Source organism: Citrobacter sp. Cb028, assembly GCF_030336705.1.
Lineage (GTDB): Bacteria > Pseudomonadota > Gammaproteobacteria > Enterobacterales > Enterobacteriaceae > Citrobacter > Citrobacter braakii.
On record NZ_JAOWCZ010000034.1, the window covers coordinates 1,032,094 to 1,089,028 of the forward strand.

Annotated in this window: 59 protein-coding genes and 1 pseudogene (2 of these 60 running past the window's edge); 37 read left to right on the forward strand and 23 right to left on the reverse strand. The window is 50.7% G+C overall.

Translation table 11 applies throughout. The features are described from left to right. From zwf to kdgA, 3 genes are all read left to right on the forward strand, one after another. Window positions 1-864: the 3' portion of a glucose-6-phosphate dehydrogenase gene (gene zwf / locus OGV75_RS14565; protein WP_003034896.1), read on the forward strand. It extends 612 nt beyond the left edge of the window; 864 of the gene's 1,476 nt are visible here — the last part of the coding sequence; its start codon lies beyond the left edge, outside the window; its stop codon occupies window positions 862-864. Window positions 865-1,096: 232 nt separating this feature from the next. Continuing rightward, on the forward strand, window positions 1,097-2,908 hold the full coding sequence (gene edd, locus OGV75_RS14570) for a phosphogluconate dehydratase (RefSeq protein WP_049271196.1): 1,812 nt from the start codon (window positions 1,097-1,099) through the stop codon (window positions 2,906-2,908). Between the two features lie 34 nt (window positions 2,909-2,942). After that, window positions 2,943-3,584: a bifunctional 4-hydroxy-2-oxoglutarate aldolase/2-dehydro-3-deoxy-phosphogluconate aldolase gene (kdgA, locus tag OGV75_RS14575; protein ID WP_016152768.1), complete on the forward strand. Its 642-nt coding sequence runs from the start codon at window positions 2,943-2,945 to the stop codon at window positions 3,582-3,584. Between the two features lie 66 nt (window positions 3,585-3,650). Here kdgA and purT read toward each other — a convergent pair whose 3' ends face one another. Continuing rightward, window positions 3,651-4,829 (reverse strand): formate-dependent phosphoribosylglycinamide formyltransferase, encoded by a 1,179-nt coding sequence (gene purT, locus OGV75_RS14580; RefSeq protein WP_286480827.1) that lies wholly within the window; start codon window positions 4,827-4,829, stop codon window positions 3,651-3,653. 132 nt (window positions 4,830-4,961) lie between these two features. On the opposite strand from purT, the gene yebG reads away from it, so the two are divergent. The 4 genes from yebG to ptrB all read left to right on the forward strand — a co-directional run bounded on the left by yebG (window position 4,962) and on the right by ptrB (window position 8,650). Then, entirely contained in the window at window positions 4,962-5,252 is a 291-nt protein-coding gene (yebG, locus tag OGV75_RS14585) for a DNA damage-inducible protein YebG (protein WP_003833810.1), read from the forward strand. A gap of 121 nt (window positions 5,253-5,373) precedes the next feature. Beyond that, window positions 5,374-5,727: a protein YebF gene (gene yebF, locus OGV75_RS14590; RefSeq protein WP_016152770.1), complete on the forward strand. Its 354-nt coding sequence runs from the start codon at window positions 5,374-5,376 to the stop codon at window positions 5,725-5,727. Between the two features lie 101 nt (window positions 5,728-5,828). Next, window positions 5,829-6,488 (forward strand): tellurite resistance TerB family protein, encoded by a 660-nt coding sequence (locus OGV75_RS14595; protein ID WP_016156220.1) that lies wholly within the window; start codon window positions 5,829-5,831, stop codon window positions 6,486-6,488. Window positions 6,489-6,574: 86 nt separating this feature from the next. Next, window positions 6,575-8,650: an oligopeptidase B gene (gene ptrB / locus OGV75_RS14600; RefSeq protein WP_172864451.1), complete on the forward strand. Its 2,076-nt coding sequence runs from the start codon at window positions 6,575-6,577 to the stop codon at window positions 8,648-8,650. Here ptrB and exoX read toward each other — a convergent pair. From exoX to OGV75_RS14615, 3 genes are all read right to left on the reverse strand, one after another. Continuing rightward, window positions 8,632-9,294 (reverse strand): exodeoxyribonuclease X, encoded by a 663-nt coding sequence (gene exoX, locus OGV75_RS14605; protein WP_016152773.1) that lies wholly within the window; start codon window positions 9,292-9,294, stop codon window positions 8,632-8,634. The genes ptrB and exoX overlap by 19 nt on opposite strands. A 23-nt stretch (window positions 9,295-9,317) precedes the next feature. After that, the gene (locus tag OGV75_RS14610) at window positions 9,318-9,974 is read right to left on the reverse strand and encodes a carbon-nitrogen hydrolase family protein (RefSeq protein WP_286480828.1); all 657 of its coding nucleotides are present in this window, start codon (window positions 9,972-9,974) and stop codon (window positions 9,318-9,320) included. A gap of 106 nt (window positions 9,975-10,080) precedes the next feature. Then, window positions 10,081-10,311 carry a DNA polymerase III subunit theta gene (locus OGV75_RS14615; RefSeq protein WP_003034925.1) on the reverse strand — a complete coding sequence of 77 codons (231 nt, stop codon included), beginning with the start codon at window positions 10,309-10,311 and terminating at the stop codon, window positions 10,081-10,083. Between the two features lie 143 nt (window positions 10,312-10,454). On the opposite strand from OGV75_RS14615, the gene yobA reads away from it, so the two are divergent. The 5 genes from yobA to pphA all read left to right on the forward strand — a co-directional run bounded on the left by yobA (window position 10,455) and on the right by pphA (window position 14,645). Next, window positions 10,455-10,829, forward strand: a complete 375-nt coding sequence (yobA, locus tag OGV75_RS14620) for a CopC domain-containing protein YobA (RefSeq protein ID WP_046276426.1) — start codon at window positions 10,455-10,457, stop codon at window positions 10,827-10,829. A gap of 3 nt (window positions 10,830-10,832) precedes the next feature. Further along, entirely contained in the window at window positions 10,833-11,705 is an 873-nt protein-coding gene (gene copD / locus OGV75_RS14625; protein WP_046276427.1) for a copper homeostasis membrane protein CopD, read from the forward strand. A gap of 20 nt (window positions 11,706-11,725) precedes the next feature. Beyond that, window positions 11,726-12,064 carry a YebY family protein gene (locus tag OGV75_RS14630; protein WP_115190683.1) on the forward strand — a complete coding sequence of 113 codons (339 nt, stop codon included), beginning with the start codon at window positions 11,726-11,728 and terminating at the stop codon, window positions 12,062-12,064. Window positions 12,065-12,645: 581 nt separating this feature from the next. After that, window positions 12,646-13,926, forward strand: a complete 1,281-nt coding sequence (locus tag OGV75_RS14635) for a hypothetical protein (RefSeq protein WP_286480830.1) — start codon at window positions 12,646-12,648, stop codon at window positions 13,924-13,926. 77 nt (window positions 13,927-14,003) lie between these two features. Continuing rightward, window positions 14,004-14,645: a protein-serine/threonine phosphatase gene (gene pphA, locus OGV75_RS14640; protein ID WP_286480831.1), complete on the forward strand. Its 642-nt coding sequence runs from the start codon at window positions 14,004-14,006 to the stop codon at window positions 14,643-14,645. Here pphA and OGV75_RS14645 read toward each other — a convergent pair whose 3' ends face one another. The 5 genes from OGV75_RS14645 to yebS form a co-directional block, all read right to left on the reverse strand. Further along, on the reverse strand, window positions 14,646-14,837 hold the full coding sequence (locus tag OGV75_RS14645; RefSeq protein WP_016152779.1) for a YdfD/YebW family protein: 192 nt from the start codon (window positions 14,835-14,837) through the stop codon (window positions 14,646-14,648). A gap of 102 nt (window positions 14,838-14,939) precedes the next feature. Next, window positions 14,940-15,176, reverse strand: coding sequence for a YebV family protein (locus OGV75_RS14650; RefSeq protein WP_029139506.1), 237 nt, complete (start codon window positions 15,174-15,176; stop codon window positions 14,940-14,942). Window positions 15,177-15,276: 100 nt separating this feature from the next. Beyond that, the gene (rsmF, locus tag OGV75_RS14655) at window positions 15,277-16,698 is read right to left on the reverse strand and encodes a 16S rRNA (cytosine(1407)-C(5))-methyltransferase RsmF (RefSeq protein WP_286480832.1); all 1,422 of its coding nucleotides are present in this window, start codon (window positions 16,696-16,698) and stop codon (window positions 15,277-15,279) included. An 83-nt stretch (window positions 16,699-16,781) separates the two neighbouring features. Next, window positions 16,782-19,415: a PqiB family protein gene (locus tag OGV75_RS14660; RefSeq protein ID WP_019076590.1), complete on the reverse strand. Its 2,634-nt coding sequence runs from the start codon at window positions 19,413-19,415 to the stop codon at window positions 16,782-16,784. Next, complete coding sequence (yebS, locus tag OGV75_RS14665) at window positions 19,384-20,667, reverse strand: membrane integrity lipid transport subunit YebS (protein ID WP_016152782.1); 1,284 nt, start codon at window positions 20,665-20,667, stop codon at window positions 19,384-19,386. The genes OGV75_RS14660 and yebS overlap by 32 nt, the downstream gene beginning before the upstream one ends. Window positions 20,668-20,795: 128 nt before the next feature. Here yebS and msrC point away from each other — a divergent pair, with 128 nt between their 5' ends. From msrC to htpX, 4 genes are all read left to right on the forward strand, one after another. Next, the gene (gene msrC / locus OGV75_RS14670) at window positions 20,796-21,293 is read left to right on the forward strand and encodes a free L-methionine (R)-S-oxide reductase MsrC (protein ID WP_046276430.1); all 498 of its coding nucleotides are present in this window, start codon (window positions 20,796-20,798) and stop codon (window positions 21,291-21,293) included. A 96-nt stretch (window positions 21,294-21,389) separates the two neighbouring features. Continuing rightward, window positions 21,390-22,076, forward strand: a complete 687-nt coding sequence (proQ, locus tag OGV75_RS14675; RefSeq protein WP_003833781.1) for an RNA chaperone ProQ — start codon at window positions 21,390-21,392, stop codon at window positions 22,074-22,076. A 19-nt stretch (window positions 22,077-22,095) separates the two neighbouring features. Further along, a complete protein-coding gene (prc, locus tag OGV75_RS14680) occupies window positions 22,096-24,144 on the forward strand; it encodes a carboxy terminal-processing peptidase (protein ID WP_286480833.1) in 2,049 nt (682 codons plus the stop codon). Window positions 24,145-24,336: 192 nt separating this feature from the next. Further along, on the forward strand, window positions 24,337-25,218 hold the full coding sequence (gene htpX, locus OGV75_RS14685; RefSeq protein ID WP_003034964.1) for a protease HtpX: 882 nt from the start codon (window positions 24,337-24,339) through the stop codon (window positions 25,216-25,218). A gap of 283 nt (window positions 25,219-25,501) precedes the next feature. On the opposite strand, the gene OGV75_RS14690 is transcribed toward htpX, so the two are convergent. After that, window positions 25,502-27,589, reverse strand: a complete 2,088-nt coding sequence (locus OGV75_RS14690; protein WP_200051668.1) for a TonB-dependent receptor — start codon at window positions 27,587-27,589, stop codon at window positions 25,502-25,504. Window positions 27,590-28,021: 432 nt separating this feature from the next. Between OGV75_RS14690 and OGV75_RS14695 the strand changes: the two genes are divergently transcribed. From OGV75_RS14695 to OGV75_RS14740, 10 genes are all read left to right on the forward strand, one after another. Continuing rightward, window positions 28,022-29,608, forward strand: coding sequence for an ABC transporter substrate-binding protein (locus OGV75_RS14695; RefSeq protein ID WP_046275918.1), 1,587 nt, complete (start codon window positions 28,022-28,024; stop codon window positions 29,606-29,608). Further along, window positions 29,608-30,582 (forward strand): ABC transporter permease, encoded by a 975-nt coding sequence (locus OGV75_RS14700; protein WP_286480835.1) that lies wholly within the window; start codon window positions 29,608-29,610, stop codon window positions 30,580-30,582. Before OGV75_RS14695 ends, OGV75_RS14700 begins: the two co-directional genes overlap by 1 nt. Continuing rightward, window positions 30,572-31,384, forward strand: coding sequence for an ABC transporter permease (locus OGV75_RS14705; protein ID WP_047358584.1), 813 nt, complete (start codon window positions 30,572-30,574; stop codon window positions 31,382-31,384). Before OGV75_RS14700 ends, OGV75_RS14705 begins: the two co-directional genes overlap by 11 nt. Beyond that, the gene (locus tag OGV75_RS14710) at window positions 31,378-32,172 is read left to right on the forward strand and encodes an ATP-binding cassette domain-containing protein (RefSeq protein WP_016152790.1); all 795 of its coding nucleotides are present in this window, start codon (window positions 31,378-31,380) and stop codon (window positions 32,170-32,172) included. Before OGV75_RS14705 ends, OGV75_RS14710 begins: the two co-directional genes overlap by 7 nt. Continuing rightward, window positions 32,156-32,746: an ATP-binding cassette domain-containing protein gene (locus tag OGV75_RS14715; RefSeq protein ID WP_049041643.1), complete on the forward strand. Its 591-nt coding sequence runs from the start codon at window positions 32,156-32,158 to the stop codon at window positions 32,744-32,746. Before OGV75_RS14710 ends, OGV75_RS14715 begins: the two co-directional genes overlap by 17 nt. An 85-nt stretch (window positions 32,747-32,831) precedes the next feature. After that, window positions 32,832-33,482, forward strand: coding sequence for a metal-binding protein ZinT (zinT, locus tag OGV75_RS14720; protein WP_016152792.1), 651 nt, complete (start codon window positions 32,832-32,834; stop codon window positions 33,480-33,482). A 140-nt stretch (window positions 33,483-33,622) separates the two neighbouring features. Then, a complete protein-coding gene (gene leuE / locus OGV75_RS14725) occupies window positions 33,623-34,261 on the forward strand; it encodes a leucine efflux protein LeuE (RefSeq protein ID WP_016152793.1) in 639 nt (212 codons plus the stop codon). Between the two features lie 173 nt (window positions 34,262-34,434). Then, window positions 34,435-34,797: a DUF1971 domain-containing protein YeaR gene (gene yeaR, locus OGV75_RS14730; protein ID WP_005120376.1), complete on the forward strand. Its 363-nt coding sequence runs from the start codon at window positions 34,435-34,437 to the stop codon at window positions 34,795-34,797. Window positions 34,798-34,800: 3 nt separating this feature from the next. Beyond that, window positions 34,801-34,983 (forward strand): DUF1869 domain-containing protein, encoded by a 183-nt coding sequence (locus OGV75_RS14735; protein WP_003832433.1) that lies wholly within the window; start codon window positions 34,801-34,803, stop codon window positions 34,981-34,983. A gap of 215 nt (window positions 34,984-35,198) precedes the next feature. Then, window positions 35,199-35,846: a hypothetical protein gene (locus tag OGV75_RS14740; protein WP_016156293.1), complete on the forward strand. Its 648-nt coding sequence runs from the start codon at window positions 35,199-35,201 to the stop codon at window positions 35,844-35,846. A 49-nt stretch (window positions 35,847-35,895) separates the two neighbouring features. On the opposite strand, the gene fdhF is transcribed toward OGV75_RS14740, so the two are convergent. Further along, window positions 35,896-38,043: a formate dehydrogenase subunit alpha gene (gene fdhF / locus OGV75_RS14745; protein ID WP_046275921.1), complete on the reverse strand. Its 2,148-nt coding sequence runs from the start codon at window positions 38,041-38,043 to the stop codon at window positions 35,896-35,898. Window positions 38,044-38,402: 359 nt separating this feature from the next. Between fdhF and OGV75_RS14750 the strand changes: the two genes are divergently transcribed. Beyond that, window positions 38,403-38,651, forward strand: coding sequence for a GlsB/YeaQ/YmgE family stress response membrane protein (locus OGV75_RS14750; protein ID WP_016152796.1), 249 nt, complete (start codon window positions 38,403-38,405; stop codon window positions 38,649-38,651). 49 nt (window positions 38,652-38,700) lie between these two features. On the opposite strand, the gene yoaJ is transcribed toward OGV75_RS14750, so the two are convergent. From yoaJ to OGV75_RS14765, 3 genes are read right to left on the reverse strand one after another with little or no spacing between them, the layout of a single operon-like run. Next, entirely contained in the window at window positions 38,701-38,775 is a 75-nt protein-coding gene (gene yoaJ / locus OGV75_RS14755) for a protein YoaJ (RefSeq protein WP_101700011.1), read from the reverse strand. Between the two features lie 2 nt (window positions 38,776-38,777). Continuing rightward, window positions 38,778-38,876, reverse strand: a complete 99-nt coding sequence (locus tag OGV75_RS14760) for a YoaK family small membrane protein (protein ID WP_032941789.1) — start codon at window positions 38,874-38,876, stop codon at window positions 38,778-38,780. Window positions 38,877-38,923: 47 nt separating this feature from the next. Beyond that, complete coding sequence (locus OGV75_RS14765) at window positions 38,924-39,949, reverse strand: sensor domain-containing diguanylate cyclase (protein WP_131381123.1); 1,026 nt, start codon at window positions 39,947-39,949, stop codon at window positions 38,924-38,926. A 186-nt stretch (window positions 39,950-40,135) separates the two neighbouring features. On the opposite strand from OGV75_RS14765, the gene OGV75_RS14770 reads away from it, so the two are divergent. After that, a complete protein-coding gene (locus OGV75_RS14770; protein ID WP_016152798.1) occupies window positions 40,136-40,384 on the forward strand; it encodes a putative hemolysin in 249 nt (82 codons plus the stop codon). 7 nt (window positions 40,385-40,391) lie between these two features. On the opposite strand, the gene OGV75_RS14775 is transcribed toward OGV75_RS14770, so the two are convergent. Continuing rightward, window positions 40,392-40,739 (reverse strand): DUF488 domain-containing protein, encoded by a 348-nt coding sequence (locus tag OGV75_RS14775; protein WP_016152799.1) that lies wholly within the window; start codon window positions 40,737-40,739, stop codon window positions 40,392-40,394. A gap of 198 nt (window positions 40,740-40,937) precedes the next feature. Between OGV75_RS14775 and OGV75_RS14780 the strand changes: the two genes are divergently transcribed. Beyond that, window positions 40,938-41,645, forward strand: coding sequence for a CTP synthase C-terminal region-related (seleno)protein (locus OGV75_RS14780; RefSeq protein ID WP_016156299.1), 708 nt, complete (start codon window positions 40,938-40,940; stop codon window positions 41,643-41,645). Window positions 41,646-41,682: 37 nt separating this feature from the next. Here the strand turns inward: OGV75_RS14780 and OGV75_RS14785 are convergent, their stop codons facing one another. After that, window positions 41,683-42,870: a CynX/NimT family MFS transporter gene (locus OGV75_RS14785; protein ID WP_094761887.1), complete on the reverse strand. Its 1,188-nt coding sequence runs from the start codon at window positions 42,868-42,870 to the stop codon at window positions 41,683-41,685. 99 nt (window positions 42,871-42,969) lie between these two features. Between OGV75_RS14785 and OGV75_RS14790 the strand changes: the two are divergent. After that, a pseudogene (locus OGV75_RS14790) lies at window positions 42,970-43,768 on the forward strand (AraC family transcriptional regulator). On the opposite strand, the gene OGV75_RS14795 reads toward OGV75_RS14790, so the two are convergent. The 3 genes from OGV75_RS14795 to dgcJ form a co-directional block, all read right to left on the reverse strand. After that, window positions 43,745-44,191 carry a DUF441 domain-containing protein gene (locus OGV75_RS14795; protein ID WP_016152803.1) on the reverse strand — a complete coding sequence of 149 codons (447 nt, stop codon included), beginning with the start codon at window positions 44,189-44,191 and terminating at the stop codon, window positions 43,745-43,747. The pseudogene OGV75_RS14790 and the gene OGV75_RS14795 overlap by 24 nt on opposite strands. A 137-nt stretch (window positions 44,192-44,328) precedes the next feature. Next, window positions 44,329-44,832 (reverse strand): YbaK/prolyl-tRNA synthetase associated domain-containing protein, encoded by a 504-nt coding sequence (locus OGV75_RS14800; RefSeq protein ID WP_046275927.1) that lies wholly within the window; start codon window positions 44,830-44,832, stop codon window positions 44,329-44,331. A gap of 44 nt (window positions 44,833-44,876) precedes the next feature. Next, window positions 44,877-46,367, reverse strand: a complete 1,491-nt coding sequence (dgcJ, locus tag OGV75_RS14805; protein ID WP_286480836.1) for a diguanylate cyclase DgcJ — start codon at window positions 46,365-46,367, stop codon at window positions 44,877-44,879. Window positions 46,368-46,532: 165 nt separating this feature from the next. Between dgcJ and OGV75_RS14810 the strand changes: the two genes are divergently transcribed. From OGV75_RS14810 to OGV75_RS14820, 3 genes are read left to right on the forward strand one after another with little or no spacing between them, the layout of a single operon-like run. Beyond that, window positions 46,533-47,303, forward strand: a complete 771-nt coding sequence (locus tag OGV75_RS14810; RefSeq protein WP_137380475.1) for a class I SAM-dependent methyltransferase — start codon at window positions 46,533-46,535, stop codon at window positions 47,301-47,303. 14 nt (window positions 47,304-47,317) lie between these two features. After that, window positions 47,318-47,728, forward strand: coding sequence for a hemerythrin domain-containing protein (locus OGV75_RS14815; protein WP_049271241.1), 411 nt, complete (start codon window positions 47,318-47,320; stop codon window positions 47,726-47,728). 35 nt (window positions 47,729-47,763) lie between these two features. Further along, window positions 47,764-48,402 (forward strand): CatB-related O-acetyltransferase, encoded by a 639-nt coding sequence (locus tag OGV75_RS14820; protein ID WP_170973907.1) that lies wholly within the window; start codon window positions 47,764-47,766, stop codon window positions 48,400-48,402. 75 nt (window positions 48,403-48,477) lie between these two features. Here the strand turns inward: OGV75_RS14820 and OGV75_RS14825 are convergent, their stop codons facing one another. Both OGV75_RS14825 and yeaG read right to left on the reverse strand, forming a co-directional pair. Then, entirely contained in the window at window positions 48,478-49,761 is a 1,284-nt protein-coding gene (locus OGV75_RS14825) for a YeaH/YhbH family protein (protein WP_016152809.1), read from the reverse strand. 123 nt (window positions 49,762-49,884) lie between these two features. Continuing rightward, window positions 49,885-51,819, reverse strand: coding sequence for a protein kinase YeaG (gene yeaG, locus OGV75_RS14830; RefSeq protein WP_016152810.1), 1,935 nt, complete (start codon window positions 51,817-51,819; stop codon window positions 49,885-49,887). 434 nt (window positions 51,820-52,253) lie between these two features. Here yeaG and OGV75_RS14835 point away from each other — a divergent pair, with 434 nt between their 5' ends. From OGV75_RS14835 to OGV75_RS14850, 4 genes are all read left to right on the forward strand, one after another. Continuing rightward, window positions 52,254-53,000: a MipA/OmpV family protein gene (locus OGV75_RS14835; protein ID WP_286480837.1), complete on the forward strand. Its 747-nt coding sequence runs from the start codon at window positions 52,254-52,256 to the stop codon at window positions 52,998-53,000. Between the two features lie 578 nt (window positions 53,001-53,578). Then, window positions 53,579-53,821: a hypothetical protein gene (locus OGV75_RS14840; RefSeq protein ID WP_181633724.1), complete on the forward strand. Its 243-nt coding sequence runs from the start codon at window positions 53,579-53,581 to the stop codon at window positions 53,819-53,821. Between the two features lie 10 nt (window positions 53,822-53,831). Next, window positions 53,832-54,185, forward strand: a complete 354-nt coding sequence (locus OGV75_RS14845) for a hypothetical protein (protein ID WP_016152813.1) — start codon at window positions 53,832-53,834, stop codon at window positions 54,183-54,185. A 178-nt stretch (window positions 54,186-54,363) separates the two neighbouring features. Then, window positions 54,364-55,218 carry an aldo/keto reductase gene (locus tag OGV75_RS14850; RefSeq protein WP_047498916.1) on the forward strand — a complete coding sequence of 285 codons (855 nt, stop codon included), beginning with the start codon at window positions 54,364-54,366 and terminating at the stop codon, window positions 55,216-55,218. Between the two features lie 95 nt (window positions 55,219-55,313). Here the strand turns inward: OGV75_RS14850 and OGV75_RS14855 are convergent, their stop codons facing one another. Both OGV75_RS14855 and gapA read right to left on the reverse strand, forming a co-directional pair. Further along, window positions 55,314-56,198: a D-hexose-6-phosphate mutarotase gene (locus OGV75_RS14855; protein ID WP_181632612.1), complete on the reverse strand. Its 885-nt coding sequence runs from the start codon at window positions 56,196-56,198 to the stop codon at window positions 55,314-55,316. 199 nt (window positions 56,199-56,397) lie between these two features. Then, a protein-coding gene (gene gapA, locus OGV75_RS14860) for a glyceraldehyde-3-phosphate dehydrogenase (RefSeq protein ID WP_003030697.1) crosses the window boundary here: on the reverse strand, window positions 56,398-56,935 show its 3' portion. It continues 458 nt past the right edge of the window; 538 of the gene's 996 nt are visible here — the last part of the coding sequence; the start codon falls outside the window, past its right edge; its stop codon occupies window positions 56,398-56,400.

The window sequence follows — 56,935 nt, forward strand, 5'->3', positions numbered from 1 at the left end:
ACTATCGATCACGTAGAAATTACCGTGGCGGAAGAAGTGGGTATTGAAGGCCGTTGGGGCTATTTTGACCAGGCAGGTCAAATGCGCGACATGATTCAGAACCACCTGCTGCAGATCCTGTGCATGATTGCGATGTCTCCGCCGTCCGATCTGAGCGCCGACAGCATTCGTGATGAAAAAGTGAAGGTACTGAAATCGCTGCGTCGTATCGATCGTTCGAACGTACGTGAAAAAACGGTTCGCGGTCAGTACACCGCGGGTTTTGCCCAGGGCAAAAAAGTGCCGGGGTATCTGGAAGAAGAAGGCGCGAACAAGAGCAGCAACACGGAAACGTTTGTGGCGATCCGTGTGGATATCGATAACTGGCGCTGGGCGGGAGTTCCGTTCTACCTGCGTACCGGTAAACGTTTACCGACGAAGTGCTCTGAAGTGGTGGTTTACTTCAAAACGCCTGAGCTGAATCTGTTCAGAGAATCCTGGCAGGATCTGCCGCAGAACAAGTTGACCATCCGTTTGCAGCCTGATGAAGGTGTCGATATCCAGGTACTGAACAAAGTGCCGGGTCTGGATCACAAGCATAATCTGCAAATTACCAAGCTTGATCTGAGCTATTCCGAAACCTTCAACCAGACGCACCTTGCCGACGCCTATGAGCGCCTGCTGCTCGAAACAATGCGTGGAATTCAGGCGCTGTTTGTGCGTCGTGATGAAGTTGAGGAAGCATGGAAGTGGGTCGACTCAATTACCGAAGCCTGGGCGATGGACAACGACGCGCCGAAGCCGTATCAGGCAGGGACCTGGGGCCCGGTTGCTTCTGTGGCGATGATTACCCGAGATGGTCGTTCCTGGAACGAATTCGAGTAAAATATCATCTAGCCCATAGGTGTTATTTTACCGGTAACATGATCTAACACAGATTGTAGAATAATTTTTGCACTTTTAAGCTCCGCGTGGATTCACCCGCGGGGCTTTTTTTATTACACTGCCTGAAACGATTTTGCCCCTGAGCTACGGCCAACAAGCGATTCAGCTATTTTTACCCAACTGAAACACATTGTTGATCCAACGCTCTGACAGATAAATTTTAGGAGCCTCTATGAATCCGAATTTGTTACGCGTAACACAACGTATCGTCGAACGTTCTCGTGACACACGTTCCGCCTACCTCGCCCGTATTGAACAAGCGAAATCAACTACCGTTCATCGCTCGCAACTGGCATGCGGTAACCTGGCGCATGGTTTTGCTGCGTGTCAGCCGGACGATAAGGCCTCGCTGAAAAGCATGCTGCGTAACAATATCGCGATCATTACCTCCTATAACGACATGCTTTCCGCGCATCAGCCGTATGAACACTATCCGGCCATCATTCGTAAAGCACTGCATGAAGCCAATGCAGTAGGCCAGGTTGCTGGCGGTGTACCTGCAATGTGCGACGGTGTGACCCAGGGACAAGATGGGATGGAGCTTTCTCTGCTCAGTCGTGAAGTGATTGCGATGTCTGCTGCAGTGGGCCTTTCCCACAACATGTTCGACGGCGCGTTGTTCCTCGGCGTGTGCGACAAAATTGTCCCGGGCCTGGTAATGGCTGCGCTGTCATTTGGTCATCTGCCGTCAATCTTTATTCCTTCCGGTCCGATGGCGAGCGGTCTGGCGAACAAAGAAAAAGTGCGTATCCGTCAGCTGTATGCTGAAGGTAAAGTCGATCGCATGGCGCTTCTTGAATCCGAGGCGGCGTCTTATCACGCTCCGGGTACCTGTACGTTCTACGGCACGGCGAACACTAACCAGATGGTAGTGGAGTTTATGGGTATGCAACTGCCTGGCTCCTCATTTGTACATCCTGATGCGCCGCTGCGTGAAGCGCTGACTGCGGCTGCAGCCCGTCAGGTAACACGCCTGACCGGCAATGGCAATGAATGGATGCCGATCGGTAAAATGATCGATGAAAAAGTGGTAGTGAACGGTATTGTGGCGCTGCTGGCGACCGGGGGCTCTACCAACCATACGATGCACCTGGTGGCTATGGCGCGTGCGGCCGGGATTCTGATTAACTGGGATGATTTCTCCGATCTGTCCGATATCGTGCCGCTGATGGCGCGTCTGTACCCGAATGGTCCGGCAGATATTAACCACTTCCAGGCGGCGGGTGGCGTGCCGGTGTTAATGCGTGAACTGCTCAATGCGGGTCTGCTACATGAAGATGTGAACACCGTTGCCGGATTCGGTTTATCCCGCTACACCATGGAACCGTGGCTTAACGAGGGTGAACTGGACTGGCGCGAAGGGGCAGCGAAGTCTCTGGACAGCAACGTGATCGCCACCTTTGACCAACCATTCTCCCACCACGGCGGCACCAAAGTGCTGAGCGGTAACCTCGGGCGTGCGGTGATGAAAACGTCGGCGGTACCGGTAGAAAACCAGATTATTGAAGCGCCGGCAGTTGTCTTTGAAAGTCAGCATGATGTGTTACCCGCGTTCGATGCCGGTCTGCTTGACCGGGATTGCGTGGTGGTTGTGCGCCATCAGGGACCAAAAGCGAACGGAATGCCAGAATTACATAAACTCATGCCGCCACTTGGTGTATTATTGGACCGTTGTTTCAAAATTGCGTTAGTTACCGATGGACGACTTTCAGGTGCTTCAGGTAAAGTGCCTTCAGCAATCCATGTAACCCCGGAAGCCTATGATGGCGGGCTGCTGGCAAAAGTACGCGATGGCGACATCATTCGTGTGAATGGACAGACAGGTGAATTGACGCTGCTGGTGGATGAAGAGGAACTTGCCTCCCGTCAGCCACACATTCCTGATCTCAGCGCATCGCGCGTGGGTACGGGACGTGAAATGTTCAGCGCGTTGCGTGAAAAGCTGTCCGGTGCGGAGCAGGGCGCAACCTGTATCACTTTTTAAGACTTATTTTGTAATCAGGCGAGAGAAAACTCTGATGAAAAACTGGAAGACAAGTGCAGAAGCAATCCTGACCACTGGCCCGGTTGTACCGGTTATCGTGGTTAATAAACTGGAACACGCGGTGCCAATGGCAAAAGCGCTGGTTGCAGGGGGTGTGCGCGTTCTGGAAGTGACCTTACGTACCGCATGTGCGATGGATGCCATTCGCGCGATCGCAAAAGAAGTTCCGGACGCTATCGTTGGTGCGGGTACCGTACTGAATCCACAGCAGCTGGCTGAAGTCACTGAAGCGGGTGCGCAGTTTGCTATCAGCCCGGGCCTGACCGAGCCGCTGCTGAAAGCTGCAACTGAAGGCACTATTCCGCTGATCCCAGGCATTAGCACCGTTTCTGAACTGATGCTGGGTATGGACTACGGTTTGAAAGAGTTCAAATTCTTCCCGGCGGAAGCAAACGGCGGTACTAAAGCGCTGCAGGCAATTGCGGGTCCGTTCTCTCAGGTCCGTTTCTGCCCAACCGGCGGTATCTCTCCAGCGAACTACCGTGATTACCTGGCACTGAAAAGTGTGCTGTGCATCGGTGGTTCCTGGCTGGTTCCGGCAGATGCCCTGGAAGCTGGTGATTACGCACGCATTACCAAGCTGGCTCGTGAAGCAGTAGAAGGCGCGAAGCTGTAATAACGCAAAATGCCCGGTAATCATTACCGGGCCTGCGAGTCTGAAACGGGCCATCTGGCCCGTTTTTTATCCTGCGACTTTCACCTGTGCCGCCGCGTCTTTCGCGCGTGTCACCGCGTCTTCAATACTCTGCGCTGTGGCCAGCACAACGCCCATACGACGGCTCCCGTCGATGTCTGGCTTGCCGAAGAATCTGACTTGCATACCTGTGCCCACAGCGGCCTGTACGTTATCAAACGTGACATTCTGGCTGGTAAGCTGCGGCAGAATAACGGCGGAAGCAGAAGGCCCATATTGACGGATTGCGCCAACCGGCAGACCGAGAAATGCGCGAACATGCAGGGCAAACTCAGACAGATCCTGCGAAATCAAGGTCACCATACCCGTGTCGTGAGGGCGAGGGGAAACTTCGCTGAAAATCACCTCATCACCGCAGACAAATAGCTCTACCCCAAACAGACCGTGGCCGCCCAGCGCCAGCACCACCTTACGGGCAATCTCCTGCGCTCGAGCCAGCGCCAGTTCACTCATCTGCTGCGGCTGCCAGGATTCGCGATAATCGCCATCTTCCTGACGATGTCCTACCGGTGCGCAGAAATGCACGCCATCAACGGCGCTGACGGTAAGCAGGGTGATTTCAAAATCAAAATTCACTACGCCTTCGACGATAACGCGTCCGGCACCTGCTCGGCCGCCTTGTTGAGCATAATTCCAGGCTTCAGTGAGTCGATCGGCGGAACGGATAAAGCTCTGTCCCTTACCGGAGGAACTCATTACCGGCTTCACGATGCAGGGATAGCCGATTTCGGCGACGGCCTCGCGAAAGCGGTCTTCGCTGTCAGCAAAGCGGTAAGAAGAGGTCGGTAGAGATAATTCTTCGGCGGCGAGACGACGGATTCCTTCGCGGTTCATGGTCAACTGCGTCGCTCGGGCGCACGGCACGATGTTGTGACCGTCTTGTTCCAGTTTTACCAGCATATCCGTGGCAATCGCCTCTATTTCCGGCACGATATAATGTGGTTTTTCACGCTCGACGAGCTGGCGTAAAGCATCGCCATCCAGCATGTTGATTACGTATGAGCGATGGGCAACGTGCATGGCTGGCGCGTCGGGGTAACGATCCACGGCAATGACTTCCACACCCAGGCGTTGGCATTCAATCGCCACCTCTTTACCCAGTTCACCTGAACCTAATAACATCACTCGCGTTGCTGCGGGACGCAGCGCTGTGCCTAATAACGTCATAAATTAATCCCCTGTTTTATCTGGGCGCAGTATATACGAAAACGTTTGCGTCTGTCTTTATTACCAGGTTGATTTCAAGGCGCAAAAAGAATATACTGTACATAAATACAGGTAATTTAAGAGGCTGCAAAAATGGCGGTTGAAGTTAAATACGTAGTCATTCGGGAAGGTGAGGAAAAAATGTCGTTTACCAGCAAAAAGGAAGCCGATGCGTATGACAAAATGCTTGATACAGCAGATTTGCTCGACACATGGCTGGAGCAATCGCCGGTAGCGCTGGAAGACGAGCAGCGCGAAGCGCTTTCCCTGTGGCTGGCTGAGCAGAAAGATGTGCTGAGCGCCATTCTGAAAAACGGCAAGCTGCCCTCTCCGCAGGCGGTCGAAAACGATGCGCACGCTGAGGATGATACTCAGGCTGCCTGAAACGACTTGCGCTCCTGACGTTTTGTACCATGCTTTTCCCTGAATCATTGTGCAATCCCTGACGTCTTTTCACGTTGCAACAGGCAACCTGAAGGACGAAGGGGAGATTAAGGAGAAAAGAATGTATAAAAAAAGAGCGTTGTTGAGCCTGCTGTTGTTATCTGCCAGCGTATCTGTATTTGCGGCAAATATGGAAAGCAAGAAAGTTCAGTTCCCCAAGTGCGAAGGACTGAATGCTGACGGTATCGCGGCGAGCGTGAAACGTGATTATCAGCAAAATCGCATCGCGCGCTGGGCTGACGATCAAAAACGCGTCGGGCAAGCCGATCCTGTCGCCTGGGTCAACACGCCCGATATTACGGGTAAAGATGGGAAATGGTCAGTTCCCCTCACGGTTCGCGGTAAAAGCGCGGATATTCACTACCAGGTAAAAGTCGACTGCAAAGCCGGAACGGCGGAGTATCAGTCGCAGTAACGAAGGTAGAAGGTATTTGCACTTCTTTTGATGACCTGAACACTTCCTGACATCCCCTCGGGTACGCTTTGATGATTATTCGTCTGTACTTGAGGGGCAACATGGCTAACTGGCTGAATCAACTTCAATCTCTTCTTGGGCAAAAAGGATCTTCCGCGTCATCTTCTGGTGAGCAAGGGCTGAGTAAACTTCTGGTTCCCGGCGCGTTAGGCGGTCTGGCAGGATTACTGGTTGCCAACAAATCTTCACGTAAATTACTGAGTAAATACGGCACCAGCGCGCTTCTGGTGGGCGGCGGTGCGGTTGCCGGTACCGTGTTATGGAACAAATACAAGGATAAGGTTCGCGCGGCGCATCAGGGGGAGCCGCAGTTCGGTGCACAAAGCTCGCCGCTGGATGAGCGAACCGAACGACTGATCCTGGCGCTGGTTTTTGCGGCGAAAAGCGATGGTCATATTGATGCCAAAGAACGTACCGCCATTGAGCAGCAACTTCGTGAAGCAGGCGTGGAAGAGCAGGGACGCGTTCTGATCGAACGCGCCATTGAACAACCGTTAGATCCTCAGCGCCTGGCACAAGGGATCCGCAACGAAGAAGAGGCGCTGGAAATATACTTCCTGAGCTGTGCGGCGATTGATATCGACCACTTTATGGAGCGTAGCTATCTGAACGCGCTGGGCGATGCGTTGAAGATCCCGCAGGATGTTCGTGAAGGCATTGAACAGGATCTCAAGGAACAAAAACAGGCTTTACCAGGTTAATTACTTACCGTTAAGGCGCATGTTTCGCTTGCATCATTGCTGTCTTTTGCCACCCTTATAGGATGTTTAAGCAAAAGAACAATGACATGCTACCAAAAGCTTCTCGTATCCCCCACGCCATGACGAATCATGGCGATACCCGCGTTGATAATTTTTACTGGCTGCGAGATGACACCCGCTCGCAGCCAGAAGTGCTGGATTATCTGCAACAAGAAAATGCGTATGGCCGCCAGATTATGGCCTCGCAGCAGGCATTGCAGGATCGCGTCCTGAAAGAGATTATCGACCGTATCCCGCCTCAGGATGCTTCCGCCCCCTATGTGAAGAATGGTTATCGCTACCGGCATATTTATGAACCGGGGTGCGAATATGCCATTTATCAGCGTCAGTCTGCCTTCAGTGAAGAGTGGGATGAATGGGACACCTTGCTGGATGGTAACCAGCGCGCGGCCCACAGTGAGTTTTATACGCTGGGGGGACTGGCGATATCTCCGGATAACACCATCATGGCGTTGGCCGAAGATTATCTCTCGCGTCGGCAATATGGCGTGCGTTTTCGCAATCTGCAAAGCGGCAACTGGTATCCGGAAGTGCTGGAAAACGTTGAAGCGGATCTGGTCTGGGCGAATGACTCGCAAACCTTCTATTACGTGCGCAAACACGCAACGACGCTGCTCCCGTATCAAGTGTGGCGGCATACCGTCGGCTCGCCGTCATCACTGGATGAGCTGGTGTATGAAGAAGCCGATGACATGTTTTATGTCAGTCTGCATAAAACGACCTCGTTACATTATGTGGTTATTCATATCGCCAGCGCGACCACCAGTGAGGTTTTGCTGCTTGACGCAGAACTGGCGGATGCCGAGCCGTTAGTCTTTTTAGCGCGACGCAAAGATCACGAGTACAGTCTCGATCACTATCAGCATACGTTTTATCTGCGTTCCAACCGGCAGGGTAAAAATTTCGGTCTGTACCGTACCCGTGTGCGTGATGAACAAGCCTGGGAGACGCTGATCCCGCCGCGCGACAGCGTCATGTTGGAGGGCTTTACGCTGTTCACAGACTGGCTGGTGGTGGAAGAGCGTCAGCGGGGCTTAACCAGCCTGCGACAGATTAATCGTAAAACGCGCGAAGTGGTCGGTATCGCTTTTGATGATCCGGCGTATGTGACATGGCTTGCCTATAATCCAGAACCTGAGACATCGCGTCTGCGTTATGGCTATTCCTCCATGACCACACCGGACACGCTGTTTGAACTGGATATGGACACCGGAGAGCGTCGCGTACTCAAACAGACGGAGGTCCCAGGGTTTGATGCGGCGAACTACCGTAGCGAACACGTCTGGATCACCGCGCGTGATGGCACCGAGGTTCCGGTTTCGCTGGTTTACCATCAAAAGTATTTCCTGAAAGGGAAAAATCCGTTACTGGTCTACGGCTATGGCTCGTATGGCGCCAGCATGGACGCCGATTTCAGCAGCAGCCGCTTGAGCTTACTGGATCGCGGCTTTGTTTATGCCATTGCTCATGTGCGTGGCGGCGGCGAGTTAGGACAGCAGTGGTACGAAGACGGTAAGTTTCTGCTCAAGAAAAATACCTTCAATGACTACCTCGACGTCTGCGACGCGCTGCTAAAAATGGGTTATGGCGCGCCTTCGCTGTGTTATGGCATGGGAGGGAGCGCCGGAGGAATGTTAATGGGTGTTGCCATTAATGAGCGCCCGGAACTCTTCCATGGCGTCATTGCGCAGGTGCCTTTTGTCGATGTGGTGACCACGATGCTGGATGAGTCCATTCCCCTGACGACCGGTGAGTTTGAAGAGTGGGGGAATCCGCAGGACGAAGAGTATTACACCTACATGAAAAGCTACAGCCCGTATGACAATGTTACAGCGCAGGATTATCCTCATCTGCTGGTTACGACGGGATTACACGACTCCCAGGTGCAATACTGGGAACCGGCAAAATGGGTGGCAAAACTGCGCGAGCTGAAAACGGACGATCGTCTGCTGTTACTCTGCACGGATATGGATTCCGGGCATGGCGGAAAATCCGGGCGTTTTAAATCATACGAAGGCGTGGCCATGGAATACGCGTTTTTGATCGGACTGGCGCAGGGGACACTGCCTGGGCAGGCATCTGCTCAGGCGTTATCCAGATAGTGCTTTAGCGTTAAGCGCAGCTCCGGGCTCATACTGTCGAGGTTATTAAATAACCAGCGCAGATAGCCCGGATCGCGTTCAGCCACTTCTGATACAGGTTTTCCGCGGTACTTGCCGAAAGTGAAAGTAGTGAGTAACGCAGGACGGCCGGTAATATCGACCATCTGTTCTGCTGACCAGCCTGACGTTTGTATGATGTCGATCAGCAGTGCCGCGGTGATGTAGCAGTCGTACAGGGCACGGTGATGATGCAGGCCAGCTGGCGTCTGCACGCTCAGCTTGCGCGATTTATACAGCGCCATGTTGCTGTATTTGATTCCTGGCCACAAACGACGGGAGAGTTTCATGGTGCAAATCCACTCCCCGGGCATGTCGGGTAATACGCGGCGATCAAAACTTGCATTGTGCGCCACGTACCATTCGCTGCCGTAATATTGTGGGATGACATCTTCAATCCACGGCTTATCGGCCACCATCGCTTCCGTAATGCGATGAATTGCCATCGCCTGAGGGCTGATGGGGCGGTCAGGACGCACCAGGTGGCTCATGGGATTGACTATTTTTCCGTCAACCACATCGACAGAAGCAATCTCAACAATGCCTCCCTGCAGACCACAGGTTTCTGTATCTATTATGCGCAACATGCCATGCTCCTGACCCAAAACGATTAGCGTAAAGGAATGATATCATCTTGCCAACCCCGTGGCGTGCGTTGACCGGTTAAGAGTAAGGAACCGCTGTCTGCGCGAACAATCAATCGACCTTGCTCATCCCATAACGCGCTGCTGCCACGCGCATTGGCCATTAATACCGCGATGGCAAATTTATGCGAGAAACTCTGTAGACGAGATGTGGAGGAGAGCAATTCGGGCTCACTGACAGACTGACTGCTGGTGAATAGCGAGTACGCCGGGTCGATATCGATACCTTCCGGCTGGCTATCCACAACGCTGATGGCATTTTGCTGTCTGGCGATACAGGCCCCGTGGCTCTGATGAAACGTTAAGGGGGAGGTCATCCAGGGAGAGAAAAGCGCGATACCTTTTACGAACCGATTGTTATGTTCTACCGATAGCCCCGCAATAATCGTCATGCGATAAGTCACGGCTGCATGCGCGAGAGGTTCTAACAACGCTTCATCGGGTGGGGCAGGGAGCGCGTCATTCTCATCAACACAACCCAACAGGGAAAGGGAGGGGAAAACCAGCAATTCACATTGGCATTGAGCGGCTGCCTGAATGAATTGCAGGTGATGCGCGACATGTTCGGTAACTGAGGTTTGAAGAGGTTCGTACTGTGCTGCTGCGATTTTCCAGTGTGACATAATGATTTCCTTTTCATAGTGTCTACAACCATCTTTAAAGTATAGATTAAGAATATACTTATACTGTAGCAGGCATCATGTAAGGAATCGTAACGTAATATAAGTTTTATTTAACTTTAGGCTCGTAGGGTAAACGTGAAAGGGAAACGGATGCCAGACGGTGCGCGATCAGTCTTTCCCGAAACCAGTCGCGTAAATGTTCGGGCTGTTCACGCTCAACGACTTCGGCAACAACCGGCATGTTGTATCGCTCCTTAAATGCGACACCCGCCGCGGCCAGGTCAACATTGACCTTATCCATTTCAGCTTGCTCAAGTTTGGCCAGATTGATGTTCATGGGCTTCTCCTTTTCTCTGTCTTTCGGCGCGCAAAGTTACTAAGAGTGTGCATTAATGGCAAGACCGAAATGATGATTCTCGACTCGATCATTGTAGAAGGTTATTCTCTATAGATTAGACATAACAAAAAGGAATAGTTGAAATGGCTTCATCTGCATCTATGCTTCGTAACGCTCTCATCGTACTCGCCAGCGTTCTGGCAACTCCCGCCGCTCTGGCTCATGCTCACCTGACAAAACAAAGCCCGGCGGCTAATGCCGATGTTGCGGTATCTCCTCAGGCGTTGACGCTGAATTTCTCTGAAGGTGTCGAGCCGGGATTCAGCGGCGCAACGCTGACAGGCCCAAACAAAGAACAGATCAAAACGGGCAAGGCATCACGCAGTGAACAGGACAAAACACAACTGATTATTCCGCTTGCTCAAACGCTTGAGGCCGGAAAATATACTGTCGACTGGCACGTCGTCTCCGTGGATGGCCATAAGACAAAGGGGCAATATACCTTTAGCGTGAAATAACCAATGCTGGAATTTACCTGGGTTGCATTACGGTTTATCCATTTTACCACGTTGATGCTGGTGTTTGGCTGTGCGCTCTACGGCGCATGGCTGGCTCCCGTTTCGGTTCGTCGTTTAATGATGCGTCGTTTTTTGCGTCTGCAACGACATGCCGCAGCGTGGAGCTTCATTAGCGCGACGCTGATGCTGGCGATCCAGGGTGGTTTAATGGGCTCAGGCTGGCGGGATGTTATTTCTAGTGACATATGGGGCGCCGTGTTGCAAACGCAGTTTGGCGGCGTGTGGTTATGGCAGATTATCCTCGCACTGGTCACGCTGGTGGTGGTAATTATAGTACCGCGCAGCATGCCGCGACTGCTGTTAATGCTGACGATTGCGCAGTTTATTTTGCTGGCTGGCGTCGGACACGCGACGCTGCATAGCGGTATCGCAGGGGCAATCCAGCAGGTTAACCACGCCTTGCATTTGGTATGCGCTGCCGCCTGGTTCGGTGGTTTGCTGCCCGTACTTTACTGTATGCAAATGGCGCAAGGCCGCTGGCGGGAACAGGCCATCAATACTATGATGCGTTTCTCCCGCTACGGGCATCTTTTCGTTATCGGAGTTTTACTTACCGGTATCATGAATGCGCTGTTTATTGTTGGTTTTTCTGTTCCCTGGCACATGGCTTACGGGCAACTGCTTTTGTTAAAAGGTGCTCTGGTGATGCTAATGGTGGCGATTGCGCTGGTGAATCGGTATGTTCTGGTACCACGCATGCGGCAGGATAACCGCAGTATGACACTCTATTTTGTTTGGATGACTAAGCTGGAATGGGGAATTGGGGCCGTTGTGCTGGCGATTGTCAGCCTGTTTGCAACCCTCGAACCTTTCTGATTGATGGATTGGCAAAACGCATGAAAAAAATCATTATCTCGTTATTAATACTGGCAAGTTCAGGGGCCGCGCTGGCTGCGCCACAGGTCATCACCGTCAGCCGTTTTGAGGTTGGCAAAGATAAGTGGGCGTTTAATCGGGAAGAGGTGATGCTGACCTGCCGTCCGGGTAACGCGCTGTATGTCATCAATCCCAGTACGCTGGTGCAATACCCATTGAATGATGTTGCCAGACAGCAGGTAGAGAGCGGGAAAACTACGGCGAAGCCGATCGAGATTATCCAGATTGACGACCCGGCGAAACCGGGTGAAAAAATGAGCCTCGCACCGTTTGTGGAGCGTGCAGAAAAGCTCTGCTAATTGTCAGATGTAGCGTTCTGATTTCCAATAAAAAACCGCAAGGCTTTCTCAGGAGAACTTGCGGTTTTTACGTTTGGATGTGTGACAATCGTCCTTTTTTTCAGGCCACTTTAGTCGCGGACTGGAAAACCTGGCGCTGTCATCTATTCTTAAATGGCAGGGTAACTTAGCCTGCATTAATGCCAACTTTTAGCGCACGGCTCTCTCCCAAGAGCCATTTCCCTGGACCGAATACAGGAATCGTATTCGGTCTCTTTTTATGTGGATTTTATTTCAATCACTTAGGACATCATGTCCGAAAGTTTCCGAAATTTGTCCGCATATCACAATTCGGGATTTCTTCGTTATACCACACTGCTTTTAACATTTACACTTCATTTGCGCAGAAAAAGATCAGATCGTGATGCCCATTTTTTCCTGATCTCCAGGCGTATAGCCGGCTTATGTGCCAGCATTTCAGTTGTCACTAGTGCCCAGAGGTTTAGACTCACTTGTATCAATAGCGGTATAATTATCCATCAATTGATGCCGTTTTGGCCCCTGATACATGGACTTAGTTTCTCAATAACGAGATATAAGAAATGGAAAAGTTAAAAGAAAGACTCGTGATGGAGATTGGTAATGCTGAAGATCTCTCTGCAGCATTAAAACTATACACCAGTTTCTATCTATTAATCCCAGAGTATAAATTTGTCTTTTCATCGCCTAAAGGGCCATATCCAGGGTTTCAAACTAACAAGAAATTCAAGCAAGGGGCGTCTATACGCTCTTTATTCAATGATGAAAATGTTTTCGTTATGGATCCTCAAACCATAGAGGAAATGTTCAGCGATAAAGGACACTCCACATTTAAAATAGATTACTCAATATCTCTTGATAGCCAGGCATTAAGTTATCTCAGACCATATATCAATGGTAAAGTTTCTGGTCTGGATGATGACATCGAAGAAATATTTAAATTTATTTCTCATCAGAATACGCAGGTAGACTCTGTGTTATATGAACTGGAGAACCTTAAAAATCTGGATGAGAAAGAGAATCACCATAAAATATTCGATAAGTTGATGGGTTACGAATTTATAAAAGATGTTGATCTCGTTAATTCAGGAACCAGCGGAGTATTGACCTCAAAAATATCGCAAGGTGAGCTTTTTCTTAATACCGACAGACATTTTAGCTCACTGCTCACCAAAAACAAAGACTCTGAGTTCAGGCGTGCCTTAAGAGACAGGCACGATAGTATTTACGCTTATGTTCTTATGATGAGTATCATCCAAATCAAATCGCCTGCCAGATCGCTCAAAAATAAATTGATCGAACTATTAAGTTTTGCTCACACCAAAGTATGCTTTTTGGCAACAAGAGAGTTAATTCTAGCGAGTGAGTTTTTTATACGAGGGACAGAATTTAGGTTTTTTAACAAAATACATAAAAAGTCGAAAAACATGTGGTCGGCATTACATGGTATGGCCTGGGATCTGACTCATTGTCGATATTTAGAGCAAGCACTTACCTTCAATACAGGAAATGATGAGCGATATTTTTTCCCTGGAATATTGACTTGTGACAAAGGTTTTATTGAGGCGATGGAGCTCACGCCGCTTAAGGCCGCTGCATTTGATACCAAAGGTGGGCCGCCATTGCTGTTTTATCATGAACATGATGTGATAAAAATTACCGGGGATATCCCTGCGGTTAATGATTTCTATCAGGAATTGTGTTGTAAACAGAAAAGAGAAGAAAGAGCTCGTGCGCGTAATGCACCCACTTATGACCTGCAATCTATAGTAGCTGAACTGGAAGCAGAACTGGAAGCTGTTGCGTTAGTACCTCGTCGACGCGCGGATAGCGTAGGACCGTGATGTATGATTCGGTCGCTCTGTTTTTTACTGCTATGGTTTAATTTAGAACAGGGCAATATTTGTGTACAGGAGGTCAAATGGGACTGCCTGACAATGCTTATCAAAGAGTGGAAGCGACGCGCTGGCGACATGTTTGGGTGGTCGGGGATATCCACGGTTGCTTCTCATTATTGATGGCTAAATTGCGCCTGTGTCATTTTGATCCATGGCAGGACCTGCTGGTTTCAGTGGGGGATGTTATCGACCGCGGGCCTGACAGTCTGCGTTGCCTGAAACTACTGCGTAAACGCTGGATTATCGCGGTCAGAGGGAATCATGAACAGATGGGGCTGGACGCGCTGGCAACCGGGGAGCAATTCCTGTGGTTTATGAATGGCGGTTCGTGGTTTGCGCAGGCGGAGCAGCCAGCGGCGACAGCCGCTCTTGAAACGTGTCGGCAATTACCCTGGATTCTGGAGCTGCGTTGCCAGAACGGCATACACGTTATTGCTCACGCAGATTACCCTGATGATAATTATCAGTGGCAAAAAGAGGTCGATTTACAGCAGGTACTATGGGATCGCACAAGGCTGATGAATAAAGGCAACGGCATTCGCGGCGCGGATCACTTTTGGTTTGGCCATACGCCTCTGCGTCAGCGGTTGGATCACGAGAATCTGCACTATATTGATACTGGTGCGGTGTTTGGTGGCGAGTTGACGCTGGTGCAACTGCAATAATCAAAAATCGCTGTATTCCTGGGCCGGACGCCAGAAGCTGTCTATGTAGTCATCCGCGGGTAAACATCCGCCGTTACGAATACGCTGATCGTCCATCGATATCAGGCACTGCTGCTCAGTTTTGTAGACATCAACAACGATATCTTCACAACCGCCACCCAGGTAGCACACAAAAAGAACCAGCGTGAACATTCCATCCTCAAATGGTAAAGCCATACCTGTAGTGTAGAAGATGTTGATAGATGAGGGAAATTAACCAAGAAATAACCCGTCTGGCGACGGGTTCTTTTTGAATCAGGCAAGGCGCATGATCCAGGCATCTGACTTACGATCGTAGTGCTCGCGAAATAGAACTGAATGTTCTCCGTTAAGAAGGGCCGGGACGCTGGTGTCGGCATCCCAGGCATCAAGTTGCATGCATAAATCCGGATCGGATTTACACGGAATGGTTAACGTTCGGTCCCCTGGCGATTCGCCATGTAACTCGGCGTCGTCGATTTCAAAAGCGCCAATGCGCACACTGGTTTTCATCATCGTGCTCTCCGTTTATTTGCTGGTTGTGGTACGACCAGTTAGGCCGTCCATTTTTCAGCGTAGTCAACGTTAGCAAAAGCGCCAGTAAAAACGTGCGTTACCCTGTAAAGAGTTTGCCATCCCGGACAAGATCGCGCGGGTAGCTATTCTTTAATCGCGATCCAATACGTTTCGCCAGGCCAATCGGCTGATGCTGGAACGTAACCAGCACATCGTCGGTGGTCGGTGCGGTCTGCGGGTAGACATCCCGTCCGCGGTACCACTCTTCGGCTTCGGCAAGGGTCAGTTCGAACGCATGGCTGTGATTTGTGCTGGCGAGAGCAATGACGGCTTCATGCTGCCAGCGGTACCCTTTATTGTGCGTTTCAGCGAGTTTGATGCCGAGTCGGGAAAAGCGGACTTTGCCGATCAGGGTTTCAATCTCGGTTGGGAACAGCCAAATCTCTTTATCACGCTGCCACAGGCGCAGAGTGTCTTCCCACTGCAATCCACAGGCGTTAGCGGCCTGAGTGACAAGCGCGGATTCACGTCCTTTAAGCGGGCTGAACGGGAAGTTACCGACTTTGTATTTTGGCGTCGGTAGTGCAGGGATCGCGGCAGTTTTGCGCAGACGCGCGACGAAAAAACCTTCACAATCGTAGATCTGCGGGAACACATGCAGGAATCCTTCCGGGGTCAGGGCGCGTTCAGCCTGCGGGAATAAATCGCCCAGTGGTAAAAACTCGACGGCGTCCGGGTAGGTCTCAATCAACCACTGCATAATGTCTTCATTTTCGTCACGGTTCAGCGTGCAGGTCGAGTAAACCAACGTGCCACCGGGACGCAAGGCATGAAAGGCGCTGTCGAGAAGTTCGCGCTGGGTTGCGGCAATTTCCAGATTACTTTCTGGCGACCAGTTTTTTAGCGCATCGGGATCTTTACGCACCACGCCTTCACCGGAACACGGCGCGTCCAGCAAAATGGCATCGAAGGCTTCTGGCAACGCTGCGCCAAATACCCGCCCGTCAAAATGGGTTAGCGCGACATTGGCTATCCCGCATCGGCTGATGTTGGCATGCAGGACTTTGACGCGACTGGCGGAAAACTCATTTGCCAGAATCGCGCCCTGATTTTTCATTTTTGCGGCAATTTGCGTGGTTTTGGAGCCGGGGGCTGCTGCGACATCCATCACGCGATCCGGGGTGTTACCATCGGCAAACAGCGCGGCGACCGGCAGCATTGAGCTGGCTTCCTGAATATAAAACAGGCCGCTTAAATGTTCCGCGGTACTGCCGAGCGGTACTGACTTTTCATCATCGCGTTCGATCCAGAAACCTTCAGCGCACCAGGGTATCGGAGTGAGCGACCAGTTGTAAGGTGCTGTCAGAGTGAGGAAGTCGGCAACGGAGATTTTCAGCGTATTGACGCGGATGCTGCGACGAAGCGGACGCTGGCAGGCAGCGAGAAAATCATCAAATGAGAGCGTGGAAGGCATTGCTTCACGCATTTGGTTTAGAAAGGCGTCGGGAAAATAAGCCACTTGGTACCACCGGCAAAAAAACAGGTGCGCAGTGTAGCATAAGTGCTCCGGCGCGAGTATGTACGCCGGAGCAAGGGGAGAGATTAACGTGGCAGGGCGGTTCCCCATTCACGCCACTCTTTTGGTTCGCTTTCGAGCAGCAGGAAGTGTTTACCTGCCTGCGCTTTCGGGGCCAGCGGCGTACCCGGTGGCGTAGCGAAGGCGATTCCGCCGCGAATGAACTGATTGAAGGTACCGGTCTTCACGACGCCGCCGGTCAAACCAAAGTCGAGATTGTATCCTGATGCCAGCCAGAACACGGAGTTGTTCCGCACCAGATGCTGATAGCGCTGGCTAATGCGCATCGCCACCATCACGCGGTCAGAAAGCGAGCCCAGCGTCAGCCCGGTGACGGTCCCCACTTCAATGCCTCTGAACAGGACTGGCGTACCGATATTCAGCGAACCCGCTTCCGGCGCTTCTACCACAATACTCAGACCATCGAGGTAACGAGAGTCGGTAATGGTGGCTTCCTGCAGTTCAAAATCACGGCGCGGGTTACCGCGTCCTGGTTCAACGTTAATATACGGCTGTAAGATCGTATCCAGATGCTCGACGCCTGCCGCTGAGATTTGCGGTGTGATCACGGAGAAGCGGGTACCGCTACGGGCAAAAGTCTGCACGTATTCCGGATACAAAACCGCTTTTGCCTGAACTTCGTTACGGGCGGTGATTAGCTCAAGCGTCTGGATCTGGCCGATATCGATCCCCAGGTAGCGAATTGGCATGCCGGCCGCGAGTTTACCGGCATCGAACGCGTGCAGGGTTATCTGGCCGCCCACCGCACGCGCGGCAGTTTCGGAAGCATACAGAATACGCTTGTCGCCTTTGCGTTGGCTGGCGCTGGCGCCGCTGAGGTTATCGAAGCTAATCGCCCCTTTGAGCGCTCGCGACAGGGGAGATGCCTGTACGGTCAATCCGCTACCGTTAAGCTGAACCTTTGCCCCGCCTTCGGCCCAGAATACGCTGTTGCTGGTCAGCAGGTTGCGATATTCCGGTTTGATATGCAGATCGATATCAAACGCATCGGCGCGTGGGCGAACGCTAATCACTTCACCGACCTCGAATTTGCGGTATAACACCACCGAACCGGCCTGCACATCAGGCAGCGTTTCGGCGCTCAGGCTGAGCGTGGTAGTTGGCAGATCGCTCAGGCTGTTTTCAATCGCTTTTTCCAGGTTGGCATACAGCGGGTAGCTTTTTTTCATTTCACCCTTGGTACCGGGCAAAATACGAATGCCGCCGCTGAGCCATTCGCTGGCGCTGGCGCCAAGGAATTCCACGCCATCAAGCCCGACCTTGACGTCAACGCGGCTGTTGACCACAAACTTACTGTCACCTTGCACCAGGGCGCGATGCTGTGGTTCGATGGCAACGGTAAATGAGACACCTTTGCCAGAGAGCGTGCGATCAATCACCTGACCGACCTGTACGCCGTGAAGAATCAGCGGCTGACCGGCATCAATACCGTAACTCTCCGGCGCGGTCAGCGTAAGCGTCATGACGCCCGGATCGTGTAACAACGACTTCTCAGCAGGAATAACCGCAAACTGGTTACGCGGCTCGCCCTCGCCAGGTACCAGCTCGAAAGTTTTGCCAGTCAGTAGCGAACTGATATTGGCATCGTTTAACGATAATTTAGGGCTGTGTAATTCAATCCGCGTATTGTCGCGCAGCAGCGTTACGACGCTGGGATCGACCGTCATTTCGCCGGTCACTTTACCGCCCGGATTTAAATCCAGTTTGGTCAGTTGCCCGACTTCTAATCCTTGATACATCAGCGACGTTGAGCCGGCCTTGAGTCCATCGCCGCTGGGTAAATCAAGCTTGACGATCACTCCCCGCTGGCTGTGCGCGAGATCCTGATACAAACCAAACGTGTCATCGGCCACCGCGGGTTTAGAGTCTTCGGGCGAATCAAAAGCAATGGCGCCATTGACCAGCGCCGCCAGACTCTCCAGCTTGATCTTCGCTCCGCTGAGGCTGACATCCGCATTCACACCGGACACGTTCCAGAAACGGCTGCCTTTTTTCACCAGGTTGGTAAAGCGACGTTCGATCAGCACGTCGATGGTTACGCCCTGATGATTTGGGTTGATGGTGTAGTCATACACCCGGCCCACCGGAATCTTGCGGAAATAAACCAGCGAACCGCTATTGAGCGACCCGAGGTCAGGGGCGCGCAGGTGCAGCATCAAATCGCCATTATCCAGACGATATTTGGGCTGCGTATCGAGGGCGACGAAATGATCTTCCGGCTCGCCGGTTCCGGGCATCATGCCGATATAGTTGCCGCCAACCAACGCATCCAGACCAGAAACCCCCGCCAGCGACGCTTTCGGCGTGACCAACCAGAACTGGGTATCTTTGCGCAGAGCATCTTTCATGGTCGATTTGATGCTGACGCGCACTTCAATTTTGCGTAGATCTTCGCTGAGGTTGATATCTTGCACGGTGCCCACTTCAACGCCCTGATAACGAACGGGAGTACGGCCCGGTACAATGCCGTCAGCAGACATAAAGTCAATGGTTACGGTATTGCCGCGATCTTCATAGCTTCCCCAGATAAGCCATCCTGCAATCATCAGCGCGATGAAAGGCAGCAGCCAGAACGGAGAGATACGGCGTTTAGTTTTAATCTGCGCTTCAGTCTGCGAAGCGGGCGTTTCCTGACTCATGTGCATCCCAAAGTAAGCGGCTGTCCAGCCATTCCACAGCAAGAATAGTCAATATTACCGCTGCGCCGAAATAAAACGCAGCTGGCCCCATAGTAAAAGCAAGTATCTGATCGCGATTAATCAGCGACATGGTTAAAGCGATAACAAAGAGATCCAGCATCGACCAGCGACCAATCCAGGTCACCATACGCAGCAGTTTGATGCGGGTACGCAATCCTTGCTCACATCTAAAATGGATGCTGATGAGCAACGTAAACATCACAATCACTTTGGTGAATGGCACCAGAATACTGGCGATAAAAACAATCGCCGCCACGCCGACGTTGCTGTTCGCCAGGGACATTATGCCTGACAGGATCGTGTCTTCCTGGCGGCCGCCATTGACATAAATTACCGAGATGGGCAGCAGATTAGCAGGCAAAAGCAGGACGATCGAGGCCAGCAGAGCAGCCCAACACTTTTGGATACTTTGATTCCTGCGCCAGCGCAACGGGATATGACAGCGAGGGCAGCGACCTCGGGCGTCCGGATAACCTGTAAAGTGGCAGCCGAGGCAGACGCGGAGTTTTTCATCGGGCCGACGGGCTGGTCTTTGCGGGTAGAAACGGTCCCAAAGCTGCTCAACGTTAAGGTGCGACAGCGTCAAAACACTGAGGATTACCAGCGCAATAAAAGCAAACAGACCTACACCGGGTTGCAAAAAAGCATAGTCCTGAACTTTGATTGATGCGACGCCAATGCCTACCAGATAGATATCAAGCATCACCCATTCTTTGAGCCTTTCCAGCATCAGCAGCACTGGGCGCAGGTTCATCCCAAGAATATTGCCAAACCACAGATAAGCGATTGAGGTCACGAGAATGATGGGCGCGCCGGCAACGCAAAAGAGTACGAAGGATGCGGTGAGTGGGTCGCCTTGTCGGGTCATTTGCCAGATGCCTTGCAGCACATTGGCGTCAATGCGCACACCTAATAAATAGATGTGCAGGAGCGGTTCTCCCCAGGCAAAGGGCATCAGCAGCAGCATGGTGAAAGCCATAGCCGCCAGTCGTGTTAATGACCAGTCGCGTCCGTCACGAATTTTTGCCTGACAGCGTGGGCAAAATGCACTTTGATGCGAACGCATTTTAGGCAAGCTAAAGATCAGGTCACATTCAGGGCAGCGATGGTAATGCGCACGAGGGAGTGCATCACCAATGGACCTGATGGCTATTTTTTTAGTCGGCGTGATGCGTGGTGTCGTTAAGGCCATGTATCGCGAATCAAATTGTTGAAGTAATGTTATCTTAACTCATGACGGGAATGATCTTGAGCATTAACGCATTTAATGTTTATTTTAGTAGGCTGCAGCTTTAAGTAAGACAACTAAGTGATTACATAATGAACAAAACAGAGCTATACACGGATCTGAACCGTGACTTTCAGGCATTAATGGCAGGTGAAACCAGTTTTCTGGCAACGCTGGCAAATACTAGCGCGTTGTTGTACGAACGTCTTGCAGAAGTAAACTGGGCCGGTTTTTATCTGCTCGAAAACGATACGCTGGTGCTGGGGCCTTTCCAGGGAAAAATCGCCTGCGTGCGGATCCCGGTAGGACGCGGGGTGTGTGGGACCGCAGTAGCGCAGAACCAGGTTCAGCGCGTTGAGGACGTTCATGCTTTTGACGGACACATCGCATGTGATGCCGCCAGCAACGCTGAAATCGTCCTGCCAATCACCGTCGAAAATCAGATAATCGGCGTGCTGGATATCGATAGCACGGCGTTTGGCCGCTTTACTGACGAGGATGAACAGGGGCTGCGAACGCTGGTGGCACAACTTGAAACCGTGCTTGCAACGACGGATTACAAAAAATTCTTTGCGCGCGTCGCAGGATAATCAACGGATAACGTAGCAATTACTGATGACGTCATTATAATGTCGCCTGTTCATGCCTGCGCTTGTTGGCTACGTCCGTTGTAATCAGGAAATTTCATGGAAAATCAACCTAAGTTGAATAGCAGTAAAGAAGTCATCGCGTTTCTGGCCGAACGCTTCCCGCAGTGTTTTAGTGCGGAAGGCGAAGCGCGCCCACTGAAAATTGGCATTTTTCAGGATCTGGTAGAGCGTGTTGAGGGCGAAATGAACCTCAGCAAGACGCAGCTCCGCTCTGCCTTACGTCTCTATACTTCAAGCTGGCGCTATCTGTATGGCGTTAAATTGGGCGCAACGCGTGTTGATCTCGACGGCAACCCTTGTGGTGAGCTGGATGAGCAGCACGTTGAACATGCTCGCAAACAGCTGGAAGAAGCTAAAGCCCGCGTTCAGGCGCAACGTGCAGAGCAACAGGCGAAAAAACGCGAAGCAGCCGCTGCTGCCGGTGAAAAAGAAGACGCACCGCGTCGCGAGCGTAAGCCGCGTCCTGCACCGCGTCGTAAAGAAGGCGCTGAGCGTAAACCTCGCGCTGAGAAACCAGCAGCAAAAGCACCGCGTGCTCCTCGTGAAGAACAGCATACCCCGGTATCTGATATTTCAGTACTGACGGTAGGGCAGTCTCTGAAGGTGAAAGCAGGTAATAATGCGATGGATGCCACCGTATTAGAAATCACCAAAGATGGCGTCCGTGTACAGCTGAATTCGGGTATGTCTTTGATTGTACGCGCAGAACACCTGGTGTTCTGAAACGGAGGCCAGGCCTGGCATGAACACTTTTTTTAGGCTTACTGCGTTAGCTGGTCTGCTTGCATTAGCAGGCCAGGCACTTGCTGTGGAAGATATCACGCGTGCCGATCAAATCCCCGTTTTAAAGGAAGAAACCCAGCATGCGACGGTAAGTGAACGTGTGACATCGCGTTTTACGCGTTCGCACTATCGCCAGTTCGATCTGGATCAGGCGTTTTCGGCAAAAATTTTTGACCGCTATTTGAATCTGCTCGACTACAGCCACAACGTGCTGTTGGCGAGCGATATCGAACAGTATGCAAAAAAGAAAACGGTCCTTGGCGATGAACTGCGTACCGGCAAGCTGGATGTCTTTTACGATCTCTATAATCTGGCGCAAAAACGCCGATTTGAACGTTATCAGTACGCTTTAAGCGTACTGGCACGTCCAATGGATTTCACCGGTACCGACACCTTTAACCTCGACCGGAGCAAAGCGCCATGGCCGAAGAGCGAAGCAGAGCTTAACGCGCTGTGGGACGGCAAGGTTAAATTTGACGAACTCAGCCTGAAGCTGACCGGCAAAACCGATGCGGAAATTCGTGAAACGCTGACGCGTCGCTACAAGTTTGCGATTCGTCGTCTGGCGCAGACCAACAGCGAAGATGTGTTCTCTCTGGCGATGACGGCTTTCGCCCGTGAGATCGATCCGCATACTAATTATCTCTCTCCACGCAATACCGAACAGTTCAATACTGAAATGAGCCTGTCTCTGGAAGGTATTGGCGCGGTTTTGCAAATGGATGATGACTACACCGTCATTAACTCCATGGTGGCGGGCGGCCCGGCAGCCAAGAGCAAAGCAATAAGCGTTGGCGACCGTATTGTCGGCGTGGGTCAGACCGGTAAGGGAATGGTCGACGTGATTGGCTGGCGTCTGGATGACGTTGTTGCGCTGATCAAAGGACCCAAAGGCAGCAAAGTTCGCCTTGAAATCCTGCCTGCCGGTAAAGGTACTAAGACGCGTACCGTCACGTTAACGCGTGAACGTATTCGTCTCGAAGACCGCGCCGTGAAAATGTCCGTGAAAACCGTTGGCAAAGAAAAAGTCGGCGTACTGGATATCCCTGGCTTCTATGTTGGCCTGACGGATGATGTCAAAGTTCAGTTGCAGAAGCTGGAAAAACAGAACGTCAGCAGCATCATTATCGATCTGCGCACTAACGGTGGCGGCGCGCTGACCGAAGCCGTTTCGCTCTCCGGTCTGTTCATTCCTTCCGGCCCGGTGGTTCAGGTTCGTGACAATAACGGTAAAGTGCGTGAAGACAGCGATACCGACGGCGTTGTGTACTACAAAGGCCCGCTGGTAGTGTTAGTTGATCGCTTCAGTGCTTCGGCATCAGAGATTTTTGCTGCGGCAATGCAGGATTATGGTCGTGCGCTGATCGTTGGTGAACCGACTTTCGGGAAAGGCACTGTACAGCAGTATCGCTCTCTGAACCGTATTTATGATCAGATGCTGCGTCCGGAATGGCCGGCGCTGGGTTCTGTTCAGTATACGATCCAGAAATTCTACCGTGTAAACGGTGGCAGTACACAGCGTAAGGGCGTTACGCCGGACATCATCATGCCGACAGGTAATGAAGAAACGGAAACCGGTGAGAAGTTTGAAGATAACGCGCTGCCGTGGGATAGCATTGATGCTGCGACCTACACCAAATCAGAGAATCTGACGTCGTTCGGACCTGAATTGTTAAAAGAGCACAATGCACGTATTGCCAACGATCCTGAGTTCCAGTACATCATGAAGGATATTGCGCGTTTCAATGCGATGAAGGATAAACGCAACATCGCTTCTCTCAATTACGCTCAGCGTGAGAAAGAGAATAACGAAGATGACGCAATGCGTCTGGCGCGTATCAACGATCGGTTTAAGCGAGAAGGTAAGCCGCCGCTGAAAAAACTGGACGATTTACCGAAGGATTACCAGGAACCAGATCCCTACCTGGATGAAACGGTAAAAATAGCGCTTGACCTGGCGCATCTTGAAAAAGAAAAGCCAGCGGAACAGCCCGCAACCAGTAAATAACCTCCAACAGGCACAAGAAATTGTGCCTGTTTTTTTAACAAACGCATGAAGACGTCAGTGTGATACGATAAAATGTAAAGTTGTGTCTTTCTGGTGACTTAGCACCTATGGATGCTTGAAAATAGCCATAAGACCCATACGATATGGGTAATCGCATAGTGCGTTTTGTTAAATTGAGGTTAAAAGAAAATTATGATGCGAATCGCGCTCTTCCTGCTGACGAACCTGGCTGTGATGGTCGTTTTCGGGCTGGTATTGAGCCTGACAGGGATTCAGTCAAGCAGCGTTCAAGGCTTGTTGATCATGGCACTGCTGTTTGGTTTTGGTGGTTCCTTCATTTCGCTGCTGATGTCCAAATGGATGGCGTTAAAATCCGTTGGTGGGGAAGTGATTGAACAGCCTCGCAATGAAAGAGAACGCTGGCTGATGAATACGGTAGCGAATCAGGCTCGCCAGGCTGGGATCGCTATGCCGCAGGTTGCAATCTACCATGCGCCAGATATTAACGCGTTTGCTACCGGTGCGCGCCGGGATGCTTCGCTGGTGGCTGTGAGTACAGGCCTGTTGCAAAACATGAGCCCGGACGAAGCCGAAGCCGTTATCGCGCATGAAATCAGCCACATTGCTAATGGCGATATGGTTACCATGACGCTCATTCAGGGTGTGGTGAACACCTTCGTTATCTTTATCTCACGTATTCTGGCGCAAATTGCCGCTGGCTTTATGGGCGGAAACCGCGATGAGGGTGAGGGCAGTAACGGCAACCCATTGATCTACTTCGCAGTGGCGACGGTGCTGGAACTGGTGTTTGGTATTCTGGCGAGCATTATTACCATGTGGTTCTCACGTCATCGTGAATTCCATGCGGATGCCGGTTCAGCAAAACTGGTGGGGCGTGAGAAAATGATCGCCGCGCTGCAGCGTCTGAAAACCAGCTATGAGCCGCAGGAAGCGACCAGCATGATGGCGTTCTGCATCAACGGTAAATCCAAGTCGTTGAGTGAGCTGTTTATGACTCACCCGCCGTTGGATAAACGTATTGAAGCGCTGCGCAGCGGAGAGTATTTGAAGTAAGTTAATGGCTGTCACGGGGCACCCGTTGCTCCGTGACTCATAAAACATAATGGCTATTTAAAGCTATCGATTAAAGCCTCGCCCAGACTATTCTGTCCCAGTTCTGCTTTACCTCTCATTCCGTCATTTTTCTCTGCCGGGGACGAAAATATTCCTTGTCGCTTTATCTCTGGTAAAAACATTAGAGCCCCGCTGGCTGCCAAAAGAACAGTGCCAGGCATTTGATGAAACCCAGTGGTAGACGGGCTATCATTGACAGCCCGTCTGGTAGGAAAAAACTAAATCAGAACTGGTAGTTTAATGATACCCAATAGTTACGGCCCGGGTTTACGTATCCGGTAGTGGATTGCGCAGTCTGATAGTAATCTCCTGCGTAGGTGCTATTACGGCCTACCTGATAAAGTTTAACCTCGCTAAAGTCTTTATCCAGCACGTTATTGACCGCCGTATTCAGCGTCAGATCTTTGGTCAGCTTATAAGACATTCCCATGTCGAGAACGGTCCAGGCTTTTAAATCAGCGCCTTTATCGTCATAGACGGCCTTTTGTACTGCGCTGAGGTTGTTGTAATTTTCGGTAAAGCGTGGGGCTTTACCGCGATAACGTGCGCTCAGCCAGGCATTCATATCTTCCGTTGCCTGCCAGTTCAGGCGAGCGTTAGCCATATGTTTTGGCGTGTAGCTTAACGGCGCGCCTTTATTGTCACCATCTTTTTGCTTGCTCTGGGTGTAGGTGTAGTTGAGGGATAAAGTCAGCACATCCGACCACAGAGGGAAGGTGCTGGCAAATTCAACGCCATCGGTCCTTGCCTTGCCGCTGTTGGTATAGCTGTTGGTATTATCATCGATAGAATACGAGACAATTTTATTTTTGTATTCGGTATAGAAGCCGGTAATGTTGGCGTTCAGTCCGGTGTCGTTCTCGTAATACAGCCCGGTTTCGTAGCTGATACTTTCCTCAGGTTTCAGGTCCGGATTACCGACCGTATTCACGGTTCCTTGCGCGGTGACGCCGCTGATCCCGTTATGTAACTGGCTCAGTGATGGCGCTTTATAACCTGTCGTCACGCCGCCTTTGAGCGTCCATTCGTCGGATACGTCCCAAACCATATACGCTCGTGGGCTGAAATGACCGCCAAAGACATCGTTATGCTCGTAGCGTGTCCCTGCGGTTAAGGCCAACGAGTCGAGAATATGCCATTCATCTTCTACATAGGCTGCCCACGTTTTTTGATGGAACGTTTCGCCGGTATTGGCCAGCACCACACCGTCTTTCATCCGCGCATCCCAATATTCCCCGCCGAGGGTTAAGAGGTGCGAATCACCTAATGGCGTCAGCAGTACTGAGTCCAGAATGACGTTAGTGTTCTTCAGTTCACGTGCGTCACCGGCCCGGCCTGCGTTCTCTGGCGTGAGTGCGGAGGAGACCAGTTGTCGTCCTTTGTTCTCAGTTTCATTCCAGCCGAGGGAGGATTTCCATGTGCCGAACGTTAAGGCGGTATCGTGGCCGAGGGTGACTTTGTTACGCTCATAGCGCAGCGTTTTATCGTAACCCCCCGTCAGGTTACCCAACTGACCGTCATCGTTATCATAGCGCTGTCTGGCGGAGTCGAGATCTAACCATAGCGTATTGCTTTCATTCGTCTTCCAGTCGAGTCGCGTGCCGATGTTATAGTTTTCTGACTCGGTAGGATAAGGTACGCGAGTGGAGGAGGTATCGCTCAGGGAGGTAACGCTGGAACCCTGACGTTGGGTGGTGCTACCCCGAACCTGCATATCCAGTACGCCAGCGATTAACGGGCCGCTTGACCAGAAGTTGGCGACCGTGCTGTTACCCCATTTATTACTCTCTTGCAGGTTAACGCCGGTATTGATGGAGGTGCTCCATTTATCGGTGCTTTTTTTGGTAATGATATTCACCACGCCACCGATTGCGTCGGAGCCATAAAGCGTCGACATCGGGCCGCGGATCACCTCAATATGATCGATTGCCGCCAGTGGAGGCATAAAGCTGGTATTCATAGCTGAGAAGCCGTTTGGCGTCACATCGCTGCTGCCGTTTTGACGAATACCATCAATCAGGATCAGGGTATAACTGGCGGGCATGCCACGAATGCTGATCTCCAGACCACCGGTTTTACCGGTGCTGCTTTCGACATCCACCCCTTCAACAGAACGCAAGGCTTCGCCTAAATCATTATATTTATTGGTTTGTAACTCTTGCTGTGAAATAACGGAGACGCTGGCGGCAGCGTTGGTGATTTTCTTTTCGTAACCGGAAGCGGTTACCACCATAACATCTTCAGCGAAGGCCAGGGGACTGGAAAATCCTAGACAGGACAGAACAACAGAAGCAATAGGTTTTAAGCGCATAGTCAAACTTCCTTTGTTAAAAATTCAAAGGAAGTAAGATAATTGATGGGAATGATAATAAAAATAATTATCATTATATGTTTACATAACTTATCACTTCTGGTGTTTTTCTTGAATAAATATACATAAATTGTCATTAGTTTTAGCTAAGTAAATAGCGGAAATGACCAATAATTAGTATTTGTAATCATTGGGTTGTAATTAATTTGCCATTAATTGAATGGCTAACATTTAATCTATTTTCTCTGATTCGGAGGGTACTCAATTAGGAGTATCAGAAAAAAGTATGATAATTTTAGGAAATCGTCATACTTTTCTGCGCCGCATCATTTTTTTCGTCATTTCAGTCCGCCATAATCCCTTCCCCAGGAGACCGTTTAACGGCATTGAATCGTTGAGCGGCATAAAAATAACGCAAATCTGGATAACATAATGATTAAAGGCAAGCTGGCACTGCTTACGTGCGCATTGACTCTCGCATTAACCTCACCACTTCTCGCCGCGCAAAATGTGAGCGAGGGTCAGACGTTGAAGCTGGCAATTGGACCTGAGCCAACGGAAGGGTTTGACCCGATGCTGGGCTGGAGTCATGGCAGCTATTTGCTTTTGCATGCACCATTATTAAAACAAAACGCAGATATGAGCTGGGGTAACCTGCTGACGGAAAAAGTTGAAACCAGCGCTGACGGCAAAACCTGGACGTTGACGTTAAAACCCGACCTTAAATTCTCCGATGGTTCCCCGCTAACCGCTGAAGATGTGGTGTTCACCTATAATAAAGCCGCAAAGAGCGGCGGCAAAATCGACATGGGAAACTTTACTCATGCCAGCCTGAAAGATAACCGCACGGTAGAAATCACGCTGCGCAGCCCACAGAGCACCTTTGTGAACGTGCTGGGCTCTTTGGGTATTGTTCCCGAAAAACGGTATGACGAAAAAACATTCGCCAAAAATCCGATTGGCGCGGGCCCTTATCGGTTGGTGAGTTTTCAGCCGGGGCAGCAGCTGATCGTGGAGGCGAACCCCTGGTATGCCGGTAAGAAAAATGATTTCAGTAAGCTGGTGTTTGTCTTCCTTGATGAAGATAACGCTTATGCCGCAGCGCGCAGTGGTCAACTGGGACTCGTGCGTATTGCGCCTTCGATGGCGGTCGCCCCTCAACAGCAGAATTTGAAGCTTTGGGTACGCGACAGCGTGGAAAACCGTGGCATTGTGTTCCCAATGGTCCCTGCGGGTAAAAAAGACGCCAATGGTTATCCGGTCGGCAACGATATCACGGCTGATATCGCCATCAGACGCGCCATCAACTACGCCATCGATCGTAAACAACTTGCCGATCAGGTCATGGAAGGTCATGCGATTCCGGCGTATAGCGCGGTTCAGGGCCTGCCATGGCAGGGACAGTCAGTTGCGTTCAAAGATGGCGACAGCGAAAAAGCGCGGATGATTCTGGAAGAAGCCGGCTGGAAGGTGGGGAAAGACGGCGTACGCGTGAAAGACGGTAAAGAGGCTCGCCTGACTCTATGGTACGCCAGCGGAGACAGTACGCGCCGGGATTTAGCCGAGGCCGTACGTGCGATGCTGGAGCCCGTGGGTATTCAGGTCTCGCTGCAATCCGGAAGCTGGGAAACCGTTGAGCGGCATATGCATGCGAATCCGACGCTGTTTGGCTGGGGAAGCCTGGATCCGATGGAGCTTTTCCATCACTACAGCAATCAGGCCGCGGGCGTGGAATACTACAATCCAGGCTATTACAGCAATCCCGTCGTTGAACAACATCTTAAACAGGCCATTGATGCTCCGGACTGGCAAAAAGCGTTGCCTTTCTGGCAACAGGTGGAGTGGGATGGCAAGCAAGGGGCTGGGGTGCAGGGCGATGCCGCCTGGGCATGGCTGCTGAACATTCAGCACACTTATCTGGCAAATCCGTGTATTGACTTAGGCAAAGGCGCGCCGGAGATTCACGGTAGCTGGTCCCTGCTCAATAATCTGGATGAATGGACCTGGACCTGCCGTTGATGAAGTCTGTTGTAGGCCATTTTCTACGGCTGATAGTGTTATTAGTGCTGGTTGCGGCTGGCACTTTTATGCTGCTCAGCTTTTCTCCTGTCGATCCGATTCGCGCCTATATCGGCAACGATCTCCTGCACGTGCCGCCGGAACAATATGCGCGTATCGCTGCTCGCTGGGGATTAGACCAGCCGTTATGGGAGCGTTTTGGTCACTGGTTTATACGTGTATTGCAGGGCGATCTCGGCTACTCAATGTTGTTTAATGCACCGGTTGCCAGCGTAATCAAGGAGCGCTTTGCAACTTCGCTTGCCTTGCTTGGCGGCGCGTGGCTGCTCTCCGGCATACTGGGAACGGCAATGGGGTTTGTCGCGGGTCGTTATCTGAATCGCTGGCCGGATAAAGCAATCTGTCGACTCAGCTATCTGCTTTCGTCGTTGCCGACCTTCTGGATTGGCATGCTGCTGCTGGCGTTATTTGCCGTGCGCTGGCCGGTATTTCCGGTCTGCTGCGCGTGGGAGCCGGGCAACAGTGGCGATATGGCCACGCTGGCTGAGCGTCTGCGCCATTTAGTGCTGCCCGTTTGCGCGCTTAGTTTATTGGGACTTGGCCAAATTACACTTCATACACGGGAAAGTATCGCCAGCGTGATGAAAAGCGATTTTGTCCGTTTTGCGCGTTCTCAGGGTGATAAAGGCTGGTCGCTGCTGCGTCATCAGGTTCTGCGCCACGCTATCACGCCCGCGCTGTGCCTGCAGTTCGCCTCGTTGGGAGAATTGCTGGGCGGCGCATTGCTGGCTGAAAAAGTTTTTGCTTATCCGGGACTGGGACAGGCCACTATTGATGCCGGATTGCGCGGCGATCTGCCGTTACTGATGGGGATTGTGTTGTTCAGTACCATACTGGTGTTCATTGGCAACTCGCTGTCTACCTGGCTTGTCCATGTGTTGAACCGTGCTCTGGAGCGACCTGATGCTCTATAATCCGACGCCGACGCTGATTCGTCTTCTGCTCTCTTTTAGCTGCCTGCTATGCATTGCGGTGTATGGCGCAGCGACGCTGGATAACCCATTGAGCGTTAATCTGCTTGCCCGTCATTTACCGCCTGATGCGCTGTATTGGTTTGGCACCGATAACCTCGGTCGCGATCTGTGGATTCGTTGCTTTCAGGGCGCGTTAACCAGTCTGCAAATTGGTATTGGCGCGGCATTGTGCAGCGGCTTCATCGCATTACTGATGGCGGCGGTTTCACGTATACATCCGCGTCTGGATGTACTAATGCGTCTGATTACCGATGCCATGCTGTCAATGCCGCATCTGCTGTTGCTCATATTGATCTGTTTCACGCTGGGCGGCGGAAAAAATGGGGTGATTATGGCGGTTGCGTTGACCCACTGGCCGCGTCTGGCGTTAATCCTGCGTGCCGAAGCACAGCGCGTGGCCCACAGTGACTATCTGACGTTAACCTGGCGTCTGGGACACGGACATTTTTACTGCTGGCGGCATCACTATCTCCCGGCATTGTTACCCCAGTGGTTAACGGGAACCTTGCTGATGTTTCCCCACGCGGTGTTGCACAGCGCGGCGTTGAGCTTCCTCGGTTTTGGGCTGGCGCCGCATGAACCATCGCTGGGCCTGTTGCTGGCTGATGCGCTGAGGTTTATCAGTCATGGCGACTGGTGGTTAGTGCTGTTTCCCGGGCTGATGCTATTCAGTCTGGTTATGTTATTCGATCAGCTCGCAAGGGCAGTGCATCGTTTATGGTTACGAGGTGACGCATGTTGAGTTTAAGACAGGTCTCGCTGGACGTGGCGCGTTATCGCTGGTACGGCGCGAGAAACTGGTCTTCGCTGTTGCAGGATATCTCTTTCGACGTAGCGCCTGGTCAGATGGTGGCGTTAGTCGGGGGAAGTGGGGAAGGTAAAAGCCTGTTGCTGCAATGTCTGCTTGATCTCTTACCGGACAATTTGCGTTTCAACGGCTCCATCACCCTGGAGGGGAAAACGCTGGACAGTGATGATATTCGCAAATGTCGTGGTAATACTTTCAGCTATGTCCCGCAAGGCGTTCAGGCGCTTAACCCGCTGCTCTCGATTGAAAAACATCTGCGCAGGGCAAGTCAGCTCTCCGGCCAGGCCTGGAATGCCGGAAAAATTGAACGATTGCTCCAGCGTAGCCAACTGGAAAGTCGCGTATTAGATGCCTTCCCACGCCAGCTTTCGGGGGGGATGGCGAAACGTGTTCTGGCCTGTCACGCGTCGCTGAGCCAGGCTCGCTATATTCTGGCGGATGAAATTACCGCCTGGCTTGATGCACCGCTGGCTAATCAACTGCTTGAACAGCTACGTGAGCAATGTGAGCAAGGGGCTGGCGTTTTATGGGTAACGCACGACCTCACGCTGGCCGCTCGCCACGCGGACCGCATTGTCGCGCTGCATCAGGGAAGGGTGTCGGATAACGTCAGCCGGGAACAGCTGTTACGCGGAGAGATCAGCGAGCATCTGCAACGCCAATGGCGGGCCCTGCCTGAAAGAAATCAACTTTTTGGAGAGCGCGATGCTGTGCTGTCGTGAAGTGACGATTTGTCAGGGAGGAAAGGTGCTATGGCAAAATCTGAACTTCTCTCTGCGCCCCGGAGAACGCATTGGGGTTTGTGCACCCAGCGGAACCGGCAAAACAACGCTGGGACGCGTACTGGCGGGCTGGCAAAAACCGACCTCGGGTGACATTCTGGTTGATGACCAACCGCTGCCAATGCACCAGTATTGCCCGGTGCAACTGGTGCCACAGCATCCGGAATTAACCTTTAACCCGCGGCGTAGCACCGGCGATGCGGTTTATGATGCCTGGCGACCTGATGCTGAACTGCTTACCCGTCTTCACATCAACCCTGAGTGGTTAACCCGCCGTCCCGGACAGCTTTCTGGCGGTGAACTGGCGCGAATTGCTTTACTTCGCGCGCTGGATCCGCGGACACGTTTTCTTATTGCCGATGAAATTACCGCCCAGCTCGATCCTTCCATTCAAAAAGATATCTGGGTATTGCTGCTTGAAGAGTGCCAGCGTCGGCCATTAGGTATGCTCATTATCAGCCATCAGCAGGCTCTGCTTGAGCAGATTTGCTCCAGAAAACTCATTGAAGCGTGAGGCAATAACGTGCAGTAATGTCTATTGATTAAATTGTTATGTTATATTATAACAATTCACTCGCAAACGATTTGAGGGTGAAATTTTGGCTATTCGTTTTAACAAACTGACAATCGCTCTGGGGATGCTTTTAGTCAGTGGGCAGGTTTTGGCGCATGGTCATCATTCCCATGGTGCGCCGATGAGTGAAGCAGAACAAAAGGCATCGGAAGGGGTATTTGATGATAACCAGGTGCAGAACCGAGCGCTGTCCGACTGGGATGGCATGTGGCAATCTGTCTATCCGTATCTGGTCAGTGGCGAACTTGATCCGGTTTTCAAAAAGAAAGCGGAGAAAGATAAAAGCAAAACGGCAGAACAAATTAAAGCTTATTACCGTACAGGCTATGCAACCAATGTAGACACCATCGGCATCGAAGATGGCGTGATGGAATTTCACACCGGTAATCAGGTCGCATCGTGCAAATACGATTATGCCGGGTATAAAATCTTGCACTATAAATCAGGCAAGAAAGGTGTACGGTATCTGTTTGAGTGTAAAGCCGCTGACAGCAAAGCGCCTAAATACGTGCAATTCAGCGATCATATTATCGCGCCGCGTAAATCGAGCCACTTCCATATCTTTATGGGAAATACCTCGCAGGCTGCCTTGCTTGAGGAGATGGAAAACTGGCCTACCTACTACCCTTATCAGCTGAAGGGCGAAGAAGTAGTGGATGAGATGCTGCACCATTAATCTGGGCTAACCTTATCTGTACACACCCGCCACCAGTGGCGGGTTTTTTTAATTAATAACCTGCTCTTTCCATCACCTGTCGCATTCGTTAGCATATTGTATCGCAGCAAGTGCATGTGTTTTTTCAGGAAGAGGTTAACGTGTTCGCAGAGTATGGAGTTCTGAATTACTGGACGTATCTGGTGGGGGCTATTTTTATCGTGCTGGTACCGGGGCCAAATACGATATTTGTGCTGAAAAACAGCGTCGGTAGGGGAGTAAAGGGGGGGTATCTCGCCGCCAGCGGTGTGTTTATTGGTGATGCCGTGTTGATGTTTTTGGCCTATGCCGGTGTTGCTGCATTGATTAAAACAACGCCCGTTTTGTTCAATATCGTTCGTTATCTTGGCGCTTTCTATTTACTGTATCTTGGCGCGAAGATCCTGTATGCAACACTGAAATCGAAAGCAAGCGACGCCGCGCCTGAGGAAGTCCCGTTTGGCGCTATTTTTAAGCGCGCATTAATCCTGAGCCTGACCAATCCCAAAGCTATTCTGTTTTATGTGTCGTTTTTCGTGCAGTTTATTGATGTCAATGCGCCGCATTCAGGGCTGTCATTCTTTATTCTGGCTATTACGCTTGAGATAGTGAGCTTTTTCTATTTGAGCTTCCTTATTTTCTCCGGCGCGTTTGTGACGCAATATATCCGTACGAAGAAGAAACTGGCCAAAGTGGGTAATTCCCTTATCGGCCTGATTTTCGTTGGTTTTGCCGCCCGTCTGGCCACGCTTCAATCGTGATGCCATCGGCCCGCTGAGTGCGGCGGGCCTTTAATATTGCGCTCTGCTTTTCATTTATAATCGTAGGGTTATAACCAATAAATGGTATTTTAAATGTATATTTTGAGGCGTACCCTGTGTACAGCAGCGGTTCATTATGACTCGCTGGTTGTCGACTGGAAAAGGGAAGAAAAATGCTTCAAATTCCACAGAATCATATCCATACACGCTCTACGCCATTCTGGAACAAAGAAACGGCGCCTGCCGGAATTTTCGAACGCCACCTTGATAAAGGGACCCGAGCCGGGGTTTATCCTCGACTTTCGGTTATGCAGGGGGCGGTCAAATATCTCGGATACGCAGACGAACACAGTCCGGAGCCAGTAGAGGTGATGATTATTGAAGCCGGTCAGTTTGGCGTTTTTCCACCGGAAAAATGGCATAACATCGAAGTGATGACCGACGACACTTACTTTAATATCGATTTTTTCGTAGCCCCGGAAGTTCTGATGGAGAGTGCAAATCAACGAAAAGTCGTGCGCACCGGCAAGGAGTAAATCATGGGTAAAGCAACCTATACCGTAACCGTGACCAATAACAGCAACGGTGTTTCTGTTGATTATGAAACAGAGGCGCCAATGACATTACTGGTGCCGGATGTGGCAGCTGAAGTGGTCAAAGATCTGGTCAATACCGTGCGTTCGTACGATACCGAAAATGAGCACGAAGTCTGCGGGTGGTAGGCATTAGTCACTGCTACTGATTGAATATATTAGTTTTTAATCTAAAAACCGCACTGCGCTTTGACGGCGCAGTGCGTTTTTTTTGTGGGCGAAACAGGGAAATATCCAGAAAGGATTCCTTAAGAATACCTTAAGAGATTCGCATTGATTGCTAATAGTTGATCATTCACAGGGGTTATGATCGCGAAACAGATATAAAACAGAACATCGCGCTTATGAAACTCAATACCCGACTTACATTACCCACAATCATTCTCGGATTAGCCATCGTGGCGATCCCGTTCGCCGCGAACTGGCATCTCCCGCTACTCAACGGTACTGTCGTCAGCTGGATTGAAAATGGCCAGGCGCTATGGCTGCTGTTTGGTGCCATATTTACACTCAGCTACATCAGGCCCTTATCACGTCCCGAAGGCGAGAAGCAATTTTGGCTTTGGGCGGCAGCGTGGTGGCTGGTATTACTGGGCCGAAGCACAAGTTGGGGCCGCGATTATTTTCCTGAGCATCCTAAACTCCTGTTCAGGGCTATCTCAGTGGTATTGATTGCCATGATTATTCTGCCAGTGCTGATTTCGAAGCGCTTACGCCAGGATATTGCCCGTCGCTTTCGCAATGAACCGCTACCTCTGTGGCTGTTAGCGATCACCACCTGTGCATTTTTGATCTCCGATACGGTAGAGCATCATCGTCTGCTGGCTCCCATCTTTCTGCACAATGCTCAGTATGGCGATCTGATTGAAGAACTGTACGAACTACCGTTTATGGCGGGATTGTTTCTGATGAACCTCGGCTTTATGCGGCGGGATAAGCAGGAGGAAGCTGCATCCATCCGCTTCAGTGAACCACAGCTGGCGAAGTCATGAGATAAGGCCTGAGTCTGGAAAGCCAGACTCAGGCGATGATGGCGGTGACTTACGCAATAGCCTCACACAGACGTGACTTCATGTCGCTATACGTTTGTGCGGCATATTTTTCTGCCCACCCCTGATCGGTAATGTGCTCAATATTTACGGCGCAATATTTGGTTTCCGGCGTTTTCGAAATAGGATCGAGATTGTCCTGGGTTAACTCGTTACACGCGCCAATCCACCATTGATAGGTCATATAGACCGTTCCGGCATTGATGCGCTCGGAGACATCCGCGCGGCTGATAACCTTACCGCGGCGCGAGCTGACCCATACCAGATCGCGATGACGAATACCCATTTTTTCAGCATCATGGGTATTGATTTGCACATACCCTGGCTCGTCTGCCAGTGCTTGCAACGCTGCGCAGTTGCCGGTCATCGAACGGCAGGAGTAGTGCCCAACCTCACGCACGGTACACAGAACCAGCGGATATTGTTCATCAGGAACTTCTGCTGGCGCTCGCCACGGTGCGGCAAACAGTTTGCCTTTGCCATTGGCGGTATCGAACTGGCTGTGCGCGTAAAGGTAGGGCGTACCAGGACTATCGAGATCCGGACATGGCCACTGAACATGACCCATCTCACCCATTTTCTCATAGGTCACGCCGTAGAACAGTGGACACAGCTCGCGCATCTCATCCCAGATTTGCTGGTTATTTTGATACTGCATTGGATAACCCATTTCGCTGGCCAGCAGGCTGATAATCTCCCAGTCACGCTTTACATCACCAGTGGGTTCAATCGCTTTCTCAAAACGCTGGAAACCGCGATCGGCGCAGGTAAAGACGCCACCGTGTTCGCCCCATGAGGTGGCTGGCAAGAGGACATCGGCCATTTCCGCCGTCTTGGTCATGAAGATATCCTGCACGACGATAAAATCGAGCGCGTTAAATCCTTCGCGGACCAGACCCAAATCGGCCTCGGTTTGCAGCGGATCTTCTCCCATGATGTAGTAGGCTTTGATTTTGCCTTCGATAGCCAGATGCGGAACTTCGGTGATGCGGGTCCCAACCTTGTCATCCATCTGATTAACGTCAATGCCCCATGCGGTGGCAAATTTCTCCCTGACGGCGAAATCGGTTACGTCCTGATACCCTGGAAACTGGTTAGGCAGCACCCCCATATCGCACGCGCCCTGCACGTTATTTTGCCCGCGCACCGGGCCAACACCGACGTTAGGGCGTCCCAGATTTCCGGTCAGCAAGGCCAGGCTCGACAAACCACGAACCACGTCAACGGCCTGACCAAACTGGGTGACGCCCATCCCCCACATCACGGTGGCCGATGGCGCCGCAGCAAATGTACGCATCGCCTGACGAACCTGCTGTGCGGGAACACCGGTTAAATGTTCAACGTCTTCAGGCGCATACTCCTTAACGGTTTCCCAGTATGTTTCCAGTCCTTCCGCATGCTTTTGTACATACTCGCGATCGTAGAGTTGCTCCTCGATGAGAACATGGCCAAACGCGTTGACCAGCGCCATATTGCAACCGTTTTTCAACTGCAAATGTTGGTCAGCGATACGGGCAGTTTCAATCCGGCGTGGGTCGCAGACAATGATTTTTGCGCCGTTCTGGCGAGCTTTAATTACCCGGCGGGCCACAATTGGGTGTGAATCGGCACAGTTATAACCAAAGATCAGCAGGCATTTTGAGTTTTCAATGTCGCTGATGGAATTGCTCATGGCGCCATTGCCTAACGTTTCCTGTAACCCGGCCACGGAAGGGCCGTGACAGACGCGGGCACAGCAATCGACATTGTTGGTATGGAGCACGCCACGTGCGAATTTTTGCATCACGTAGTTGGTCTCATTCCCAGTTCCACGGGAAGATCCGGTGGTCATGATGGCACGAGGGCCATAGGTATTTTTGATTTCAGTTAAGCGTTTTGCGGTGTAGCGAATGGCTTCATCCCAGCTAACGGGAGTGAATTTTCCACCTTTTTCATAACGGATCATCGGGCGGGTCAGACGGGGAGTCAGAAGGCGAGTGTCGTTAAGAAAGTCCCAACCATAATAGCCTTTCAGGCATAACTGATTTTGGTTCGTTACACCCTCTGCGGCCTCAGCGCGGATGATTTTGTTATTCTCAACAACAAGCTTGAGCTTGCACCCGGCCCCACAGTATGGGCATACACTGGTGATTTTTTTCATCAATAACAGACCTGTTAAATGCTGAAATAGCGCGAATTGTAGACGCAGTCACGCGATACGCATCGCGGACTACGATGTGTCGTAGTGACGGGCTGTTTAAGCATAAAGTGTGCCAGAAGTGAAAACCCAGCAATAGCAGGGGCTGACGGCCAAAGCGTTAAGCAGAATGACTGACGATTCGACATTAATGACGAGGCGCGACAAAATTAGTCTGCCGGTCAGCGGTGTAACCTTATGAAACATCAGAAAAAGATGAAAAACAGAAGTGATAGCGATCACAAATTTTAATTTTTCAGCGCTATGCTATGCTTTTATACGACGAGTGAATCGTTAATTTAAAAACATAAGCGAGGGAAATTATGGGCATTATTTCATGGGTGGTTTTCGGTCTTATTGCTGGGATTTTGGCAAAATGGATTATGCCGGGTAAAGATGGCGGCGGATTCTTTATGACCATTATCTTAGGGGTTGTCGGTGCGGTAGTGGGTGGCTGGATCAGCACCTTCTTTGGTTTTGGTAAAGTCGATGGTTTCAACTTCGGTAGTTTCGCCGTGGCGGTGATCGGTGCGATTGTGGTGTTGTTTATCTACAGAAAAATCAAAAGCTAAGTAAACATACAGACAATAGAGGCCACTAATATGTGGCCTTTTTCTTAGGTCACCACCAGCCGAATTCTGTTCCCAGAACGACGATGATAGCCACGCCAATCATAATAAGCGTTGTTTTTTTCATCGTTATGCTCCCGGCGCAGCGTAGCCGCCAATAAAAAACCAGGATAAGAAAACGACAGCGGAAATGAAAATGATGACGGGGAAAATAATACCGAGTCGCATACGATTATCTGCCAGAGTTATTTAAAGACGGGTTAGCATAGCAGGGCTTAATGTACGACAAAAGTGGTTTTATCCTGACGCTTTTTATCCTTGTACATTGCGCTGTCTGCGAGGTGAAGCGCGCAGTTTACATCAGTCTCCAACGGATTAATTTCCACCACGCCCAGACTGGCGCCAGGATAAAATAGATGAATGTCACCCAGGTGGTAGTCACCGCAAATTTGCTGTTGTAGCTGATTTTTCACCTGCTGCAGGCGGTCTCGCGGATCCCTGTCATCTTCCGGTGACAGGCTCACGACTAAAAATTCGTCACCACCCAGTCGGCCAAGGATATCATTGTCACCGCATTCGCGAAGCAGACGCTGACCAATCTGGATCAGAAACTGGTCGCCAACCTCGTGGCCAAAGCGGTCATTGATCAATTTGAAATCATCCAAATCAATATAGGCAAAAATAATCTTCTGCCTGAGATGTCGGGCAAGGGAAAAAAGAGTCTCAACATTTTCAAAAATGGCGCGCCGATTCGGTAATCCGGTCAGAGCATCGGTGTAAGAGTGCGCAATCAGCGCGGCATTCGCTTCGCGTAACTGAGCAACCAGCGACTCTTTTTGAATTGACTGGGCGATCAGGCCTGCAAACAGATGTAACACCTGTTCGCCACGTTGGCTTAATGCGTGCTGGTGGCGACTGGTGGCGCAGAGCGTACCGTAAAACGTTCCGTCGGGAAGATGAACCGGCGTGCTCAGGAAAGTGGTTATCTCCAGCGCGCGGGCGGCGGTACACTCCGGCCAGCGAGCGGGAACGTTGTCGCTGTACAGACAGTTTTCGTCTATGGCGCGTTTGCATAGCGTCTCATCCCAGGGTACGGACAGCCCTTCAGGGATCTGCATCTGCTTGCTATTGCGCGCATACAAAATATGCTGCAGGCGGGCATCTAAATCGACCTTAGTTAAATAGGTGGATTCCATCTCAGTCACCACTTCCAGCATCTCCAGAAGTTGCCGAACCAGGCTCTCAACTGACTGCTCCGTGGCTAAGGATTGTGAGACTCTGGCAAGGATCATGTCCGACATGAGGTGTAAATGCTCCTGAGTAATGACTGGGCTAACGTGGCCCGCATGATAGAACATCAAGATGAAAGATGAAACACGCCATCCCGCTCAAAATTTAAACATTAAATTGAAAGCTGGCAGTAAAACATGGAGATAGATGGAAAGTCGGGGTAACCTGCCGGGATAAGGTTTTTAACAGGAGTCGATATGAAACTGGCGTCTATAATTTTGCCCGGCTTGTTGGTGCTAGCGGGATGTACCACTCAGCCCGAAGCCCCCAAACCGCCGAAGATTGGTCTGGCGAATCCGGCATCGGTATATTGCGAACAAAAGGGCGGCTCGCTGATTGCGGTGCAGACCCCGCAAGGCGTAAGGTCGGACTGCAAATTACCGGGCGGGGAAGTGATTGATGAATGGGCGCTCTGGCGCAGAGATCATCCGACAACGGGCAAATGAAATCCGGTTAGCATTGACGTATCCATTCAGCCAGCACCAGCGCGTGGTTTTGCTGGGTGTTTTTCGCCGCATACAGTAGCGTTAAGGTTTGCTGTCGGGCAATCTCTGCGAGACGCTTTCCTTCCTGCTGCTGTAGGGCGAGTTCAGCGCGATATTGCTCGGAAAAGTGTGTGAAATCAATCAATTCTGCGTGGAACGCCTTGCGTAAATCAGATGACGGCGTAAGCGCTTTATTCCATTCGTTAAAAATAAGGTCGGTCTTTTTTACCCCGCGAGGCCACAGCCTGTCGACCAGTACGCGATAACCATCATTTTTTTCTGCTGGGTCATACACGCGTTTACATTGAATTTTCATCTTTTCATCCGCTCCATTAATCCACTGCTTTGATATATTTCGACACCTTTATTACGGTTAAATAAGATCGTAAAACGTGACAATTGTAACATTCTGCCCGTCCTGACTCCCAATTTAAGGGATTGTGATACCAACAAAAAATCGGTAGGCTGAGGCTCCTTATATTGTCCCTCATTGTCTGGACATAAGGAAAGCTTAATGGAAATTTCCCCGTTTAAAGATACGCTTCGCATTGCGCTGGTGGGTGATTACAGCCCTGATATTGTGGCGCATCAGGCCATTCCTCTTGCTATCGATGATGCCGCTGCCGTCCTGGAATTAGTGGCTGATTATGACTGGCTAACCACCTCTGATATTAGCAGCAGTGAAGATCTGATTGGCTATGATGCTATTTGGGTCGTTCCTGGCAGTCCATATCGGCACCTGGAAGGCGCACTGATCGCGATCCGCTACGCGCGTGAAAACAGCATCCCATTCCTCGGGACCTGTGGCGGTTTTCAACATGCGATTCTGGAGTATGCCCGCAACGTGCTGGGCTGGAGTGATGCTGCCCATGCGGAAACGGATACCACGGGGCGGATGGTCATCGCACCGTTGACCTGCTCGCTGGTAGAAAAAACGGATGATATTGAACTGAGGGCCAATACGCTGATTGCCAAAGCCTACGGACGGGGTGTTATCTCCGAGGGGTATCACTGCAACTATGGCGTATCGGAAGATTTTGCCGCCGAGCTTGAGAGCGGTGATCTTCGTGTGACTGGCTGGGATGAGGCGGGTGATATCCGTGCCATTGAGCTGGTGACGCATCCTTTTTTTGTCGGCACACTCTTTCAGCATGAACGTGGAGCGCTGGCGGGAAAACCCGTGCCGTTAGTTCAGGCAATGCTGCGCGCTGCGCGAGGATAAAAAAACGGGCAGGTTATACTCAAACCTGCCCGCTGCTTTATGCGCTTGCTATCTCCCGATTACGCCCCGCGCACAGACCAAACACCGCCATCAGTATTGCTAACACGGCGACCCCAGCTAATGGAATCAGCCAGCTACCATTGAGGTCGTGAATCTTACCCATCAGCGGTGGCCCACAGGCAGCCAGTAAATACCCGACGGATTGTGCCATGCCGGACAGGGCCGCGGCCTGATGCGCTGAGCTTGCGCGCAGGCCAATAAAGGTCAAACCAAGGATCATCGTGGCGCCTGAGCCAAAGCCAAACAGTATGGTCCACAGCAAAGCCTGCCCGGGCATTACGGCGAATCCCGCTGCGCCGATGGCGCACATTAACGAAACCAGTGCGGCGATGGCGCGCTGATCCTTAAATCTGTTCAGGACGAGAGGGATCAATAACCCCGGCGCGGCGGTTGCCAGTTGCAGTAAACCATGCAACGAACCGGCCTGCGCTTCGCTGTAGCCGTGGCTGATTAAAATGGCGGGTAGCCAGCCAATGATCACGTAGTAGATAAGTGAATTGATCCCGAGAAACAGCGTCACCTGCCAGGCGAGGCTCGAGCGCCAGATCGCGCGGGAATGCAACGCGCGCGAGTTGCTCAAACTGGCATTGGCCGTCTGGCGACATTGGGGTAACCAGATAATCAGCGCCAGCAGCGGAAAGACCATCAGTACCATCAGCGCACCGCGCCAGCCAAACCCGTTCAGCGCCAGCGGAACCACAATAGCTGAACCCAGTGCCGCCGCTGCGCCCATAGTCAGCGAGTATGCGCCAGTGAGTTTTGCCACATGCTGAGCAAAATCACGCTTAATCAGCCCAGGTAACAGCACATTTCCCAGCGCGATTCCGCAACCAATGATAGCGGTACCGCTAAACAGGAAACCTGGCGTGGGCAGCGAACGTATCGCAATACCAGCGCAAATCAGTAGCATTGCGGCAAACAGGCTGCGTTCGATACCCCAACGGCGTGCAACGGCGGCGGCCAGAGGCGATACCAGTGCGAAGGCCAGCAGCGGCAGGGTGGTCAGAAGTCCCGTCTGGGCGGTACTCAGGCCGTAGTCGGTGCGAATTGCATCCAGCAGCGGGGCGGCTCCGGTAAAGGTGACGCGCAGCGTGGTGGCAATCATCAGGATCCCCGCGATCAGCCAGGCTGCGTTTTTGCCGCGGGAGGAAGGCATATTTGTCATTTTTTTCTCATATCGTCAGGCGAGGCGATACTTTAGCGTTTTTACTCAATGGATGAATCAAGCTAAAATGACAGTTTATCGCTAAAAACGGACATTTTTATGTTAGGACTGAGACTGGATGGGTATGAGCCCGACCTTTACCACGATGCGGCGGTGGCGTTTTGTATTCAGGCCCGGGAAGATGAACTCTTCAGTCCGCTGCATCAGCACCGTAAGGGGCAGTTGATTCTGGCCTTGCATGGCGCGATCACCTGTGAGGTTGAAAATGCTATGTGGATGGTGCCTCCACAATATGCGGTATGGATCCCCGGTGAAATTCCACACAGCAATCACGTTACCGTTGGGGCGCAACTGTGCTTTTTGTTTATTGAGCCGCAGGCAGTAGTGATGCCTGAACGCTGCTGCACCCTGAAAATCGCCCCATTATGTCGGGAGCTCATTCTGGCGCTGGCGTCCAAAACGGATGATCAACGGCTGGAGCCGTCTACCCAGCGGCTGACACAAGTGCTATTTGATGAACTCCCGCAGCAGCCGCAGGAGCAAATGCAGTTGCCGGTTTCCGATCACCCGAAAATCCGCAGAATGGTCGCGACGATGGCGCGGGAGCCCGCGCAGTGGCAGACGCTGGGACAGTGGGCCAGCGTATTTGCGATGAGTGAGCGGAACCTCGCCCGTCTGGTCGTTAAAGAGACGGGGTTGAGTTTTCGCCGCTGGCGTCACCAGCTTCAATTGATTCTGGCGCTGCAGGCGCTGATAGATGGTCATAACGTGCAACAGGTTGCGCAAATGCTCGGTTACGATTCGACCACGGCATTTATCACCATGTTCAAAAAAGGCCTGGGACAGACTCCAGGCCGTTATCTGGCTGGACTGGCTACTGCTTCCCAACAATCAATGACACCAGACCTGCCGCAATGAGCGGTCCCACCGGCACACCGCGAAATAGCGCCACGCCCAGAACTGTACCCACCAGTAAACCAGCCACAAGCTGAGGCTGGCTACCCATGAGCGTGACACCGCGCCCGCCAAGCCAGGAGACGAATACCCCGATGGCAATAGCGACCAGTGATTTCCAGTTCACAAAGGAGTGGATGAGCGTGGAGGGGGGGAGCGTTCCGCTGGCGATCGGCGCCATGACGCCAATAGTTAGAATTATAATCCCGACGGTCAGGCCCTGTTTTTCTATCCATGGAAAGAAAGTATTCAGAGGGGTAACACGAACAATGATCAGCACCAGAATTGAAACAGCGACAGTGGTGTTGTGGCTGACAAAGCCCAGAGCTGCCAGTCCGAGCAGGATCAGCAGAGTGACATCAAACATCGTAGTTTCCTTGCCAAAAGAAAAAATAAGCCTGCTTACTGTACGCGTAAACGCGTGACGGAACAGGCTTTTTTTAATGATTATGATTTTTTTTGGGCTAATGCACGATGCTACGTTTTTACACCTGACTCGGGCGGCTATTGTACGCGGCGGAACGGGAGTAATTCCGGTTGCGCGATACGTAGGTAATCTGCGGTATCCATGATCACGGATTTTTCCAGCACTCCGGCATTGAACGCAATTTCATTAAAACGCTCAAACAATAGCGGATCGGCGACCAGCTTAAGTTTTGGATGGAAGCTAAACGGTGGGATAGCGCCAAATACGCAACCTGTCAGTGCATCGACTTCCGCCGGGCTGGCAAGTGATGCTCTTAACCCGCCGATATGACTGGCTAACAGGCTCAGGTCGGCCTGCTGGTCGGCAGAAAGAATCGCCAGGACATGCTGATTAACGCCGTTGCCTTTGACCTTACAAACCAGCGCTTTTGCTCCCTGGCCCAGTGCGGTACCGCGAATTTCAGAAACCGCTTCACATTTGCCGACCGCTTCATGGCTTACCACGCGATACGTTGCGCCTTGTTCTGACAACAGCGAAATTAAACGCTGATGCGTTGCGTTACCTTTGTTCACTTCCGTCATGACTTACTCCTGGTACAACAATGAAAATCCTGTCAGAAAAATGATTACGCATCCGCGCGTTTTTTCTGTTTGTTCAGGTAGAGCTGTGCATCGGATGCTTTGTAGGCATCATCAATGGTGTCGTTTGGCTGCATATTATAAATCCCTGCGGAGAAGCTGATTGCTCTATCTTGCGCAATAATTTGTAAGTTATAGCGAATCCTCTCCAGCAGACGAGGCGTTAATTCAGCGGGGTAATCGATGAGGATAATGCAAAACTCATCCCCACCGAGGCGTATGGCATAGTCGTTTTTGCGAATCGAGGTTTGAATGGCTCTAGCCAGAATGGTGATAATTCGATCGCCTTCCTTATGCCCCTGCGTATCATTAATGACTTTTAGTTTATCGCAATCAATGGCGATAAAGGTCACGAGGGTGCCCGCGTTTACCAACTGCTGTAAACGCTGTTCGAGCGTCGGCGTTAAAATTTTGCGGTTGTAGAGCCCGGTCATTGCGTCACTGATATTTTCACGCGTGACGTTGTGATACAGCCGAAAATGCGTTCTGACCATATTCAGCAACAGTATTGTCGCCAGCAGATAGAAGGCGAATACTTTCCAGGAGGAGACAATAAAGTACATAAAATCAAGCGATAAGGTGATGCGTATACCGCCGGGCATGTCCTCCTGGTAGTGAACATAGCTAAACAGGTTGTTCTCACTTTGGTGAACGAGTATCTCTTTACCTGAGTTGATGTCCGAAAGCGTCACGTTAAGATAGCGCCAGACGAGAGGGCGGTCGCTGGTATAGAAAATATTCTTTAAATTCTCTTTGTTAATATCCACCATCACCACGCCTTTTAACTTACCGGCATAGTAGACCGGTGTTAAAAAGCTCATCACTTTTTTCTCGGTCAGGTTATCTTCATAAATACGGGAGATTACCGTGCGGCCAGTGAAAATACCGTCAATATCATTCTGGTTGATACCCAGGTTTCCTTTTTGCAAAAACGACCAGTTGTGTATCGCAAATTTCCGCGAATCGACCAGATCAAAGAAATAGACGTAATTATTTTTGAGATCGACGTAATATCGAAATTTATACTCCTGCATACCTAAACCATGACCGTAATCTTTCTGCTCACGATTAACGTTTACCGCCCAGTCAAAAGAGGGCAGTAGAAATATGTCTTCAAGTTTCTCGCTACATTTTGTGGTGGGGGTTTGCAACGTACCGTGTAATGGTAGGTAGTTATGCTGGGTGAGGTTGAGCCCATGAGTGCCGTTAACGCTGTCGAAAGCGTTGCAAAGTGCTTTTTGTTGCTCGATAGAAGCGGGTTCCTGGGGGGATGAAAATGTGCGCATCAGATGGGCTGCAATACTTTGATTAGTATACTTATCATAGAGAAACGACGAGTCGGCTTTCTCATTGATATAGCGCATGTACGCATTCATTGCTTTATCGCTGGCAATGAGCTCATAAACCAAAAAAGAAAATGTCAAAACAACTACGCTGACGGAGATAAAGAGCCTGAGCGCTTTATGATGCAATTGCATAATGATGTACAGCCCTGTAAGTCTGATACTTCAGTCTATCACACGGCATTCATCCGCTCTAACGCTACTGGGAAGGGCATTTTGTAATAAAAATCATTCGCGTGCTTCACCTTTAACTCTTATTGTTGTATTTATAATGCAACTTATAAGAAAGGAGACAAGCAGATGAGCGCGACTGATAAAGCGGGCCATACGTTCTTAGCCAGCCTGGGCAAAACCCGTCTGCGTCCGGGGGGCGTTGAAGCAACAGAGTGGTTGTTCAGCCAGTCACAGCTGACGCCCGACAGCCAGGTGCTGGAAGTGGCGTGTAACATGGCCACGACGGCGATAGAGTTAGTTCAACGTTTTGGTTGTACGGTATACGCCATTGATATGGATAAAACCGCACTGGCAAACGCCAGAAATAACGTGGCGGCAAATGGTCTGGAAAATCACATTCACGTTATGGCAGCTAACGCTAACACCCTTCCATTTGCGGATAACAGTTTCGACGTTGTGATCAACGAAGCCATGCTGACAATGTATGCCGATAAAGCGAAGGCGAAGTTAATTGCCGAGTATTATCGCGTATTGAAGCCCGGCGGGCGTCTGTTAACTCACGACATTATGTTCACCGCACAAAAACTGGTCGCGGGCGAGCAGGGCCAGCTTGTAGAGGTAGTGAAATCAAACGTTAGCCCGATGACCAGACAAGGCTGGCGCGATTTATTTCTGAACGGTGGGTTTGCACAGGTCTTGCAGCAGAATGGTGATATGTCGCTGATGTCGCCGCGAGGATTAATTCGTGATGAAGGGCTGACTGGGGCGGTTAAAATTGTGTTTAACGGCTTACGCACACGCGAAAATCGTCGCCGGTTCCTGAAAATGTTTCGCTTCTTCCGTTCGCAACGTCACCAGCTAAACTACATTGCCTGCTGCTCCGTAAAGGGAAAATAAAAAAGGATAAACGGATGAATATTGATAAAATGAAAGATCAGCATGTTGAAATTCTGGAGAAAATATCATTTCTACGTACGTTGAGCCATGCAGGCGTATCATCCAATGCCCAGGAAATTGCAACTGCGATCGTTAGCATGAGTGCCATTATAAAAACACATTTGTTTGCTGAAGATCAGTTCCTTTATCCACATATTGAGCAGGATGGAAATAGTACGCTCAGACAGGTTAGCTCAAAATTTCAACGTGAAATGACGGATATCGTCAGCGAATATGAAGTTTTTTCCCGGCGCTGGAATATTGCCAGTAAATTAAAAGGTAATGATGAGGCATTCAGACGTGATGCCAACAATGTTCTACGCAAAGTGTATGAGCGTATGCAAAAAGAAAATAAAGACTTCTATCCGCTGGTGGAAAGGATGTAGGGTGTTTTAAAACACAATGATAAAAGGATGGCGAAGTGTCAGAAAAACACTGGTCGAGAATGGAGTACCTTCATCAGACAGTGACCAACCCTAATATAGTTATTAAGGGTACGCATAGCTATTACAGTGACTGCTGGGATCAAGGATTCGAACGTTCGGTGGTGCGGTATTTACTCGGTGATGAGATCAGCCGGGACTGGGAACCGCTTGGGCATTTGGATAAGTTGATTATTGGGAATTTCGTCTGCATTGGCGCTGAGAGCGTTATTCTGATGGGGGGAAATAGTACGCACCGGCTTGACTGGATCAGTCTTTATCCCTTTATGGCGTCGATCAAAGATGCCTACGAGTTTCGGGGTGACACGGTGTTGCATGATGGTTGCTGGTTAGGCATGCGCGCCATGATCATGCCAGGCGTTACGCTCGGGGAAGGCGCTGTTGTCGCAGCAGGTGCGGTGGTGACTAAAGATGTGCCACCGTATGCGGTAGTCGGCGGTAATCCGGCAAAAATAATAAAATATCGCCTGCCGGTGGGGGATATTGAACGAATACTGGCCCTTAATTTGTATCAACTTCCGGAAGAGTCGCTCGTGAAAATCCAACCGCTGTTGTCTTCTGGCGATATTTCCGCGCTCGAAGTTGAAGTGGCTAGCCTGAGACAAAATGCTAAATGACATAACATGTGGTCGAAACGCGAGGTCATAAAAATCAACCAGAGGAGATAACCTCTGGCTGATTTATGTATGTGGTTAGCTATTGCTGGTTGTACTTTGCTTATGAAACAGTTCGCGAAAGACCGGATAAATATCATCCTGGTCGCGGATATGCTGCATCGCAAAGTTTTCAAACGTTGATTGCAGATGTTCGTATTCACGCCACAAGGTCTGGTGCGCGCGGCGGGTGATTTCGATATAGCTATAATATCGCACCATCGGCAGCAGTTTTTTCGCCAGAATCTCATGACACAATGGGGAATCATCCGCCCAGTTATCACCGTCCGAGGCCTGTGCGGCATAGATGTTCCACTGGGCCGGGTCGTAACGGTCTTTTACCACTTCATCCATTAACTTCAGCGCGCTGGAGACAATGGTTCCCCCGGTTTCCTGAGAGTAGAAGAACTCGTGCTCATCCACCTCTTTCGCCTGGGTATGGTGGCGAATATAAACCACTTCCACGTTTTTGTAGGTCCGACTCAAGAACAGATACAGCAAGATATAAAAACGCTTGGCCATATCTTTGGTCGACTGATCCATTGAACCGGAGACGTCCATCAGGCAGAACATCACTGCCTGGCTGGAAGGATCGGGCCGTTTTTCATAATTCTTGTAGCGTAAATCAAAGGTGTCGATAAACGGCACGCGTTCGATTTTTGCCCGTAGTTCGGCAATCTCTTTGCGTAACCGTTCCTCTTCCAGCAACTGCGCTGGTTCACTTTTTGCGATGGTTTCCAGATCCGCTTCGAGCGCATGCAATTCGCGACGCTTACCTGCCGTCATCGCTGTGCGGCGCGCCAGTGAGTTTTGCAGGGAGCGCACCACGCTAATGTTGGCAGGCACGCCGTTAGAGGTGAAACCTGCCCGGTGCGTTTTGTACTCCGTTAACTGACGCTGCTGATTCTGCTTCAGGTTAGGAAGTGCTAAATCTTCGAACAATAGATCGAGATATTCATCTTTAGAGATCTGGAAGACGAATTCATCCTGACCCTCGCCATCCTGGCTGGCCTGGCCTTGTCCGCTTCCTGAACCACCACCGCCGCCCTGCGGGCGTTCAATGCGGTCGTTCTGCACAAAATGGTCGTTACCCGGATGCACGCGATGGCGCAAGCCGCCACGCCCCTGATGGAACATCGGTTCGCTAATATCATCAGTCGGAATAGAGACAGATTCGCCGCTATCCACATCAGTCACCGAACGCTTGTTAATGGCCTCGGAGATCGACTGTTTAATTTGCGATTTATAACGGCGTAAGAAGCGCTGGCGGTTTACCGTGCTCTTGTTTTTGCCGTTAAGACGCCGGTCAATAAACCAGGTCATAAGCCCCCCGTACTGCATTTGCCAACTTTATGCTACATCAGTAACGCCGGATGCGCTGAGCATATCCGGCCTACGGATGTGTATTGTAGGCCCGGCAAGCGTACGCGCCTCCGGGCACTTATTTTAAGACGATTTACGTACGCGCAAATACCATTCGCACAGTAAACGTACCTGCTTACGCGTGTAGCCTTTTTCCATCATCCGGTCGACAAAATCGTCGTGTTTTTTCTGCTCGTCAGTTGAGGTTTTGGCGTTGAACGAAATGACCGGCAGCAGCTCCTCGGTATTTGAGAACATTTTCTTCTCAATGACCGTGCGCAGTTTTTCGTAACTGGTCCAGTTTGGATTGCGGCCGCTGTTATTCGCTCTGGCACGCAGAACAAAGTTGACGATCTCGTTACGGAAATCTTTGGGGTTACTGATACCCGCCGGTTTCTCAATTTTCTCCAGTTCTGAGTTCAACGACTCGCGGTCAAACAGCTGACCGGTATCCGGGTCGCGATACTCCTGATCCTGAATCCAGAAATCCGCATAAGTGACATAACGGTCGAAAATGTTTTGTCCATATTCGGAGTAGGATTCGAGATAAGCCGTCTGGATCTCTTTGCCAATGAACTCAGCATATTTCGGGATCAGATAGCCTTTCAGGAACTCAAGATAACGTTCTGCCAGCTCCTGCGGGAACTGTTCGCGCTCGATTTGCTGCTCAAGTACGTAGAACAGATGCACCGGGTTAGCTGCCACTTCGGCGTGGTCAAAGTTAAAGACGCGTGAGAGGATCTTAAACGCGAAACGCGTGGAAAGACCATTCATTCCCTCATCGACCCCAGCGTAATCCCGATACTCTTGATAGGACTTCGCTTTTGGATCGGTATCTTTCAGGCTTTCCCCATCGTAAACACGCATCTTCGAGTAAATGCTCGAGTTCTCAGGCTCTTTCAGGCGAGAAAGAATGGTAAAGCGAGAGAGTGTTTCCAGCGTGCCCGGTGCGCAAGGCGCATGGGTCAGCTCACTGTGGTTAAGCAGTTTTTCGTAAATTTTGATCTCTTCGGAGATCCGCAGGCAATAAGGCACTTTGACGATGTAAACACGGTCAAGGAACGCCTCATTGTTTTTATTATTACGGAACGTCACCCATTCGGACTCGTTCGAGTGGGCAAGAATAATTCCGTTAAACGGCAGGGCAGAGATACCTTCTGTCCCGTTGTAGTTTCCTTCCTGGGTTGCGGTCAGCAGAGGATGCAGCACTTTAATTGGTGCTTTAAACATCTCAACGAACTCCATAATCCCCTGGTTTGAGCGGCACAGTGCGCCCGAATAACCGTAGGCATCAGGATCGTTCTGGGCGTGGTGTTCGAGTTTACGAATATCCACTTTCCCGACCAGCGCAGAGATATCCTGGTTGTTTTCATCACCAGGCTCCGTTTTGGCAATAGCGATCTGCTCCAGAATAGACGGCCAGACTTTGACAACGCGGAATTTTGTAATGTCCCCGCCAAAATCATGCAGACGTTTTGCAGCCCAGGGCGACATGATCGTACCGAGATAACGACGCGGGATCCCATACTCTTTTTCCAGGATCTGCGCGTCTTCCTGTGGGTTAAACAGGCATAACGGATGATCGTTTACCGGGCTACGCTCGCCGTTGGCGCTCAGGACATAAATCGGTACTCGCTGCATCAGCGACTTCAGCCGCTCAGCAAGAGATGATTTCCCCCCTCCCACAGGCCCCAGCAGATACAGAATCTGCTTCTTCTCTTCCAGACCCTGAGCCGCATGCTTCAAATAAGAAACAATCTGCTCAATGGCCTCTTCCATGCCATAAAACTCTTCAAAAGCGGGGTATCGTGCAATCACCCGATTCGAAAAGAGTCGAGAAAGACGAGGTTCGTGGGCAGTGTCGACCATGACAGGCTCACCAATAGCCATTAATAGCCGCTCTGCCGCATTGGCATAAGCGCTGCGATCTTGCCGACAAGTGGTAAGAAACTCCTGCAGCGTGAACTCTTCGTCCTTGGCAGCTTCATAACGCTGGCGATAGTGATCGAATATATTCATGGTATGCCGTCCTTTCGTTTTTTTAGCACATGTTAAGAGCCGTTCATATGAATAGTAGAGGCCCCTGAAGAGGTAAACTGAACGACGTCGCTGCTGAAGAAATAAGCAACTCTCATGCCATTGTGGTGGTCAGGAGATCAACGTATTCGGTGATACACCTTCTAAAATTAAGCGTAGATGGCATTTGCAAAACTTGCCTGTGTGCGCAAATGAATTTCAATGGCATATCAATAACTCATCAGCAAAAAAAGCATATCTTTTGTAAATCTATGGGGCAGGATTCATGCGGTGTTCACTGTCCTGCAAGCAAAATGTCATCACTCGCTGAGAAATTAGGGGGTTACATTCTGGGGCGAATCCGTAAAATAGTTGGGCTGAAGCGTATTGACGGTTAAACTTTGACCGCTACACATTTAAATAAGGAATTATTGACTGTGACCAAACTCAAACTTCTGGCACTTAGCGTGCTTATCGCCACTTCCGCTAACGTCGCACAGGCAGAGAGCAACCTGACGCTGGGCGCAGGCGTTGGTGTGGTTGAGCACCCTTACAAAGATTACGATAGTGACGTTTACCCGGTCCCGGTTGTGACTTATGAAAGCGATAACTTCTGGTTCCGTGGTCTGGGCGGTGGTTACTACCTGTGGAATGACGATACCGATAAGCTGTCGGTGATGGCCTATTGGTCGCCAATGTACTTCAAACCGGGTGACAGCGACGACAACCGTCTGCGTAGTCTGGATAAACGTAAGAGCACCATGATGGCTGGCCTTTCTTACATTCACAACACGCAATACGGTTTCCTGCGTACCAGCCTTGCAGGCGATACGCTGGATAACAGCAATGGTATTGTATGGGATCTGGCGTGGTTATACCGCTATACCAATGGCGGTTTGACGTTGACTCCGGGGATTGGTGTCGAGTGGAACAGTGAAAACCAGAATGAATACTATTATGGTGTTTCACGCCATGAATCTGCCCGTAGCGGTTTGCGTAGCTACGAACCTGAAAGCTCCTGGAACCCGTATCTGGAGCTCAGCGCAAACTATAACTTCCTGGGCAACTGGAGCGTATACGGTACTGCGCGTTATACCCGCCTGTCTGATGAAGTGACAGACAGCCCGATGGTGGACAAATCCTGGACGGGTCTGATTTCAACGGGTGTTACCTACAAGTTCTGATACCACTGTGTGTCAAACAGTCGCCCGCAGAGATGCGGGCTTTTTGTGCATATCAGAGATGAATATTGATCCAAAACATGTGATTTGATTTTTTGTGCTGTTTTGGCATTACATCGGCCGCAACAAATAGTTAACGTATTTTTCCTGCCGCAATTACCAAAATTAAACCTGTTGTTTGATGAGACTGAAATCTATTCGTTTGTGAATGGAGGAGTATCTGTACAGTTTCACGAATCATTGTTCTGGGAGAGTGATTTCTGGTTTCGCAATATATTGATAATATTCTATTTTATAATCACGGTATAATTTTATCGTGAAACTCTCGCCACTAAAAATAGCAAGATAACTATTTTATTATTTTTGTGTGACGATGAAAGTTAACTTTCATTTGAAAAAAATAAAATCATTAAGTTAATTTTTATTTTACATCTTTTAGGTATTTATCTGAAAAAATTAAAATTGACATTAAATAAGCGATTGCAGATATTACTCCAACTTAATAAGTAAAGACAGTAACGCTGCATGGCTCAGATATTAAATGTCATGTGGTTTTCTTGCGAATAAACTTGGTAGAGATAATGAAAAAGTTAATCATGATAGCAGTGATGGGTGGGATTCTGACGGGATGTTCCACCGAGGCTTCACGCATGAGTGCTTGCGAAAGCAAGGGCGTGAGCCGCGATGCCTGCTATATCGCTGAGCAAAACCGTCAGGCGACAATCAATGCCGTAGCTGAAAAACAAGCTATGGAGAACGCGCAAAACGTATATAACTTAAATGATACTAATTCCAGTCATCACCACAAACACAATAATTATTAAGGTGTAACTTATGAAGAAATTAATAATTATCGCTGTACTGGTCGCAACATCTGCGGCTGCACCAGCCTATGCCATCAGCGAGGCTTACCGTCAGCAGTTACAGCATGAACATAAAACGATGGTCAGCGATGCTAATGCTCCGGTGCACGCCAGTAAAATCACACCCGTGCATGTGAATAAACTGGGCGTAGACTTTAAACGTGGCGCTGATGGTATTGCTTATATTAATGGCAAAGCGGCGGCAAATGATGAGAACAATGCAGACGCTCAGTCTTATAGCGCGGGCTTGATTTCCGTCATTGTCTATAAAAACGGGAAAATTAACGCGATGAAAGAGGGGAAATATTTAGGTCGCTTAAAATAACCGCAGTGCAGTTAAGATGTTCTGTCATTCGGCCCGGGAGCATTGTTTGTTCCCGGGTTTTTTATTGCCGTTGCCATAGCGGTCAACTTCCAATCTTAGAGGGTGCAATTTGTGCACCCTAACAGGACACATGCCAGTTGTTTTGCTTTACTGTGGTGCATTAACACAGGAGGGTGCGATGACAGCGAAACAGGTGATGTTTACAAAGCAGGTATCGCTGCCTGCTATTGGGCAGGGAACATGGTACATGGGCGAGGATCCTGGCCGACGTCGGGAAGAGGTTTCAGCGCTGCGGGCTGGTCTGGATCTCGGTCTGCGGTTGATCGATACCGCCGAAATGTATGCAGATGGTGCAGCGGAAGAGGTAGTGGGTGAAGCATTAACCGGGCGTCGTGATAGCGCTTTTTTAGTCTCGAAAGTATATCCCTGGAATGCCGGTGGTCAGAAAGCCATTGCCGCCTGTGAAGCGAGCCTGCGTCGACTAAAAACCGATTATCTGGATCTCTATTTGCTCCACTGGACGGGCAGTTTTTCATTTGCTGAGACCGTTGATGCCATGGAAGCACTCATTGCGCAGGGGAAAATCCGCCGCTGGGGCGTCTCTAATCTCGATTACGATGACATGCAGGCGTTATGGCAAGTCACGGGTGGGCGGGAATGTGCCACTAACCAGGTGCTTTATCATTTAGCATCGCGCGGTATTGAATATGATTTACTGCCGTGGTGCCAGCAGCAGCAGATGCCGGTCATGGCTTACAGTCCGCTGGCTCAGGCGGGGCGATTGCGCGGTGACTTGCTTTCTCACTCTGTGGTGAACGACATCGCGCACGCGCACAATGTTAGTGCTGCGCAGATTTTGCTGGCATGGGTGATCCGTCTGCCGGGCGTGATGGCGATTCCGAAAGCGGCAAGCGTAGCGCATGTCGAACAAAATGCCGCCGCGCTGGAGATAACGCTCTCTGTTGATGAGCTGAAGCAGTTAGATAAGGCATATCCAGCGCCAAAGGGTAAAACGGCGCTGGATATGGCCTGATTTGCCGAATGGCGATGCTCACGCTTCTTATCCGGCCAGCGCAATGTTTGGTAGGCCGGATAAGGCGTAAGCTCCGTCAGGCTACAGACACAATTTTAGCGTTTAGCAACGCGGATAGTTTGTGCCAGGCGTGATGGTTTTTCTTCGCGGGTTTTCTGCGGCGCGGTTGCGTAAGCCGTCTCTACGCAAACAAAGGTTTTATAGCCGTCATCCGGCATGTCGCCCATGCTAACGGACAGCGCCGGACCCGGGTTCCAGCCCACGACATTCAGATGGTGATGATGGACGACGTCGATATTGCGGTTGAGCGCATCATCATGGATAACGCTGCACGCTTGCGGATTCAGATAGACACGATCGGTGCGGTCCGGGAAGGTCTGGATACCATCAGCCAGCACATCTTCTTTAGCATCATTCACTTTGTCGATCAGGCGATCGCCAAGTCCACTGACTTTTACTGCCGCAATGTCACCGACGTTGAAATAGGTATGCAGCGCAGAGGTGGTTTCAAATTCACCGTGGGCTTCCAGTTCCATTTCACAGGTGGCACCTACTTTGAAACGGGCCAGCAGGCAGAACTCGTGCGGCCATAGCTGACGCGTTTCAGCGCTGCTTTGCAATTCAAACGTTAGCGCCACGCCATTGTCGTCTTCATTGTGCGCTTTCAGCGTCCATGGCAGGTTGCGGGCAAAACCATGAGAAGGCAGGCCCTGCTGAGCAGCCGGACCAAACCACGGCCAGCAAATTGGTACGCCGCCACGCAGCGCTACGCCGGTTTTAAACGGGGTATTGTTACTTAGCCACAGGACTTCCTCTTCGCCGTTGGGTTTCCAGGAAAGAAGATGTGCGCCCTGCAGTGCGAAAGATGCTTTAACCTGTGGATGATCGACCACAAGAATCTCAAGTTCATCAAGCTGGCGGCGGGAGAGGACCGGGGTAATTTGTTCGATTACCGGAAGTGCAAAAATTTTATTAATCATTATGCAATCCTTTTTTTTACCCTAAATAATTCGAGTTGCAGGACGGCGGCAAGTGAACGATCCCGATGAGCTTACAGAAGTAAGTGATTCGGGTGAGAGAGCATTGCCAACACACCGGTAACTTGAAGTATGACGGGTATCTTCAGGCAAAAAAAAGAGCGACCTGAGTCGCTCTTACAGATTACTGTTTCATCTCAACTTATTTGGAGATGTGAGCAATCAGGTCCAGAACTTTGTTGGAGTAGCCGGTTTCGTTGTCGTACCAGGATACCAGTTTCACGAAGTTGTCGTTCAGTGCGATACCAGCTTTAGCATCGAACACGGAAGTGCAAACTTCACCGTTGAAATCGGTAGATACTACGTCGTCTTCGGTGTAACCCAGAACGCCTTTCATCGGGCCTTCGGAAGCAGCTTTGATTGCTTTCTTAATTTCTTCGTAAGAAGCAGCTTTTTCCAGACGAACGGTCAGGTCAACAACAGATACGTTCGGGGTAGGAACGCGGAACGCCATACCAGTCAGTTTGCCGTTCAGTTCTGGCAGTACTTTACCTACAGCTTTAGCAGCACCGGTAGAGGACGGGATGATGTTCTGGGATGCGCCGCGGCCGCCGCGCCAGTCTTTGTGAGACGGGCCATCAACGGTTTTCTGAGTAGCGGTGGTCGCGTGAACAGTAGTCATCAGACCTTCGATGATGCCGAAGTTGTCGTTGATAACTTTAGCCAGCGGAGCCAGGCAG

Coding starts and splice junctions, on each gene's coding strand:
- yebS (WP_016152782.1), bottom strand. CDS start 20,667: ATGGCCTTAACGACACCACGCATCACGCCGACTAAAAAAATAGCCATC.
- copD (WP_046276427.1), top strand. CDS start 10,833: ATGCTGGAATTTACCTGGGTTGCATTACGGTTTATCCATTTTACCACG.
- OGV75_RS14705 (WP_047358584.1), top strand. CDS start 30,572: ATGCTCTATAATCCGACGCCGACGCTGATTCGTCTTCTGCTCTCTTTT.
- msrC (WP_046276430.1), top strand. CDS start 20,796: ATGAACAAAACAGAGCTATACACGGATCTGAACCGTGACTTTCAGGCA.
- OGV75_RS14850 (WP_047498916.1), top strand. CDS start 54,364: ATGACAGCGAAACAGGTGATGTTTACAAAGCAGGTATCGCTGCCTGCT.
- OGV75_RS14695 (WP_046275918.1), top strand. CDS start 28,022: ATGATTAAAGGCAAGCTGGCACTGCTTACGTGCGCATTGACTCTCGCA.
- edd (WP_049271196.1), top strand. CDS start 1,097: ATGAATCCGAATTTGTTACGCGTAACACAACGTATCGTCGAACGTTCT.
- OGV75_RS14785 (WP_094761887.1), bottom strand. CDS start 42,870: ATGACAAATATGCCTTCCTCCCGCGGCAAAAACGCAGCCTGGCTGATC.
- OGV75_RS14635 (WP_286480830.1), top strand. CDS start 12,646: ATGGAAAAGTTAAAAGAAAGACTCGTGATGGAGATTGGTAATGCTGAA.
- OGV75_RS14800 (WP_046275927.1), bottom strand. CDS start 44,832: ATGACGGAAGTGAACAAAGGTAACGCAACGCATCAGCGTTTAATTTCG.
- OGV75_RS14610 (WP_286480828.1), bottom strand. CDS start 9,974: ATGTCACACTGGAAAATCGCAGCAGCACAGTACGAACCTCTTCAAACC.
- kdgA (WP_016152768.1), top strand. CDS start 2,943: ATGAAAAACTGGAAGACAAGTGCAGAAGCAATCCTGACCACTGGCCCG.
- OGV75_RS14700 (WP_286480835.1), top strand. CDS start 29,608: ATGAAGTCTGTTGTAGGCCATTTTCTACGGCTGATAGTGTTATTAGTG.
- htpX (WP_003034964.1), top strand. CDS start 24,337: ATGATGCGAATCGCGCTCTTCCTGCTGACGAACCTGGCTGTGATGGTC.
- OGV75_RS14645 (WP_016152779.1), bottom strand. CDS start 14,837: ATGTTCACGCTGGTTCTTTTTGTGTGCTACCTGGGTGGCGGTTGTGAA.
- OGV75_RS14750 (WP_016152796.1), top strand. CDS start 38,403: ATGGGCATTATTTCATGGGTGGTTTTCGGTCTTATTGCTGGGATTTTG.
- pphA (WP_286480831.1), top strand. CDS start 14,004: ATGGGACTGCCTGACAATGCTTATCAAAGAGTGGAAGCGACGCGCTGG.
- OGV75_RS14780 (WP_016156299.1), top strand. CDS start 40,938: ATGGAAATTTCCCCGTTTAAAGATACGCTTCGCATTGCGCTGGTGGGT.
- yeaG (WP_016152810.1), bottom strand. CDS start 51,819: ATGAATATATTCGATCACTATCGCCAGCGTTATGAAGCTGCCAAGGAC.
- ptrB (WP_172864451.1), top strand. CDS start 6,575: ATGCTACCAAAAGCTTCTCGTATCCCCCACGCCATGACGAATCATGGC.
- OGV75_RS14595 (WP_016156220.1), top strand. CDS start 5,829: ATGGCTAACTGGCTGAATCAACTTCAATCTCTTCTTGGGCAAAAAGGA.
- dgcJ (WP_286480836.1), bottom strand. CDS start 46,367: ATGCAATTGCATCATAAAGCGCTCAGGCTCTTTATCTCCGTCAGCGTA.
- yobA (WP_046276426.1), top strand. CDS start 10,455: ATGGCTTCATCTGCATCTATGCTTCGTAACGCTCTCATCGTACTCGCC.
- exoX (WP_016152773.1), bottom strand. CDS start 9,294: ATGTTGCGCATAATAGATACAGAAACCTGTGGTCTGCAGGGAGGCATT.
- fdhF (WP_046275921.1), bottom strand. CDS start 38,043: ATGAAAAAAATCACCAGTGTATGCCCATACTGTGGGGCCGGGTGCAAG.
- OGV75_RS14775 (WP_016152799.1), bottom strand. CDS start 40,739: ATGAAAATTCAATGTAAACGCGTGTATGACCCAGCAGAAAAAAATGAT.
- OGV75_RS14690 (WP_200051668.1), bottom strand. CDS start 27,589: ATGCGCTTAAAACCTATTGCTTCTGTTGTTCTGTCCTGTCTAGGATTT.
- yeaR (WP_005120376.1), top strand. CDS start 34,435: ATGCTTCAAATTCCACAGAATCATATCCATACACGCTCTACGCCATTC.
- prc (WP_286480833.1), top strand. CDS start 22,096: ATGAACACTTTTTTTAGGCTTACTGCGTTAGCTGGTCTGCTTGCATTA.
- OGV75_RS14845 (WP_016152813.1), top strand. CDS start 53,832: ATGAAGAAATTAATAATTATCGCTGTACTGGTCGCAACATCTGCGGCT.
- OGV75_RS14810 (WP_137380475.1), top strand. CDS start 46,533: ATGAGCGCGACTGATAAAGCGGGCCATACGTTCTTAGCCAGCCTGGGC.
- OGV75_RS14760 (WP_032941789.1), bottom strand. CDS start 38,876: ATGCGACTCGGTATTATTTTCCCCGTCATCATTTTCATTTCCGCTGTC.
- OGV75_RS14795 (WP_016152803.1), bottom strand. CDS start 44,191: ATGTTTGATGTCACTCTGCTGATCCTGCTCGGACTGGCAGCTCTGGGC.
- OGV75_RS14710 (WP_016152790.1), top strand. CDS start 31,378: ATGTTGAGTTTAAGACAGGTCTCGCTGGACGTGGCGCGTTATCGCTGG.
- OGV75_RS14615 (WP_003034925.1), bottom strand. CDS start 10,311: ATGAACATCAATCTGGCCAAACTTGAGCAAGCTGAAATGGATAAGGTC.
- yebF (WP_016152770.1), top strand. CDS start 5,374: ATGTATAAAAAAAGAGCGTTGTTGAGCCTGCTGTTGTTATCTGCCAGC.
- OGV75_RS14715 (WP_049041643.1), top strand. CDS start 32,156: ATGCTGTGCTGTCGTGAAGTGACGATTTGTCAGGGAGGAAAGGTGCTA.
- OGV75_RS14735 (WP_003832433.1), top strand. CDS start 34,801: ATGGGTAAAGCAACCTATACCGTAACCGTGACCAATAACAGCAACGGT.
- proQ (WP_003833781.1), top strand. CDS start 21,390: ATGGAAAATCAACCTAAGTTGAATAGCAGTAAAGAAGTCATCGCGTTT.
- OGV75_RS14825 (WP_016152809.1), bottom strand. CDS start 49,761: ATGACCTGGTTTATTGACCGGCGTCTTAACGGCAAAAACAAGAGCACG.
- OGV75_RS14770 (WP_016152798.1), top strand. CDS start 40,136: ATGAAACTGGCGTCTATAATTTTGCCCGGCTTGTTGGTGCTAGCGGGA.
- OGV75_RS14855 (WP_181632612.1), bottom strand. CDS start 56,198: ATGATTAATAAAATTTTTGCACTTCCGGTAATCGAACAAATTACCCCG.
- OGV75_RS14815 (WP_049271241.1), top strand. CDS start 47,318: ATGAATATTGATAAAATGAAAGATCAGCATGTTGAAATTCTGGAGAAA.
- OGV75_RS14765 (WP_131381123.1), bottom strand. CDS start 39,949: ATGTCGGACATGATCCTTGCCAGAGTCTCACAATCCTTAGCCACGGAG.
- OGV75_RS14630 (WP_115190683.1), top strand. CDS start 11,726: ATGAAAAAAATCATTATCTCGTTATTAATACTGGCAAGTTCAGGGGCC.
- yebG (WP_003833810.1), top strand. CDS start 4,962: ATGGCGGTTGAAGTTAAATACGTAGTCATTCGGGAAGGTGAGGAAAAA.
- OGV75_RS14650 (WP_029139506.1), bottom strand. CDS start 15,176: ATGAAAACCAGTGTGCGCATTGGCGCTTTTGAAATCGACGACGCCGAG.
- OGV75_RS14660 (WP_019076590.1), bottom strand. CDS start 19,415: ATGAGTCAGGAAACGCCCGCTTCGCAGACTGAAGCGCAGATTAAAACT.
- OGV75_RS14740 (WP_016156293.1), top strand. CDS start 35,199: ATGAAACTCAATACCCGACTTACATTACCCACAATCATTCTCGGATTA.
- purT (WP_286480827.1), bottom strand. CDS start 4,829: ATGACGTTATTAGGCACAGCGCTGCGTCCCGCAGCAACGCGAGTGATG.
- OGV75_RS14840 (WP_181633724.1), top strand. CDS start 53,579: ATGAAAAAGTTAATCATGATAGCAGTGATGGGTGGGATTCTGACGGGA.